The organism is Rhizobium sp. TAL182, from assembly GCF_002117725.1.
Lineage (GTDB): Bacteria > Pseudomonadota > Alphaproteobacteria > Rhizobiales > Rhizobiaceae > Rhizobium > Rhizobium esperanzae.
In genome coordinates this window covers 170,413-226,510 of sequence record NZ_CP021026.1, presented here as the reverse complement: position 1 = coordinate 226,510, position 56,098 = coordinate 170,413, and the positions used below count along the sequence as shown (strand labels likewise).

Genomic DNA, 56,098 nt, shown 5'->3' with positions numbered 1-56,098 from the left:
ACGGACCGCTCGGCGGGCTTGCCAACACGCTGATCCTCTCGGCGCTCAGCATCACTCTCGCCTTTCCGGCCAGCATTCTGTTTGCAATGGCGCGGCTCTCCAAGTCGCGGCTGCTGCGCTGGCCGGTCACCGCGCTTGTCTATTTCACCCGCGGCGTGCCGCTTCTGATGCTCATCCTGTGGAGCTATTTCCTGGTGCCGCTCTTGACCGGCGCCGATGTGCCGAGCTTCGTCACCATGCTGACCACGCTGGTCGTTTATCAGAGCGCGTTCCTCAGCGAGGTCGTCCGCGCCGGCATTGTCGCGCTCGGGCCCGGCCAGATGGATGCGGCGCGTGCGCTTGGCCACGGCTATATGGGCGCGATGCGCTACATCATCCTGCCGCAGGCGCTCTACAACATGATCCCGAGCATCCTCTCCACTTTCGTCTCGACGATCAAGGATACGACGCTCGGCTATGTGATCAACGTGCCGGACCTGACCTTTGCGGCGAGCCAGGTCAACAACCAGCTCCTGACGCAGCCCTTCCAGGTCTTCCTCATCCTGGCGATCGTCTACTTCATCATCTGCTGGACGCTCACCTACTTCGCAAATCGCCTCGAGCGGCGCATCACGCGTCGGCGTGCGGGACTTCTCAACGTTCCCACGGCCTCTCTGGTCACGCCATCGAAAATCGTATCGGAGCAGCTATGACCATGTCAGTTTCCGCGCAGGAATCGCAGACAATCCGGCTTTCGCAGGTCTGCAAGAGCTACGGCGACTATCCGGTCCTGAAGAACATCGATGCTGAGGTCGCGCGCGGCGAGGTGGTCGTCATCTGCGGTCCATCCGGTTCGGGAAAATCCACGCTGATCCGCACGATCAATCGCCTCGAGGAGATCAACAGCGGATCGATCACGCTCGACGGACAGAACATCCATGCGTCGATGCGGGCGAAGGAGCTCAACACAATGCGCAGCCGGATCGGCTTCGTCTTCCAGAACTTCAACCTCTTTCCGCATCTTTCCGTGGCTGAAAACGTCTCGATGTCGCCGATCCGGGTGAAGGGCGTAGCGCCCGATGTCGCGCACGAGAAGGCGCTCAAACTTCTCGACCGCGTCGGCCTCGCCGACAAGGCCCGAGCCTATCCCGGCCAACTCTCGGGCGGCCAGCAGCAGCGTGTGGCGATCGCCCGTGCCCTTGCGATGGAGCCCCCGGTGATGTTGTTCGACGAGCCGACGAGCGCGCTCGACCCTGAAATGGTCGGCGAAGTTCTGGCCGTGATGAAGAGCCTGGCATCGGAAGGCATGACCATGCTTTGCGTCACCCATGAAATGGGCTTCGCGCGCGAGGTCGCGGATCGGATCTGGTTCATCGATGCCGGCCAGATCATCGAAATGGCGACGCCTGAAAATTTCTTCAGCAATCCGACCCATCCTCGGGCTCAGCGTTTCCTCGCTGATCTCAGGCATTGAGACCAACCATCAAAAACAAAGGAGAACAGCAATGAACTGGAAATACCTGAGCCTCACCGTCGCATTGGCCGGCCTGGCGGCGGCGATGCCCGCGAAAGCCGATCAGCTCGACAACATCATGTCGGCAAAGACTCTGCGCTGCGCGACTTTCGCCGATGTTCCTCCCTTCGCTTCGCCCGATCCGAAGACCCGCGAGATGGCCGGTTTCGACGTCGATCTCTGCGGCGCCATCGCCAAGGAATTGGGCGTCAAGGCCGAGATCAAGCCGGTTTCGGTCGAGGCCCGCGTGCCCGAGGTCAAGCTTGGCCGCGTCGACATCACCGTTGCCAACCTTGCCTATACGCTGAGCCGCGCCGAGCAGATCCAGTTCAGCGATCCCTATTACCTCGCCAAGGAAATGCTGATCGTGCCGGCGGACGATGCCGGCAAGACGAAGGCCGATTATGCCGGCCAGCGCATCGCCTCGACCAAGGGCTCGACGTCAGAAATGTCGATCAAGCTCAACAAATCGGAACCGCTGACCTTCCAGGATACCGCCTCGGCCTATCTCGCCGTTCAGCAGGGCAAGGCGCGCGGCATGGTGGCCAACACCATGACGACGACCAAGTTCGTCAATGAATCGAAGAGCAAGGGCAAGGAAATGCGGATGATCGAGGAGCCGATGCTCTACCAGCCGATCGGCATCGGCATGGCCAAGGATCAGCCGGCGCTGACGGCCAAGATCAATGAGATCCTGCATAAGCTCGATGAGTCCGGCGAGATCAACAAGATCTGGGACAAGTGGCTCGGCCCGAGCACCGAATACAAGATGACCCGCACCGACAAAGTCGTGCCGCTCGCGCAACTGAAATTCGACCCGATCCCGTAGACCGACCGGTCTCGGAACCTCCCGATGACAATCAACCGAGATAAGACGGCGGGATATGCCCGCCGTCTACCAACGATGTGAGGCATCCATGATTCATATAAAAGACATCGCTGAACGGCCCAGCAAAGCCGACATCGAGGCCGTTTCCAAATTTTCGCCGGCGACCATCCACGAAGCCCAGGGGCGCCGCGGCGCACTTTCCTCGCGGCTCAAGCCCGTGGACTACCGCATGAAACTGTGCGGCCCGGCATTCACGGTCAAATGCGCGCCGCGCGACAACATCATGCTGCAGCTCGCCATCAACTATGCGAAGCCCGGTGATATCATCGTCGTCTCCGCCGGCGAATATGAAGAGGCCGGCTCCTTCGGCGACGTGCTTGCCAATGCCTGCCTTGCCAAGGGCATCGGCGGTCTCGTGACCGATACCGGCGTGCGCGACACGCTGCAGTTGCGCGAACTCGGCTTCCCCGTCTTCTCGCTCAGCGTCTGCATCAAGGGCACGGTGAAGGAAACCATCGCTGCGGTGAACGATCCGATCATCGTCGGCGGCGAAATCATCAATCCCGGCGACATCATCGTCGGCGATGCCGACGGGCTGGTGGTCGTGCGCAGGCAGGAAGCGCAGGAAGCCGCCCGGCTGTCGCAGGCGCGCGAAGATGCCGAAGCCGGTTATATCGCCGCCTACCAGGCGGGCAAATCGGTCATCGAGGTCAGCAATCTGGCACCGGTGCTGAAAGCCAAGGGCCTTGTCGTCGACGTCTGAGACGATCGCCTCATTCCCAGCCCGCGCCGGCCTTCCGGTCGCGGGCTCAGATATTCTCAGGCGTCACGATTTCAAAGGTAATGGTCCGCTGAATCGTGCTGCCCGACGCGCCCTGCGTGATCGTTTCGATCATCGTCTCCACCAGAACCGTGGAAGTCTGTTCCAGCGGATGACAGAGGGCCGCGGTAATCATCCCTTCTGACAGGCCTTTTCGCGTCTCCGGGCCAATATCCCGGCAGACGAGGCGGATGCTTCGGCGCCGCTCCGCAGGCACCTCCCTCAGCGCCCGCAAGACCCCGGAAATGCCACCGCCGACGATCAGGATGCCGGTGAGGTCGTCCGTCGTCGCCAGCAATTCCTTGACCATCCGGTAGGCCTCATTCGGCTCCTCGTGCGTGGGGCGGCTGTCCTCGATGGTCAGATGCGGCGCATGCTCGCGCACATAGGAGCGGAAGCTCGCATCGGAGACGTCCTGGCATTGGTAGCGGTGGTTGCCGATGAAGACGGCAATGCGGCCCGGCCCGTGGGTCATGTTGGAGATCAGCCATGCCGCCGTCCGCCCCATTTTCCAGTTGTCGGCCCCGACATAAGCGGCCCGCTCGCGGGCGGATTGGTCGGTAATATAGGCAATGACCGGCTTGCCCTTCTCGTGCAGCTCGCGGATGGCCTGGGCGATCACCGGGTGATCGGCGGCGACCACCGCGACGGCGTCACAGTTTGCGCCGAGCGCCTTGAGCCGGCCGGCAATATTCTCCGGCGTCAGGAGATCCACAAAATCGACCACCGGGTCGACGACTTCGTCACGCCTGGCGCGGCATGCCTCGACGATCTTCTTGCCGAAGAGCTGGTAGAGTTCGCGGCTGGATTGCTGCAGCAGAAAGCCAAGCCGGTATTTCGGCACCGACTTGCGCAGCCGGTCCTCGATTGCCCCCGCGCCGTAAAAGCCGATGCGCTCCGCGGCGGCCTGGACGCGTTGCACGGTCGTTCCTTTGACGGAGGCGGTGCCCCCCAGAATCCGATTGACGGTCGCAATGGAGACATCGGCCTCCTTGGCAAGGTCGGAGATCGTCGGCCGCCGCATGATCGTTCCCTCCATCGTCAAAGCGTTCGTATCATTATGATTGATACTCTGTGATACTTTATGCATGTTTAGTATGATTTCACATTTCTGGAATTTCAAGCAGTGATATGTTTCTCCTCACGGTCACGCCAGGGAGGCGGACCAAGGGAGGAGATTGAGATGCCTAAATTTCGCCGCCTTGCGGCAACCGTATCGGCCGCCGCCATCATGACCTGCACTGCCACGGCCGTTATGGCCGCAAACATTTTCGTCGTGGGCGGCAAGCCGGACGATCCGTTCTGGTCGATCGTCAAGCGGGGCGCCGAGGATGCCGGTAAGGTCGCAGAAGCCCAGGGCGGCAAGGTCGTCTGGCTCGGGCCGCAAAACTACGACAATCTCGGGGTCGACGCGGCCGAGCTGATCCGCCAGGCCATCGACCAGGGCGCCGACGCAATCGTCGGTCCGGACTGGGTGCCGGAAGCGATGGACCCTGCCTTCAAAGCGGTCGTCGACAAGAAAATTCCGCTTGTCATCTATAATGCCGGCGGCATCGAAGCTGCCGATCGTCTCGGCGCGATGAACTATGTCGGCTCCAACGACTATCTGTCCGGCAAGGCTGCGGGCACCTACTTCGCCAAGCATGACCTCAAGAACGCCGTCTGCCTCAATACGCTGCCCGGTGCGGCAAACATCGAAGCCTTCTGCAAAGGCATGACCGACGGCGTGACCGAAGGGGGCGGCGTCGGCTCGTCGCTGCCGCTGCCGGCAACGTCATTCGGTTCGGCGACCGCCGTGGCGCAGGCCCTGAAGGCGCATCTCCTGCAGCATCCGGAAATCAAGGCCGTCTTCGCGATCGGCAACGTCGACACCAATTCGGCGGTCAACGGTGTGACGCAGGCCGGCAAGCAGGGGCAGGTGAAGGTCTGCGGCATGAATATGGATGAAACCGTTCTGAACAACATCAAGAGCGGCAGCCAGCTTTGCGCGATCGACCAGCAGGGTTACCTACAGGGCTACCTCGCAGTCTCGATCCTGAACGGCAACGTCAACTACGGCCTCACCGTACCGACGCGTGAGATCCTGACCGGCCCCGGCGTGATCGACGCCTCCAACGTCGACGCCACCCTGGCAGGTGTGAAGGCCGGCGCCCGGTAAGGGATCGGCCGAACGTCGGAAGCTGCCTGTCCCTCACGCAGGCGGCTTCCATTCTTTCAAAAGCCCGGCCGATCGGTCGCGCGGCTTTATGGTGGTGTCAAATGAACGCGAGAAACGATGTCCTCGCCTCTTCGGTTCCTTCGAGCGGCCACGCCAAAGCGACCATCGGTCAGCTTTCCCGGCGCCCTGAAGCCGGTTCGTTACTAGGCTTGATTGCGGTGTTCGTCTTCTTCGCCTTGCTGGGCGGCAAGGTCTTCCTGTCCGCTGCAGGCTATGCAAGCTGGCTTAACGTCGCCGCGGAGATCGGCATCGTCGCGCTGCCGATCGGGCTCCTGATGATCGCAGGTGAAATGGACCTCTCGATCGGCGCGGTCATTCCGGCATCATCCCTGACGGTCGCGATCATATCGGGCCATTACGGCCTTCCCGAGATCGTGGGAATTTCCGCCGGCCTGGGCGTCGGGCTGATCGTCGGGCTCTTCAATGGCTATCTGGTCAATCGCACCCGCGTGCCGTCTTTGATCATCACCATCGGTTCCATGTTCGGCGTCATGGGATTGACGCTGGGCTTCACCGTGCTCATTGCCGGCAGCACCGGCGTGTCGCTCGTGCCGAGCCCGAGCGTCAAGGCGATCCTCGGCGATTTCATTGGCGGCATGTTCCAGGTGACGATCTTCTGGTGGATCCTGTTCGTGGCGGCATTTTTCTGGCTGCTGCACATCTCGCCCGTCGGCAACTGGATCTTCGCTCTTGGTGGCGACAAGGTCTCGGCCCGTAACGCCGGCATTCCGACGCAAAGGTTGACCATCGCGCTTTACATGATGTCGGGCTTTTCCGCCGCCTTCGTCGGCGTGAGCCAGGTGCTTGTCTACCAAAGTGCGCAGGTGCTCGGCGGACAATCCTTCATCTTCAATTCGATCATGTGCGTGGTCATCGGCGGCGTGCTTTTGACCGGAGGCGCAGGATCGGTGGTGGGCATCGTCTTCGGCACGCTCACCTTCGCGATCGTCAACCAGGGCATCTATTTCACCGGCATAGACCCGAACCTCGGCAGCGTCATCATCGGGGCGCTCCTGCTGCTCGCCGTGATGATGAATGACAAGTTCCGGCTGATGGCGATGTCCTACGCTGCGAAAAAGAAGAAGTGAGGGCAGGGAGATGAACGGCTTTTCCATAGGACACTTTGTACGCCGCCCGGAATTCGGCGCCCTGTTGAGCTTCATCGCGGTGATCGCTTTCTATGTCGCCTTCGGCGGCGTCAGCCTTGCCGCGCTCTTCGGCGCGGCAAGCTGGGTCAACTTCGCCGCCAATCTCGGTATCGTCGCCTTGCCGGTCGGCCTTCTGATGATATCAGGCGAGCTCGATATCTCGATCGGCGCGATGATCCCGGCGGGCTCGATGACGATCGCCATCCTCTCGGGCTATTACGAGTTGCCGATCGTCGTCGGCATGCTTGGCGTTCTCGCCATCGGCGTTGCCGTCGGGCTGGTCAACGGTGTGTTGGCGGTGCGCACCAGCGTGCCCTCGCTGATCATCACACTCGGCACGCTGGTCGCTGTGCAGGGGCTCGTTCTTGCCGGATCCGTCATCCTGACCGGAGCCGCGTCGGTGCCCCTCAATGCCCCGGCCTGGGCCAAGACGGTCTTCGGCGACCTCATCCACGGCAAATTCCAGGTGATCATCCTGTGGTGGCTGGCGCTGACGGTGGTTTTTGGTTTCGTGCTGCATGCGACGCGCTACGGCAACTGGATCGTCGCGATGGGCGGAGACGAGGTCAGCGCGCGCAATGCCGGCATCCCGACCGACGGGCTGAGGATCGTCCTCTTCGTTCTCTCGAGCACGGCCGCCTCCTTCGTCGGAATGTGCGGCGCCATCTTGTTCAATTCCGCGCAGGTCTCGGGCGGCATGAACTATATCTTCAATACGATCGTCTCGATCGTGGTGGGCGGCGTGCTGCTCACAGGCGGCTTCGGTTCGGTCGCCGGGATCTTTCTCGGTACTTTGACCTTCGCCGTCGTCAGCCAGGGCATCTACTTCACCGACATCGACCGCAACTGGTCCAACCTGATTATCGGCGTGATGCTGATGGCCGCCGTTCTGATGAACAACACCTTCCGGCAGATGGCGCTGAGCTTCGCGCCGAAGAAAAACAAGTGAGCGTCACCATGTCCGACACTATTCCGATCCTTGAACTCCAGAATGTCGACAAGAGCTTCGGCCCGATCGACGTGCTGCACGATATCTCGCTCAAGGTCCGTGCGGGCGAGGTGCTCTGCCTGCTCGGCGACAACGGCGCTGGCAAATCGACGCTCATCAAGACACTTGCCGGCGTTCACAAGCCGACGCGCGGCACAATCCTGATGGATGGCAACCCGGTAGAATTCAGCGGGCCGCGCGATGCGCAGGAAAAGGGCATCTCGGCGGTGCATCAATTCGGCGGAACATTTCCGCTGATGTCGATCGGCCGATCCTTCTTCGTCGGCGTCGAGCCGACCAAGGGCTGGGGGCCGTTCAAGGTCTATGACCGCAGGACGGCCAATGAGATTGCCGTCAAGGCCGTGCAGGATTTCGGCATCACCCGGATCGACGATGGTGATCGTCTTGTCGGCGGGCTTTCCGGCGGCGAACGCCAGTCGCTTGCGATTGCCCGAGCCGTGCATTTCGGGGCGCGCGTGCTGATCCTTGACGAGCCGACGGCTGCTCTCGGCGTCAAGCAGGCGGCCCATGTGCTGCGGATCGTCAACGAGGCGAAGCGGCGGGGCCTGGCGGTGATCTTCATCACCCATCAGGTCATGCATGCGATGGCGGTGGGCGATCACTTCGCCGTTCTCATCCGTGGGGCGATCGCCGCCGACTTCCGCAGGGGCGAGAAGACCCGCGAAGAGATCACAGACCTGATGGCCGGCGGGGAAACCATGGCGGATCTCGAGGCCCAAATCGATACTTACATTACAAGTCATGAGAGCCATTCGCCGCCGGCCGGCTAACCGCTGACGGCACCACAAACACACAGAGCAAAACACGTAACGTCCGGCAGCGTCAGAAAAGACCGCCGCCGGGAAAGGAAAATCATGTCTGGAATCCGGAGGTCAAAATGAAGATCGCAATCGACCCGTTCATGCATCGGCATCTCTCGCTTGAGGAGTTGCCGAAGAAGGTCAAGGAGCTCGGCTACGACTGGATCGAACTCTCCCCGCGCGGCGATTTCCTCGAATGGTTCAAAGCGCCGCGCGTCTTTCCCGAGCGGATCAAATCATTCAAGCGCGCGCTGAAGGAGGCCGATGTCGGTATCGCCTCGCTGCTGCCGATGTACCGCTGGGCCTCCAACGACGAGATCGAACGCAAGGCCGCCGTCAAGCACTGGAAGCGGGCGATCGAGATCGCCGTCGAGCTGGAAGTCGGCGTGATGAATTCCGAGTTCGGCCGCGGTCCGCATCCGGACAAAGGATCGTGCTACTGCTGCCACACGGGATCGATGATAGAGGCCTGCGAGGACGCCTGGTGGCGCTCGATGGAAGAGCTGGTGCCGATCTTCGAGCGCGAGGGCATCACACTCCATGTCGAGCCCCATCCCGAAGACTGGTGCGAGACGCTGCAGCCGGCGCTCGACATCATCCGCACGGTCAATTCGAAGAGCGTCAAATTCCTCTATTGCGCCCCGCACACCTTCTATTTCGGCGACGACACCAAGGCGATGCTGCGCGAAGCTAGGGATGTGCTGGCGCATGTCCATGTCGGCGACACCTTCAACCACAAGGCTTCGTCGGGCCTCAGATATATTCTCAACCCGCCCGGCACCAACGCACGGGTGCACCAGCATCTCAATATCGGCCAGGGCGAAGTTCCCTGGGACGAGTTCTTCGGCACGCTCGCCGAGATCGGCTTCGACGGCATCATGACCGCCTGCGTCTTCGCCTGGGAAGACAAGGCAGACCACAGCGGCACCTTCATGCGCTCGGAAATGCAGCATTACATCGATAAGTACTGGGGGGCGAAATGACCCTCCAGGTTGGTGTCATCGGTACGGGTATGATCGGTCAAGATCATATCCGCCGCCTGACGAACGTCGTTTCCGGCGTTAAAATCGTCGGCGTGACCGATATCGATCAGGCCCGCGCTGCCGCTGCCGCCCCCGCAGGGGCGGAGGTATTCGCCACCCCTTCGGCACTGATCTCTTCGGAAAAAGTCGAGGCTGTGATCATCTGCTCGTGGGGGCCGGCGCATGAGGAGCAGTTGCTCGCCTGCATTGCCTCCGGCAAACCGGTCTTCTGCGAAAAACCTCTGGTGACATCCGAGCCGGCCGCGCTTCGCGTGATGGAGGCCGAAGTCGCCGGCGGCCGGCGGCTTATACAGGTGGGCTTCATGCGCCGCTTCGATGCCGATTATCGCCGATTGAAAGCGGTTATCGACGGAGGCAAACTCGGCGCCCCGCTGATGTTCCATTCCGTGCATCGCAATGCCTCGGTTCCCGAGGGGCTCTACACCTCCGAAATGCCGCTCAACGACACGCTGGTGCATGACGCCGATATTTCCCGCTGGCTCCTGTCGGATGAGGTCATTGGGGTAGAGGTGCGCGCGCCGCGCCGTTCCTCGCGCGGTGGCGCGTTGCGCGATCCGGTTTTCGTGCTCCTGCACATGGCCTCCGGCGCGCTCGTCGATGTCGAGATTTCGGTGAATATCGCCTATGGCTACGACATCCGCGGCGAGGTCAGCTGCGAGGCGGGTGTGGCCGCGCTTCCGAACCGCCCGGCGACCGTGATTTCGGACACGAACGGCATTCGTCAGGCGATCCCCGAGGACTGGCGCGAACGCTTCATCGATGCTTACGACCAGGAATTCCGCGAATGGATCGTCGCCGCCTCGAATGGCACGGCCTCCGGCCCTTCCACTTGGGACGGATATGCGGCGACGCTCGTGGCCGACGCCGCCCTACGGGCCGTGCTCGGCGGCGGCTTCGAACCAGTCAACATGATAGCGAAACCCAATCTCTACGGACGTCCAGCCGCCATGGCGGCGGAGTGATCCGGTAGGTTATTTCAGGAGCGATGATCGGATGATCAACGGAGAAAGATTGATCGAACGCCCCTTGCTTTGGGGCATGGTCGGCGGCGGCCGCACCGGACAGGTCGGCTATAAACACAGAACCGGCGCCCAGCGGGACGGCACCTATCGGCTTGTCTGCGGAGCCTTCGACCTCGACGCCGAGCGCGGGCGCGATTTTGGCACGAAGATCGGCGTCGCCGCCGACCGATGCTACGGCGACTATAAGGAGCTGATCGCCCGTGAGGCCGGGCGCGAGGACGGCGTCGAAGTCGTCTCGATCGCCACGCCGAACTTCACCCATTACGAAATCACCAAGGCATGCCTGGAAGCCGGGCTGCACGTGATCTGCGAAAAGCCGCTGTTCTTCACCGTTGCCGAATGCGACGAGGTTGCCGGGCTCGCAGAAGAGAAGGGCCTGATCGTCGGCGTCACCTATGGGTTCACCGGCCATCCGCTGGTTCACCAGATGGCGGCGATGGTCAAGAAGGGCATGCTCGGGGAGATCCGCATCGTCGACATGCAATATACCCACGGCTTCAATGCAGGCGACGATGTCGGCGCCGGCGAGGCGGTGAAGTGGCGCACCAATCCGAAGACGGCCGGCCCGACTTTTGTTCTCGGCGATATCGGCACCCATCTCTACTATCTCTCTGAAGTGGTGCTGCCGCATCTGAAGATCGGAAAGCTGCTCTGCGACCGCAAGGCCTTCATTCCAACCCGCGCACCGCTCGAAGACCATGCGACCGTTCTCATGCATTACAACAACGGCGCCCGCGGCCGTCTCTGGGTTTCCTCAGTGGACGCCGGCAACATGGGTTCGCAGCGCTACCGTTTCGTCGGCTCCAAGGCCTCGATTGAATGGTCGGATGCCCATCCCGACCAGCTGATCTACGAAGTGCAGGGCGAGCCGAACCGGATCCTGCACCACGGCATGCCCTATCTTGAGGAGGAGAGCCTGGCGGCCGACCGCATGGGCGCGCTGCATACCGAGGGCCTCGGCGACAGCTGGGCGAACATCTACCTCTGGATCGCCCAGGCGATCGACGCAAAGCGCCGCGGCGACGAAGCCTTCCTCAGGAGCCACCATTATCCTGGCATCAAGGCCGGCACAGAAGGCGTGCGCTGGCTGGAAAACTGCGTCCGCTCGGCTGATGCGGGCGCGGCCTGGATCGACTGCAAATAGCTCCCTCCGAGGGCGCGCCGGGATCTCCTCCGCCCTCTCACAAAGGCGCGCCCTCAATTTTCACAGGAAAGATCGAGACGATGAAACTCTCCATTTGCACCGACGTCATGGGCAACCTGTCATTTACCGACATGCTCGACAAATGTGTTGAACTCGGCGTCGAGGGCATCGAAATGACCGGCGGCGGCTGGTCGCGTGCCCCACATTTCCACGCCGACGAACTGCTTGAAGACAAGGGGCTTTTGAAAACCAAGCTTAAGGAAATCGAAGTCCGCGGCCTTGAAATCGCGGCTCTAAACTGCTCGGCAAACCCGCTCGATCCCGGCGAGATGGGCAAGCGCCACCGCAAGGAAATGGAGCAGACGATCCGTCTTGCCGGCGAAATTGGCGTCAAGACGATCGTGACGATGTCCGGCCTGCCGGAAGCGGCCCCCGGCGACACCGTGCCGAACTGGCTCGTCTACACCAAGAGCTGGCCCGAAGAGATGCCCGAGCGCGACCGCTACCAGTGGGAAGACCGTGCCTTCCCGCTCTGGCACGACCTGGTGAAGCTCGCGAGAGAAGTCGGAGTCGAGAGATATGCGCTCGAAAATTTCTCGGCCATGCTGGTCTGGAATCCGGAGACCCTGTTCCGCCTGCGCAAGGAGGTCGGCCCGTCCGTCGGCATGAATCTCGATCCCAGCCATCTGTTCTGGAAGGGCGCCGATCCGATCGCTTCGGCCCGCGCGCTGGGAAGCGCGATCCATCACTGCCACGGCAAGGATACGCGCATCGAGCGCGGTCTCGCTGATGTCAACGGCCTGCTCGAACTCAAGGACGTCACCGACGTCGCCAACCGCAGCTGGAATTATGTCGCCGTCGGCGCCGGCCATGACCTGCAGTGGTGGAAGGAGTTCTTCTCGGTCGTCCGCATGGTCGGCTACAACGGCTGGGTCAGCCTCGAAATGGAAGACTTCACCATGTCGACCGATGCCGGGATCCAGTCCTCCATCGACGCGCTGCAGGCGACGATCAGCCGATGATGGAGCGGCGCCGGCGACGATGAGCAATCGGTGCCGGCGCTCCAAGATCGATCTGGACACTATTATGGACGCATGTTCTATAAAATGGACAGATTCGACGGGAGCGCGCCATGCATCTTTCCATGTGGACTTATCCCTGGGATATCCAGGACCAGGGGCTCGGCGCCTTTGCCGCCGAGCTTACCGGCCGGGCAGGCCTGACAAGGGTCAGCCTGGCGACCTCCTATCATGCCGGCCGCTTCCTTCAGCCGCGCAGCCCGCAGCAGAAGGCCTACTTCCCCGAGGACGGGACGGTCTACTTCCGGCCGGACGAAAGCCTGTGGCAGGACAAGCTGATCCAACCGCTGATGGCGAGCAATGTGACCGAGCGCGGCGATATGCTGGCAGCGCTCGTCAGGGAGCGCGAGGCGACAGGTCTTAAATTCTCCTGCTGGACGGTCTGCCTGCACAATACCCGTCTCGGCGTGCTGCATCCCGATCACGTGACGCGAAACGCCTTCGGCAATCTCAATTATTACAACCTCTGCCCCTCCAGCCCAGCCGCGCGGGATTATGTCGTCACTCTCGTGCAGGACATCGCGACGAACTACCGGCCTGACATGGTCGAGCTCGAGAGCCCAAACTTCATGGGCTTCGCGCATGAATATCATCACGAAAAAGATGGGGTCGGCCTGAATGCCGAAGACGATTTCCTGCTGTCGCTCTGCTTCTGCGATCATTGTATCGCGCGCGCCGCCAGGGCCGGCGTGCCCGTGGAAGGCGCGCGCAGAACTGTAGCGCGCTTTATCGTCGAACTCTGCGAACGAGCGGTGCCGGAGCGGCAGTTCCCCGATTTCCCGGCGGCTGGCATCGATGCCTTCCGGGACCATCCCGATCTCCATGCCTATCTAGCGTGGCGCAGCGAACCGGTGACCAGCCTGATCGGCGAGATCAAGGCCGCGGCCGATCCGGCGACGCGTATCGTGCTTATCGATTTGAAGGACGGCTGGCTCGGCGGCGTCGATCTCGCAGCCGTCGGCAAGCTCTGCGACGGGGCAATTCTTTGCTGTTACGACATGACGCCGGAGGCCGTCGGCGATGTCATCCGAGCCGGCCGAGCGGCAATCGGGCGGGAAAAGTTCCTTGGAGTCGGCCTGCGCATCTTCTATCCCGAGGTCAGCGGACCCATGGTGCTCGCCGCACGCGCCAAGGCCGCCGTCGATGCCGGCGCCGACGGCGTCAATTTCTACAACTACGGCCTCATTCCGGCAAAGCGCCTCGACTGGGTCAAGGCCGCGGTGGACGCAATCAGTTAAGTGGAATCGCGCGCGGGGATTGGCTCAGGATGCGATAGATTCGGCGACCTGGATCAGGCAGTCGCCGGCCTGGCTGTCGCAATGCAGCCTGTGGGAAATCACCATGCCGCTCTCGGCAAAGCGCAGCTCTTCCTCCGTCTGCTCCAGGCGTTCCAGATCATGATACCATCCCGCCAAATCGCCGGCGGCAACGACGGTGCCGAGCCCGACAGCCGGCTCGAACCAGCCTCTGCGGCTCGCATAGATGCCCTGGCTGTGCCGAGATAGCGAAAGCAGATGCAGCGGCCCGGGCTGAGGGAGCGTTCCGCGCGACAGGACCGGGCGCTCGACAATGCCGAGCGTCACGAGCAACCGGTCGATCGCCGCCGCCGTGAAGGCCATTGTCTGGGGCGTCACGGTTCCGCCGCCGCCGAATTCACCGGAAAGACCGATAATCCCCGCCCGTGCCGCGGCCCCCATCGATGTCGGCGCTGCCGGCCCGTTATCGGCGATGAAGGCATAGGACGCGCCGAGTGCCCGCATCAGCGACACGGAGCGCTCGAAGCGGACGGCATCGGCCTGCCGCTCGATCAGCGTGCAGGGCAGGTGCGCCATCGACGTGCCGCCGGAGTGCAGGTCGAGCAGGACGTCGTGCCGGGGAAAGAGGTCATGCTCGAGGAAATGCGCCATTCGCGCTGTCGGCGAGCCCATGGGGTCACCGGGAAACGCGCGGTTGAGGTTGCCGCCGTCGAACGGCGAACAGCGCTTAGCCGCCATCACCGCCGGCAAGTTCGCCATCGGCAAGATGGTGACGGCGCCGCGGATTTCCGCAACATCCAACAGCCGCATCAGCCGGCCGAGCTGCAGTTCACCCTCATACTCGTCACCGTGATTGCCCGCCATCAGCAGCAGAGACAGGCCCTCGCCGTTCCTGAAATGAAAGACGGGGATGCGGATCTGATAATAGGGCGAACGGTCCACCGAATAGGGAATTGCGAGGTGGCCGGCTTGCCGGCCCTCACGCGAGAAGTCGATCGGGTTGACGAGGCCGCTGTGCATGATGTCTCCAGTCCGGGCGGTTACTGCGCCCTCAGAGGGCCGCGACCGCGGTCATTTCGACGCGCAGATCTGGATCGGCGAGGCGTGCTTCGGTGCAGGCGCGCGCAGGCGGGTTTTCTATGTCGATCCAACCGTCATAGACGCCGTTCATCGCCTCGAAATCGACGATTGCCGGCAGGAAAACATTGACGGCGATCAGACGAGAGCGGTCCGTACCGGCTTCCTTCAAAAGAGCGTCGATTTTGCCGAGCACATCGCGAGTCTGTTCTTCGATCCCTGCCTTGCGATTTTCCGCGACCTGGCCGGCAATATAGACGAGACCGCCATAGCTGACGGCTTGGCTCATTCGCGAACCTTTCTGATAACGCTGGATCATGGGCAGGTTTTCCTTTTCTTGCTTTTTGAAGGAGAGGTCAGCCGAAGCTTGTGAGATAGGCCGCCGTCACCGAATGCTCGGGGTCGAGACCATAGAGAATGGCATACCGGTCAAGGCAGGTGCATGGATGCGAGATGCCGAACTCGATTACGTCGCCGACGCGGACGTCACTCGCCTCGGCAAGGGCGACGAAGGCGTGTTGATCGTTGAGTCGGAAAACCTCGGCGCCTTTGAGGTCGCCGAGGCATGCCCCATCGCGATAGAGCGCCAGCGGCCGTGGCAGGCCCTGGTCCATCGCCACGTCGCGCATGCCCATGCCTGAGATCGCAAGCCGCGGCTCCGGCCGCGACAGGACTTCGGCCCAGACTCGCAGCGCCGGACGAAACCCTGCCGCCGCCGAAAGCGTCTCGCCAGCCACACGGAAACCGCCGCGCGCATCGAGACCGGCAAGGCCGCGCTCGTAGACGCCGTGATCATGGAAGAAGATGGCGCCGCTACGCAGGATCAGCCGGCAGACCGGATCGGCCGCAACCGCGGCCGAAAGCCCGGCGATCACGACATCGAAAAACACCGAGCCGCCGGCCGTCACAAGAAGCGGCCGGTCAGAGCCGGTGCGGGCGCGCACCTTCGGCAGAAAATCTGCCGTCATTGCCATCAAAGTCTCGATGCGAAGCATCGTCTCTGCCGCATCGGCGGTCGCGGCAGCACCTTCATAGGCGGCGATGCCGCTCAACCGGAAGGTCGACGTCTCGGCGGCAAGGATCGCATCGAGAACTGCCTCAGCGGCAGCGGCGCTGCGGATGCCGGCCCGGCCGGCGCCGAGCTCCACCAGCAGGCCAAGAGGCGGCAGGTCCATACGCTCTCGCCACGCGGATCGGAGCGCTTCGACCAGCGCTGCCGAATCCACGAAGACGTGGAGTTCCGCATCGGGATACTGGCCGAGCAAAGCCGCAAGCCGTCGGGCGGCGGCCACGCCGCCGATCTCGTTGGCGAGGATCAGGCGGCGTTGTCCCGCCTCGAGCAGGACGGCGGCCTGGCGGATATCGGCGACTGTCGTGCCCCAGGCACCCGCCGTCACAAGCGCCTTTGCCAGCACCGTCGACATCGGCGTCTTGGCATGCGGCGCAATTTCGGCGCCGTGGCTTTTCACATAAGCCATCATCAGTTCGACATTGGCGGAGAAGGCCTGCCGGTCGAGCGAGATCAGCGGCAGAGCCATCGTGCCGTCATAGGGCTTCCATCCCTGCTTGCCGATTTCAGAGAGCGAAAGCGGCGGATGGCCCGGCGGAAAGCCTCGCACCCGCTCATCGATCAGCAGGTTTTCCCACGCAGCATGAAGGTCAGACATGGCAACCCCTCCGGGCGTCGGCCGGGTCGGCGATGCCGAGACGGTAGGTGTCGTTGGCGGTGGCAAGGAACAGAGCGCGCTGCTCGTCCGGAGAGAGCTGCGAGGCGACCGTACGGAAAATCTCATAGATCTCGTCGAAAGAGGCGTGCAGACCTGCTACCGGAAAATCGCTCGCAAACATCGAACGTTCAGGCCCGAAACAATCGAGGCAATGCTCGATCACCGGCCGCAGGCTTTCGAGTGTCCAGTCATTGTCGTAGGCGACGAGATCGGAAATCTTGAGCCGCACGTTGGCCTCTCTGCCGAGCGCCCGCAGGCCGCGGCGCCAGAGCGCCATGCCCTCCTGCGTCCGGTCAGCGGGGCTTCCGCCGTGATTGAGGACGAAAAGCGTTTCCGGAAAAGCCCGGACGAGCTCAAGCGCGTCATCCATCTGCCAGGGATAAAGCATCAGGTCGAAGACCAGCCCGAGCCGCGTGGCATGGGCAAGCCCCGCCCGCCAGACGGGATCCCTCATGCGATCCGGACGCGACGCAAAACTCTTGGCCACATCGGGATGCCAGCTCAGAATATCGCGGATGCCGACGACGTCGGAGTTTTCCGCTTCCGCCTCGAGCAGGCGCGCGGCGTCCGGCCGGTCGAGGGCAATGCCGGCGATAAAACGGTGCGCCACGCCGGAGCGGCGGTCGAGCCCATCCAGCCAGCGGCTCTCCTCCAGCGGATAGGCAGCGGACCAGCCGGCCTCGACATGAACGGTCGCAACCACATTCTGGCGCGCGGCGTCGGCGCGATAATCCTCGATGCCATAGTCGCGCAGGATCGGTGCCAAGCTCCCGAACACCATCCCTTCACCGGATGCCCGCGCCTTCTCAAGCCAGGGATGACGCTGCAGGCCGAGGTCCCAGAGATGATGGTGCGGATCGATCACCGGCCCATCGTAGCGTCCCGTCATCGGCGCGCCTCGCGGCCGGAAACGAGCAGGAGGGCGAGGATCAGCGTGCCGAACATGATCGACCGCCAGCCAGGCGAGGCGTTGACGACGGTGATCAGCGCCGTCGCCGTCACAAGCAGGATCGCTCCCGGAACGGTCCCGGCATAGGTGCCGCGGCCACCGAGAATCGAGGTGCCGCCGAGCACGACGGCGGCGATCGAGGTCAGCAGATGGGGATCGCCGATGCCGACATAACCCTGCCGGTTCATGCCGAGAACCAGAATGCCGGCAAGGCCGGCGAAAAAGCCAGACAGGGTATGGGCGATCAGCGTGTTGCGCGTGACGCTGACGCCGGAAAGCCGGGCGGCCAGCGGGTTCGCCCCAACCGCGAGGAAACGGGCGCCGATCGGCATGCGGTGGACGAGCAGCAGGACGACGACCGCAACGACGAGCCACAGAATGATGCCCGAGGGAATGCCGAGCGGCCGCGCCTGCCCGAGCAGGATGACTGCGGGATTGCTGACGGTGACGGCGCTGCCGCCGGCGACGATGACGAGCAAGCCCTGCAGGAAGGTCGCCATGGCAAGTGTCATGATGATCGGCGGCACGCGGAGATAGGTGGAACCCGCGCCGTTCATCAAACCGATGCCGGTGGCGATGGCAAGCGCCGCCGCGATGCCGGCAAGGCCGGTCGGATCCCAAGCCGGCGAGATCAGGGGCAACAGGATCGCCGTGACGGTGATAACCGCGCCGACGGAAAGATCGATGCCGCCCATCAGAATAACCAGCGTCTGCCCGGCGGCAACGATGCCGATCACGGCGGCGAGCTCGAGAAGGTAGCGCAAATGGCCGTAGGCGCCGAAGCCCCGCAGCGTGAAGCTTGCGACGATCCACACGAGCGCCACCAGAAGGAAGGTCAGCAGCGGCGGGTTGCGGAATGCTGATCTGACGATGTTCAACGTCTTGCCCTCCACGCGCCGAGAAGTTCCGGAACGGCAACCGCGCCGACGATGATCAAGCCTTGAGCGACATATTGCGCCACCGGCGGGAAGCCGAGGAAGAACATGACGTTGATCATGACCGAGAGCAGCAGGCTGCCGCAGATCGCACCGCGCATCGTGCCCTTGCCGCCGAGGAAGCCGACGCCGCCGAGCACGGCGGCAGCGATCGAGTTTAGCGTGAAGGGCGTGCCGATGACAGGATCGCCGGAGCCGGTCTGCGCGGCGACGAAGAGGCCGGTCAGCGCAGCCAGCAGACCGGAGAGCGCGAAAGCCGTGACCTTCACCCGTTCGACGGGAACGCCGGAACGGAACGCCCCGACCGGGTTGTCGCCGGCCGCATAGATGCCGAGACCGAGCGGCGTCGCCAGGAAGGCTTTCCAGAGCGCCAGGATCACCGCCAGCATCAGAAAGGCGACGGGCGTATGGCCGGCCAGCACCGTCGACAGCCAGTCGGGAACGGTGCCACCCGGCCGCGGCAGCAGAATGAGTGCGACGCCGCTGATGATGAAGGAGCCGGCGAGCGTGACGATGATCGCAGGAAGCCTCAGATAGGTGACGATGGCGCCGGTGAAGGCGCCGACCGCAAGGCCGGCGGCGGCGACCGCGAGAATGCCGCCCGGCACGCCGAGCGGCCCTTCCATCGTCGTCGCGGCGATGACCGCGCCGAGGCTGACGAGCGGACCGATCGCCAGCGTGATGCCGCCATTCAGCATGAGCAGCGCCTGCGCCATGGTGACGAGTGCGAGCGGGAACCAGTTCTGCGTGAACTTCGAGAAGCCGCCGATCGAAAGGATGCCCGGGAAGAGCATCGCATAGAGGATAAGAAAGGTTGCGACGACAAGATAGAGGCCGGAGAGGCCGCGATTGCGGCGCATCTGGATCGAGGGATAGAGCCGGGATGAGGAATTGGTGTTCATGCCGCCTCTCCCCGCGCCGTGGTGTTGACGCCCATGGCCGCACCGACGATCGCCCTTTCGCTGATCTCATCCTGCGACAGCATCGCCGCGACGCGCCCTTCGCGCAGAACCACGACACGATCGCAGAGATGCACGAGTTCCGGCGTATCGGAGCTGGCAAGGATGATGAGCCGCCCTTCGGCGGCGAAGGCGCGGAGCATGAGATAGATTTCCCGCTTGGTCTCGATGTCGACGCCGCGGGTGGGATCGTTAAGCAGCAGAACGGCAGGATCGAGTGGCAGCCATTTGGCAAGCGCCACCTTCTGCTGATTGCCGCCGGAAAGCGCCTGTACCGGGCGGGCCGTATCACCTTTGATCGTCAGGCGGTGCGCGAGATCGGTGATCAAGCCGGTTTCCGCCGGCCGGTCGCGCAGGCCCTTGAGGGCGAGCCGCCCGAGCGAGGGCAGGATGAGATTGGAGGCGATGGAATGCGGCAGCACCAGCCCCTCATGCTTGCGGTCGGCCGGGACATAGACGATCCCTGCCGCATTCGCCTCGGCGACATCAGCGGGCAGGCCAGGGTTGCCGGATATTTCCGCTCGGGCGGCTGCGGCCGGAATGGCGCCGTAGAGGCCAAGCAGCAGGTCTTCCTGCCCTTGCCCCACGAGCCCGCCGATGCCGACGATCTCGCCGGAGCGGGCGGAGAAAGCGATGTCGCGAACCATGCCGGCGGAAAAGCCTTCGACGCTGATGCGCATGACACCGGGTGTCGTGGCGCCGCGCGGCGGGAACAGGTCGCCGGTCTCGCGGCCGACCATGAGACGCACCAACCCTTCGCCGTCGATGCCGGAGAGCGACTGATCCGCAGTGACCCCGCCGTCTTTCAGCACCGTGACATGCGAGCAGAGCGCCTGCACCTCGTTCAGACGGTGCGAAATATAGAGGAGTGCCATGCCGCGACCCTTGAGCGTCTCGATCAGCCGAGCAAGGATGCCGGCTTCATGGGCCGAGAGTGACGAGGTCGGCTCGTCGAGGATCAGCACGCGCGGTTTGCGGAACAGCGCCTTGGCGATCTCCACCATCTGGCGGCGGCCGAGCGCGAGGTCGGCGACCGGCATGTCGAGCGGTTCGGTGAGCCCCACCATGCCGCACACCTCCTGCACCCGGCGATGAAGCGCTCGGTAATCGATGAGACCGAAGCGGCGCGGAAAGGCGCCGAGCCCGATATTTTCGGCAATCGAGAGACTGGCCGTCAGGCTCAGCTCCTGCTGAACCACAGCGATACCGGCTTTGCGGGCCGCCGCCGGGCTGAAACGCCCGACGGGTTTCCCGTCGACAAGGATAGACCCGCCGTCGGGCTGGAGGGCGCCGGACAGGAGGTTGATCAGAGTGGACTTGCCGGCGCCGTTTTCGCCGAGCAGGGCGTGAACCCTGCCCGGCAGAAGGGCGATGTCGACGCCCTTCAAAACCGGATTACCGAAAAATCCCTTGAACAGCTGCCGGGCTTCCAGCAGGGGGTTTTCTTCCGTCATGACGACGTCCCCAGACGCGGATCACTTGGTCAGCAGCTTGTCGAAGAGCGCCTTGTCGTAGTCCGAATAGATATAGCCGTCGGCGGGGAACTTGTCGGCGCGCGCGAGATAGCTGCCGATCGAGCTGTCGTCGATAACAGGCAGCGGCACCTTGACGAAGGCAGGGACATCCTTGCCTTGCAGCGCCTGGACGGCGGTATAGACGGAAAGCGCGCCGAGCCAGTTGGGCTGCATCGTCGCCCAGCCCTTCAGCCCCTTCTCCTTCCAGAGTTCGAGAAATTGGCGGGCATTTTCCCCTGTCGTCGGCACCTGATCGCGGCCCTGACGCTCGAAGGCGAGAACGGAACCGGCCGACAAGGCGCCGCCGAGCGACAGCACGCCATCGATTTCCGGATTGGCGAAAAGCAGGCTTGTCATCGCTTCCTGTGCCGGCGCGACATTATATTCCGTGTTGGTCTCGGTGATCACCTGGATGCCTGGGTTGGCATCGAGAACCGGCTGTGCGCCCTTGCGGCGGTCGTCGCTCACCGAAATGCCGGCAGGGCCGTTCATGACGATGATCTTGCCCTTGCCGCCGAGCTGGCCGACCATCCACTTGGCAGCCGTCGCGCCCCATTCGTTGGAATCGGTGTTGATCTTCGCCGTCACCTTGTCGGTATTGACCAGGCTGTCGAAATTCACCACCGCGATACCCTTGTCGCAGGCGTCGGAGATGACGCGGTCCAGAGCGGTGGAGGAACCGGCGATTACGACAATGGCGTCGACATTGGCGTCGATCATCGACTGAATATGCTGGATCTGTGTCTGGGCATTGCCCTGCGCGTCCGTGATCATCAGGTCTTTGACGAGGCCTGCCTTTTTCAACTCTTCCACTTCAGCCGTGATCGTGCCTTCGGTCTGTTTCATCCAGGTCGGCACCGAATAGATATTCGCCCAGCCGATCGTGAAAGGCGCCTTCCTGTCCCCCTTGATGCAACTGGCGGCAGCCGAGGCCGAGCCGGTGGAAAGAACGAGAAGGGCGGCAGCAGCGGCAGCGCCGGCGAGAAGGCGGCGGCGACGCGAGGCAGAAATGCTGTTTTCAAAATTTTTCATGTCGATCCCCTTTTGTGTGGCAGCGTTAACGCTTGCCATCTGTTTTTGTCCAATATAATGTACATGTGATCTAAATACCGGACGCGCCGATCTTATGCCGATTTTTCCGCCTCGCAAGAGGGATGAAAAAAATTTTCGTCGACCGGGAACAACAGGATCGGTTGACAGATGCGGCAGAGGGTTTGAAAAGCTTGGCCGGACAGAAATTGGGATGACAGCAATGGACGCAATTCAGGACGAGGCGATCGGCAAGCGTGCCCGAGGGCTCGACCGCGCCTTCGAAATCCTCGATTTCCTGCGCCAGAAGCGGCAGGCTTTGAAGCCGAATGAAATAGCAGCGCAGATCGGCGCACCGCGCTCATCGGTCTACGAGCTCGTCAACCTGCTGCTGAGCAATGGCATTCTCGAATTCACGGGCGGCGAGGGGCGCGTCTATCTCGGCCGCAAGCTTTATTTCCTCGGCGCTGCCTATGAAAACCATTTCGATTTCACCCGCGAATGCGAGGCGGCACTGGAACAGCTCGCCGACGAAACGCGGGAGACGGCGCAGTTCTGCATGCTGGACGGAAACAAATATACGGTCGTGCGCATGCGCGAAGGCGCACGGCCATTCCGCATTTCGACCGATATCGGCCAGTCGGTGCCGATCCCGTGGACAGCCTCCGGACGTCTGCTCGTCGCGCATCTGTCGGATCAGGAGATCCTGAACTTCATTCCATCGCAGGATTTTCGTCTGCCGAACGGCGAATGGCTCGATCCGCAAAGCTTCATCGTCGAGGTCCGCCAGGCCGAGCGAGAAGGTCTCTTCACCTTCAACAGCATCGTCGACAGCTTTACCCATTGTTTTGCCGTGCCGGTGCGGGGCGAGGAGGGTCATGCGGCTGCAACGCTCTGCCTGGTCACGCCGCGCGACGACGGCATCGCGAACCGCGACCGCTACCTCGACTGCCTGAAAAAGGCCGCCACCGGCCTGGAGCATGCCCCGGCCCGGCCGAAACGGAGCTGATACCCGGGACACGAACACGCATTGATCGCCGGCGACACTTCCTGCGGGAAGCCGCACCGAGCCGCGTGCTTCCTTAAATCATAGCGCGCTCGCGCTCGTTCTCTGCCGCGTGCATATCGAAGAGCCGCCGCAGGACGAGCCATGTCTCGTTGCGCGCTTCGATGTTGATTTCCAGTTTCAGTGCAATCCCGCAAATCTATTCACTCTTCTCCCGAAACTACGGAATGAAGTTTCTCTATAAAATTTATAGAGTACGTATTTTAACATTCCGACAACAGACGGCAAACGGAGAGGACGCGAAATGACACGGAAAATCAGGCTTGGGGCATTTCTTCCTGGCGGCGGACAGCATGTTGCCTCCTGGCGCCATCCCGACCAGCCGGCCGACGGTGCCACCAGTTTCGAATTTCACAAAAGGCTTGCTTTGACAGCCGAACGCGGTCTCTTCGACGCCTATTTCCTGGCCGACGGCCTGGCTGTCGGTTTTGGCGGTGCGCGTGAAGGCGGCAACGCCCGCGTGGCCGGCTTCGAGCCCGTCACATTGTTCTCCGCGCTTGCGCCTCTGACCACCCATCTCGGCTTCATCGCGACGTCTTCGACCACCTATGAAGAGCCTTATACCACGGCCCGCAAGTTCGCTTCGCTCGACCTGATCTCGGACGGCCGCGCCGGCTGGAACGTTGTCACCACGACAGGTGACCTCACGGCGCAGAACTTCAACCGCGATACCCAGCTTCCGCATGCCGAGCGGTATCGCCGCGCCGCTGAGCACGTCGAGGTCGTCCGCAAACTCTGGGAAAGCTTCGAGGACGACGCCTTCATCCGCGACAAGGAGACCGGCGTGTTCTTCGACCCGGCGAAGCTGCACGACACCGACCATCGCGGCGAGCACTTCAGCGTGCGCGGCCCGCTCAACGTCTCGCGCTCGCCGCAGGGGCACCCGGTCATCGTGCAGGCAGGACAGTCGGAAGACGGGCGCGGGCTCGCCGCAGCAACCGCCGAAGTCATCTTCACCGCCCACCAGCATATCGAAACCGCCCAGGAGTTTTATCGGGACATCAAGGCACGCGCCCGTGATCTCGGTCGAAATCCCGATCACGTCCTGGTTATGCCCGGCGTCTCCGCTTTCGTCGGCAGGACCGAAGCCGAGGCATGCGAAAAATACGAACATCTGACCTCGCTGATCGTCGAAGAAGACGGGATCGGCCTCCTCAACGGCCTGACCGGCGGCACACTCGACCTGCACGGTTACGATCTCGACGGGCCTCTTCCGCCCGCACCGCCGACCGAAGGCATGAAGAGCCGCCAGGCCCTCATCCGCCAGATCGCAGACGAAAACAACTTCACCATCCGCCAGCTCTATCAGTGGATCGCCTCAGCCCGCGGCCACTACACGATCGTCGGCACGGCCGAGCAGATCGCCGATACGCTGCAGACATGGTTCGAGAACGAAGCCGCCGACGGCTTCAACATTTTGCCGCCCTGGCTGCCGACGGCGCTCGACGACTTTGTCGATCTCGTTATTCCGGAACTCCAGCGCCGCGGCCTGTTCCGCACTGCCTATGAAGGCAAGACGCTCCGGGAAAATCTCGGCTTGCCTTTCCCGACAAACCGCTGGGCTGCCGGACGCACCGTCCTTGAGGCAGCGGAGTGAGGAGAAACCCATGGCCTACGAAATCAATCAGGCTCTTCCGAGAAGCTTCGGCCGGCTGATAAGCAGCAAAAGCAGTAGTTCCCCTCTGGTCTCCCATGTCCGCGGAGTGCTCGCGGCATTTCTGCCGCGCTACGGTCTGCTCATCAGCTTCCTCGTGCTCTGGCAGGTGTCGAGCACCCGGGGCTGGATCAATCCCGCCATTTTCCCGCCCTTGAACGTGATCCTGTCGGCGCTCTGGACCAACCTTGCCAATGGCGCGTTGCTCGACGACATCGCCATCAGCCTGCAGCGATCCGGCACCGCCTTCGCCTTTGCCGTCGTGGTCGGGATTCCGCTCGGCCTGTTCATGGGCCAGTTTCGGGCCGTCGAGCAGGCGCTAGACCCGATCCTGCAGCTCTTCCGGCAGACCTCGGCGCTGGCGCTCTATCCGGTCTTCATCCTGCTGCTCGGCCTCGGCGAAACATCGAAGATCTTCGTGATCTTCTGGGCGACGCTGTTTCCGGTGCTGCTCGCCACGATCGGCGGCGTCAAGGAGGTGGACCAGAAGCTCATCGAGATGGCGCGGACCTACGGCGCCGGATCGCTGACCGTTTTCCGCCGCGTCATCCTGCCGGCCTCCGTTCCCGCGATCTTCGTCGGCCTGCGTCTTTCGGCGACGACTGCGCTTCTGCTGCTGATCGCCGCCGAGATGATCGGCGCCAACAAGGGCATCGGCTTCCAGGTGATGAACGCCCAGTACAATTTCCAGATCCCGCTGATGTTTGCGGCGATCCTGCTGCTCGCCTTCCTCGGGCTTGCCGCCAATGCCCTGCTCGTTCTGCTGCAGCGCCGCCTCTGCCGCTGGTCGCAGCCGAACGCCTGACCTCTTCCTTCGATTTCCCTCTTCCGAAAGGACTTTCCATGACCTTCCATCCCCGCAACCTTCTCCTGCCGGCCGTGATCGCTCTCGGTCTTGCCACACCGGCCGCCGCCGCCGACACGGTGAAGCTGCGCTATCTCGCAAGCCAGGGCGGCCTCGCCGCCCATGAACTCGCCGACGCGCTCGGCTATTTCAAGGACACCGGCATCACGTTCGAGAATGTCGGCTATGCCCAGGGCGGCCCGGCCTCTCTCATTGCCCTTGCATCCGGCGACGTGGAGATCGGCAGCGCCGCCACCTCCGCCGTCCTGAATTCGATCATCGGCGGCAACGACTTCGTTGCTGTCTATCCCTCAAACGGCATCAATGACGAAGTGCAGTCGACCTTCTACGTGCTGGAAGACAGCCCGATCAAAACAATCAAGGACATTGCCGGCAAGAGCATCGCGGTCAACACGCTTGGTGCGCATCTCGACTATACCATCCGCGAGGCCCTGCATTCCGTCGACCTGCCGACGGACGCGGCCAATCAGGTCGTCGTTCCTGGACCCCAGCTCGAGCAGGTGCTGCGCTCGAAGCAGGTCGATATCGCCGCCTTCGGCTATTGGCAGACGACCTTCGAAGGTGCTGCGCTCAAGAACGGCGGCCTGCGTCCGGTTTTCGACGATACCGACGTGTTGGGAGACATTGCCGGCGGCTTCGTGGTCCTGCGCCGTGATTTCATCAAGCAACATCCGGTGGCCTCGAAAATCTTCGTCGAGCAGTCGGCCCGTGCTCTCGACTATGCCCGCGAGCATCCCGAGGAAACCAAGAAGATCCTGGCCAAGACGCTCGCCGAACGAGGCGAGAATCCCGACATCGCGCAGTATTTCCGCGGCTACGGCGTGCGCGCCGGCGGCCTGCCGGTCGAGCGCGACATCCAGTTCTGGATCGACGTCCTGGTGCGCGAAGGCAAGCTGAAGCAAGGCCAGCTGGCGGCCAAGGACATTCTCTTTACCGCCGACGCCAAGCCGGCAAGCAATTGAGGAACGACGATGAGCGTCGCTGAGGATATTCGCCGCGGGGAGGTGACGATCCGTCACCTCTCCAAATCCTACAGGCTGAACGGCAAACCCCTGCAGGTTCTCAAGGATATCAATCTCAACATCCGCTCCGGCGAAAGCCTCGCCATCGTCGGCGCCAGCGGTTCGGGCAAGACGACCCTGCTCAGGGTTCTCGCCGGGCTGGAGGAGTCCGATACCGGAGAGGTGCTGGTCGACGGCAAGGCGATACGAGGCGTCGGCGCGGAGCGCGCCGTCATCTTCCAGGAGCCGCGTCTTCTTCCTTGGCTCACGGTGCTCGACAACGTCGCCTTCGGACTGAAAACGAGAGGCCTCTCTCACGAGCAGGCGAGGGGGCGGGCACGCCACTATGTCAAGCTCGTCGGCCTGCAGCAATTCGAAGCGGCCTACCCCCGGCAGCTCTCCGGCGGCATGGCGCAGCGCGTCGGCATCGCCCGGGCGCTTGCCGTTCAGCCCGAAATCCTGCTGCTCGACGAACCGCTCGGTGCACTCGACGCAATGACCAAGATCGGTATGCAGCAGGAACTCGCCCGGATCTGGCGCGACGAGGATGTGACGACCATTCTCGTCACCCACGATCTCGAAGAGGCAATCTATCTTGCCGACCGGATCCTGATCCTGGCGCGGGAAAAGGGAGCAGCGCCGCGCCTGATCGACATCGATCTGCCGCGTCCCCGCGATCGCAGCGCACCGGAATTCGTCCGGCACCGCGAGGAACTGCTGAACCTGTTCGGATTGCACTGAAAACTGCGGCCTCTATGGGTTCTGCAGGCTGGAGATATTTCACCCGGCCCAGGGATCGATCAGTTCGATCCCAAAACCCTCGAAATCCCTAATGTTGCGCGTCGCGAGGCTGAAATGATGAGCAATCGCTGTCGCCGCGATCAGGCCGTCCATCGACGACAGGCCGCGGCCACTCCGTTTTGCATGGCCCATAAGGTCTCCCCAGGCCAGGGCAACCGGTTCATCCACCGGAATGATGCGATGCTCGAAGCGTTGCGTCAGGTCGTGGGCGAGCCATTCGGCGAGCGCGTCGCGTTTGCGTCCCTTGTCCATCAGCGCAACGCCGCGCCGGATCTCCGCTACCGACACGATGCTGATGAAGGAATGATCCTCGTCGAGCTTGCCCAGCCATTCAAGGACGCGCACGTCGGGGTTCGGCTTGGTCACCTCGGACAGGACATTGGTATCCAGCAAAAGCTTCACAGCGCCGGATCACGCGGTTCATCGCGTTGACGTTCAAGGTCCAGATCGGCGCCGCGTAAGGGCGATTGCATCAGAAATTCGGCAAGCGTTCCCTTGCGGGCGGTCTTCCGCTGCCATTCCTCGGCAGAGACGACGACGACACTGGGCTTGCCGTTGCGTGTGATTGTCTGCGGCGCGGATTGCGCGCGTTCGATGACCTCGGAAAGCTTCGCCTTTGCGCTGGCAACGGTCCAGCTTTCATCGGCTTGCGGTGGCGGCTGCATCGCGCATCTCCTGACCAGAATGACTATAGTGACTATATAAGCCGAAACTGGGTGAGTGGCAAGCAGCCGTCATTGGTTCGCTTGTGTGGGCCGAAGACGCTCGGCTCACACATTGCCAGGAAAAGACCGCAGACCGTTATGAAGGCCTGCTCCTCGCTCCGGCCGTCAGATAAGGCCGCCGGTCCAGTTCCGCCGACCGATAGGAGCTGCGCAGCCGCAGCAGATCCTTGCGGGCGATCAGACCGCACAGCTTGCCCGATGCTGGATCGACGATCGGAATGCGGCCGCTGTCCGTCGACAGCATCAGGTCGGCGATGAAGGCGACCGTATCATCGGGATGCCCGACTGGCACGGAGTCATCGGTTACATTTTCCGCAAGCGTCTGGGCGGCGAGATCAGGCTTCCCCTGCCAGAGAAGGGCCTCGGCCCGTGATACGATGCCGGCCAGCCTGCCCGCAGCATCGACCACCGGATAGATCCGGTGCGTTTTTTCTTGAGAGACGAACAAGTCGCATACCTGACCGACCGTCATGCTGACAGGAAGCGTGTCGACATCGCTGATCATGATCTCCCTGGCTCGGGACAGCTCGAACGGATCGACGCCATATTCGCGGGTAATGTGCTGGCCGCGGCGCGCGATCTTCTCGGTGAGGATCGAGCGGCGCAGCAGCAGGACCGTGACGGCATAGGCCACCACCGTTGCCGCGAGCAGGGGAACGAGGGTGCTGACGTCGCCGGTGATTTCCATTGCGAAGAAGGTCCCCGTCAGCGGTGCGCGCATGGTTCCACCCATCATCGCGGCCATTCCGAGCAGTGCCCAGAAGCCGGGATCGTTGCCCGGCATGGCAATGCCGACCAGCCATCCGAGTGCGCCGCCGAAAATCAGGAGCGGCGCGAGCACGCCGCCCGAAGTGCCGGACGACAGGGCAAACAGCCAGATGATCGTCTTCACCAGCAGGATCGACAGTACGGCCGGTGCGAGCAACCGGTTGTTGAGCAGCCCGTCGATGATGTCGTATCCGACGCCCATGGCCCGCGGTTCGATCAGACCACTGAGACCGATGACGAGACCGCCAAGCGCCGGCCACCACATCCAGTGGATCGGCAATGCTTCGAACAGGTCCTCGATCTTGTAGAGCAGCGTCGTCAGCAAGCCGGATTGCAGACCTGAAATGATGCCCATTGCCGCACAGGCGAAAATTCCCCACCAGGGCAGGGTCACCTGGAAATGGGTCGGGAACAGCGGCCCGGCGCCGAACAGCAGGGGGCGCCAGCAGATCGATACGCAGGCGGCAACGGCGACGGGAATGAAGCTGCGCGGCTTCCATTCGAACAACAGCAGTTCGACCGCCAGCATGACCGCGGCGATCGGCGAGCCGAAGATCGCCGTCATGCCTGCGGCGGCACCCGCGACGAGCAGCGTCTTCCGCTCGGCCGCGCTCATGTGAAAGAATTGGGCAAAAAGCGAGCCGATCGCGCCACCGGTCATGATGATCGGTCCCTCGGCGCCGAACGGACCGCCCGTTCCGATCGAGATCGCCGAAGACAGCGGCTTCAGGACAGCGACCTTCGGCGACATCCGGCTGCCGCCGATCAGGATGGCCTCGATCGCTTCCGGGATGCCGTGGCCGCGGATCTTCTCGGATCCGAAGCGGGCCATCAGCCCGATGACGAGCCCTCCGAGCGGCGGCACCAGCACCACCCACAGCGAACGCGTCACGCCTGCCAACGAGGCGGGCTCGATGCCGATCTTCCCGAACCAGATGACATTGGTCACCAGCGCGATAAGGCTGACGAGGCACCATGCTGCAAAGGCGCCGGCGGAGCCGATGATGATGGCCATGCCGATCAGGACGAGAACCCGCCTGTCGGTGGTGAAATCTCCGGCCTCGCGCCGGGAAAGACCGCCCGTAAAGTCGTGCGGCCGGTTGCTGGTTTGATGCTGCGACATGGAAGCCTCTGCTACGCGGAAATAGGTATGCTTGAGCGGCTTGAATATATCGTAATACGATATAAATCAACGGATGAAAGCGTGAAGACGAACATGTCTTTTGAACATGCTTCCCTTGACCGGCTGACGCTTGCCCATCTATTCGAGACCGGAAATAACTCCCGCACGGATCACCAACTGCGGACGAGCGGCAGAGGAGAACGAGTTTGAAGAAAGCCGCGCCGCCGCTGAGACGGGAGGATTACGAGGCTCTTGCCGACCTCAGATTCGCACTTCGTCAATTCATGGATTTCAGCGCCTCCGCCGCACAGTCGGAAGGGCTGCCTCCGCAGCAGCACCAGGCTCTGCTGGCGATCAAGGGCCAACGCGGCGAAGCGATGACCATCGGCATGCTGGCCGATAGGCTGATCATCGCCCCCCATACGGCGACCGAGCTTGTCGGGCGGCTGTCGGATGCCGGGCTCGTCGAACGCCATGCCGACCCGGCCGATCGGCGCCGCCAGACGCTCGCCCTGACCGACAAGGCCGACGAGCTTCTGACCAGACTGAGCGCCGTGCATCTGTCAGAAATCAGGGTGATGGCCCCGAAACTGATCGAGCTCCTTCTCGAGCTTCAAAAGACGGCGCCGAAGGCCGAGTGAGTGACAGAGCCGGCAGATGTAGCCATCGTCCCAGCCTGCATCTCGTCGGCCGTCCCTTCAACCGAAGAGCGTGTTCCTGAGGCGATGGATATGCACTGCGCCGATGCCGCAGCAGCCGCCGATGATCGTCGCTCCGGCCTCGGCCCAGGAACAGGCAAAGCGCGAATAGGCATCGTCGTTCAGGTCGTCACGGGTATCGTGCAGGCCTTCATTGGCGGCTGCCTCGCCTGTTTCCCCTTCGAAGGCATTGGCATAGACGCCGATTTCGATGGGAGCATTCCTCTCCCGGAACACCCGCGCCGCCGTCTCGACCGCGCCCTGCATGACCTCGGGCTTGCTGCAATTGAACAGGAAAGCCGCCGCGCCCGACGAAACCGCCCAGGACGCCGCCTCCGCGACGCTTTCGCCGGAGCGGAGTTTCGGCGCGCCGTCCCTGATCGCCGCCTCGTCATCTGCCAAGGTGAAGGAAATCCAGAACGGCTTGCCCGATGCCGCCACCGCCTTGCGGACGGCCTCGCCCTCGGCAATCAGGCTCAAAGTCTCACCGAGCCATAGGTCGACGAAGGGAGCGAGGTTTTCGACCAGCACCTCGAGATAGTCCTGCACCCGCGAAGGCTGAAAATTCTCAGGCTCGTAGGAGCCGAAGATCGGCGGCAGCGAGCCGGCGACCAGCACCTTCCGGTCGGTCGCGCCATCGGCGGCCTCGCGCGCCAGACGACCTGCAAGTCGGATCAGGGCGGGCCCCTCCTGCTGAAAGCGGTCTTCGCCGATATGGAAGGGCACAAGCGCATAGCTGTTCGTCGTGACGATCTCAGAGCCGGCGGCGATGAATTCCCTGTGTACCTCCCGCACGATGTCGGGCGAATTCATCAGCGCCAGCGCCGACCATTCCGGCTGCTTCAGTTCGGCGCCCAGCCGCAGAAGCTCGCGGCTCATGCCGCCATCGAGAATTCGCGTTGTGCTCATGAGGTAGTCTCCATTCAGGCTGTCGCGCCGTTACCGGCAGCGGGCTTTTCAAAACAAAGTGGCGAGCTTTTCGTGGCCTAGCGGCGAACCGGCACCTGCGCTTCGAGACCTCGAAAGACGTGGGCGATCACCGCGGTCAGGGCAAGATAAAAGAGGGTGACGACGATGAGCGGCTCGTAGACGAGCAGCGTGTCCTGGCGAACCTTGTTGGCGACGGCGTAGAGATCCATCACCGTCACCGTAAAGGCGAGCGGCGTCGCTTTGAGCTGCATGACGATTTCCCCGGCGATGGTCGGCAGGGCGATGCGAATGGCGCGCGGCAGCCAGATGCGGCGGGTGAGTTTCCAGGGCGACAGGCCGAAGGCCCGACCGGCTTCGAGCTCACCCTTGGGAACGGCAAGCAGCGCGCCGCGCAGCACTTCAGCCTCATAGGCCGCATAATTCAGCGTGAAGCTGACCGAAGCGAAGAAAAAGCCCTCGCGCAGGATCGGCCAGAACAGGCTCTGGCGGATGCCGGGGATCATGGGCAGCAGCGAGCCGATCCCGTAATAGAGGAGCCAAAGCTGGATGAGCAGCGGCGTGCCGCGGAAGAAGGTGCAGTAGCCGCGGGCGGCAAGCCGCGTCAGCCTGCCGCCGCTGACCTGCGCGAAAGCGAGACCGATGGCGATCACGAAACCGAACACCACGGAAATGACCAGCAGCGCTACGGTCTGCCAGGCGCCGGTCAGAAGCAGCGGCCAATAGGAGGAGATCCAGGTGAAACTCATGGGGCCGCTTTCTTCAGGCAAGGCGCGGCTGTCCCCGCCGCACCCGCCCTTCGATCAGTTTGAAGACGGCGTTGGAAGCGAGTGTGATGGCGAGATAGAGAAGAGCCGAGGCGAGGAAAAAAACGAAGTAGTGCTTGGTGCTTGCCCCGGCGAGACGTGTGGCGAGCGCCAGTTCCTGATAGCCGACGACCGCGACCAGCGCGCTGTCCTTGGTGACCGACATCCACAGATTGGCAAGACCCGGCAGCGCGTTCGGCAACAGCGCCGGCAGCAGGATGCGGCGGAAGCGCAGCACCGGTCCCATGCCGAAAGCCTTGGCGGCTTCGATCTGGCCGACGGGAATGGCAAGGATCGCGCCGCGCAGCACCTCGGTCATATAGGCGCCCTGCACGAAACCGAGCACGGCGACGGCGGCAACGAAACCGTTCACCTCGACCGGCGGCAGGTTGAATACCGCCAGCAGCCGGTTGAGGCCATCGGTTCCGGCATAATAAAGCCCGACGATCAGGATCAGCTCGGGAACAGCGCGAATGACCGTCGTATAGAGATCGAGCACTAGGCGGAGCACTGGATTGCCCGAGAGCTTCCCCAGCGCACCGCCCGTGCCAAGCAGCAGACCGACAGCAAAGGCGCAGGCCGAGATGGCGACCGTGGAGACTGCACCTGCCAAGAGAACGCCGCCCCATCCCGGAGGATAGGGGGACAGCAGGTCCAGAATGCCTTGTTGCGCAGTCGCCATCTCTAGAAGTGCTTACTTCGCGCCGTAAATATCGAAATCGAAGTATTTCTTGGTGATCGTGTCGTACTGGCCGCTGGCGCGCACCGCGGCGATTGCCTTGTTCAGCTTGGCTTTCAATTCGGTATCTTCCTTGCGCAGGCCGCCTGAAACGCCAGCTCCGAGGATCTCCTTGTCGTCGGCGACATCGCCCATGTTAGCGCAGCAATCCTTGCCGGCATCGCTTTTCAGGAAGGCGTCGAGCGCCAGAGAATCGCCGAAGACATAGTCGATGCGGCCGGCAGCGAGGTCTTGGAAAGCCTCGTCGAGCGTCTGGTAGGTCTTTTCCTCGGCGACAGCGGCAAAGTACTTCTTGTAATATTCAGACTGGATCGTCGACACCTGGATGCCGATGGTCTTGCCCTTCACATCCTCGGCCGTGGCGCCCGGCTTCTGGTCCTTGGGGCCGATCAGGGTGCTCGGCGTGTTGTAATATTTGTCGGTGAAGTCGATCACCTTCGAGCGTTCCTCGGTATTCGACATCGACGACCAGATCACGTCGAACTTCTTGCTCTCAAGAGCCGGAATGAGGCCGTCCCAAGAGATCTCGACGATCGAGCACTTCTCCTTCATCTCTTCGCAGACGGCATTCATCAGGTCGATTTCCCATCCCTGCCATTCGCCCGAAGCGTCCTTAGCGAAGAAGGGCGGATAAGATTCGTTCATGACGCCGAAGCGGACTTCGGCCTGTGCCGCGACGGCGGAAAGTGCAAATGCGACGCCGGCGAAAAGCGTGGGGAGCAGTTTCATTCGCAGGATTCTCCTGGTTCGTGTGATGGGTGATGACTGGAAGCGGGGTCAGTGGGCGGTGAGACGAGTGAATTCCCGGCAGCGGGCGCTGACGGGCGCCCCGAAGACTTGCTCCGGCGGGCCTTCCTCCTCGATCCGTCCCTGGTGCAGGAAGAGGACACGGCTCGAGACGTCGCGGGCGAAGCGCATTTCATGCGTGACGATCAGCATCGTCCGGCCCTCTTCCGCCAGATCGCGGATGACTTTCAGCACCTCGCCAACGAGCTCGGGATCGAGCGCCGATGTTGGCTCATCGAACAGCATGACGGCGGGATCGACGCAAAGCGCTCTTGCGATCGCCGCGCGCTGCTGCTGGCCGCCGGAAAGAAAGGCGGGATAGGCATCACGCTTGTCGAAGAGCCCGACCTTGTGCAGCAGGGCTTCTGCCTTTTCGATCGCTTCGCGCCTGGAAACGCCCATGACATGCACCGGCGCCTCGATGACGTTTTCCAGCACGGTCCGATGAGCCCAGAGATTGAAGCTCTGAAAGACCATGCCAAGCCCGGTTCGCAGCCGCTCGATTTGCCGCCAGCTCTGCGGCTGCAGCCGCCCGCCGCGGCCGGTTTTCAGAGCGACCGCCTCGCCGTTCACGGCGATGCGGCCGCGATCCGGCGTTTCTAGAAAATTGATGCATCTGAGGAAGGTGCTCTTGCCAGAACCGGACGACCCGATAATGGAGATGACGTCAGACTTATGGGCCTCGGCCGAAATACCCTTGAGAACCTGTTGCAAGCCGAAGCTTTTATGAAGATCTTCGACGCGAAGAGCAGGAATGGACTGATCCGACATGCATGGGTCCGGCTGAACTGAATTTGCGAAGGATAATGATAAAGCTGCGCGGTTTTTTCGCGCAATTTTTGTCTCTTCTGCGTATTTTGTGCAAAATAATCTTCTTCACGCGGCGAATGCAGCAGAACGCGTAAAATGCTGCGGCAAGATTTGGACTGGATAATGGAACAACTGGATCGTTTTGACCGTGACATCCTCGATATCGTTCAGCGCGACTGCCAGCTGAAGGCCGAAACGATCGCCGAGCGAGTGGGCTTGTCGGTCTCGGCCGTGCAGCGGCGGTTGAAACGCCTGCGCGAGGAAGGGATCATCAAAGCGGAGGTCGCAGTCCTCGACCGGAAGGCGACGGGGACATCGATGGTGTTCATCGTCGGGATGGAGATCGAGCGGGACAATTACGACGCCTTGGCGAAGTTCCGCGTCTGGGCGGAAAAACAGGATCATATCCAGCAGGTCTATTACGTCACCGGCGCGGTCGATCTGATCGCGATCGTTACCGCCCGCGACGTCGAGCATTATGATGACATCGCCGCCCTCATCATGGCTGACAATCCGCAGATCCGCCGCATGCACACCAATGTCGTGCTGCGGGACGTCAAGCTCGGCTTATTCGTGCCGCTGGAATAGCCACCAGCTCGTGCCGCCGGCAAGCTGCTGGACTCATGTCGGACAAAGGGCATAATTCCGGACGCAATTTCGGGAGGAACGAGCCTTGACCCTACGACACCAGATCATCGCATTGGCGATCGTCCCGCTCGTCATTTCGATCCTTGCGATCACCACGTTCATCACCTGGCAATCGGCAAATCTCGCCAAGAACAGCATCGATACGTTCGAGCAGAACATGCTGAAGACGAAGGAAACCGAAATCCTCAACCTGACCAACCTTGCCTTGTCCGCCATCCAGGCGATCTACGACAAGGCCGGTCCCGACGACGAAGCCGCCAAGCAGCGGGTGGCTGAAATTCTGACCTCGCTCGATTACGGCAGGGATGGCTATTTCTTCGTCTATGACTATGACGGCAACAATATCGTCCATCCGCGCCAGAGCTTCCGGCATGGGCAAAATTGGTTGAATCTGACCGATCCTGACGGCGACAAAGTCATTGCCGAGCTGATCGCCACGGCAAAAGCTGGCGGCGGCCTGCATCAGTACAAATGGCAGAAACCGTCGACCGGGCAGATCGCCGACAAGCTCTCCTTCGTCGTCAGCCTCGACAAATGGCACTGGGTGGTGGGAACCGGCGTCTATCTCGATGACGTCTTTGCCCAGAGTGCTGCCGCCAACGCCGTGACGCGCGCCAATATCAGACGAACCTTCGTCATCGTCGCGCTGATTGCCGTACCCTCGGTGCTCGTCGTCTTCACGACCTGCATGCTGCTGACCTTCCATGAGCGCCGTATGGCCGACAGCCGACTCAAGGAGCTGACGCAGCGGGTCATCGATACCCAGGAGGAAGAACGCGCGCGGCTCGCCCGCGAGCTGCACGACGGCATTTCCCAGAACCTTCTCGGAGTGCGCTATGCGATGGATCTCGCCGGCCGCAAGGTCAGGACCAATGTCGACGATGCAGCGCTCACCATCGATCGGGGCGTCGAGGCGCTGAACGGCGCCATCAAGGAAATACGGCGGCTCTCGCACGATCTGCGCCCCCGCGTGCTCGACGATCTCGGCCTGACGGCCGCACTGGAGGCGCTCTGTCATCATTTCGCAGAGCGGACGGGGATTGAGACTGATATCGACGCTTCAGGCTTTACCGGCACGCTGAAAGCCGAGGCCAACACCGCCCTCTATCGCGTCGCCCAAGAAGCCTTCAACAATGTCGAGCGGCACTCGGGCGCCTCGACGCTTTCGGTGAAGCTCTGGTGCGACGGCGGCCGCGCCCGCATGACGATTTCAGACAACGGCACCGGCTTCGACGGCAGCAAGGACGGCGCAGCCGGCGGATCAGGCCTAGGGCTGCGCAACATGCAGGAGCGGATGGCCCACTTCCGGGGCCTGCTGCTCATCAACAGCAGCGAGTCCGGCACGACGCTGACGGCAATGATGCCGAGGTCGGCCAATCTGCCGGCCGGCAAGCTGGCGGAAGCCGCATGACCGAACGGCCGAAAATCAGGGTTCTCCTGATCGACAACCATCCGCTGGTGCTGGACGGGTTGAAAGCCGTGCTCGAGACATTCGACCATATCGAAGTCGCCGGCACCGCCGGGCTTGCGCAAACTGGCCTCGATATCGCCCGACAGGTCCAGCCGCAGGTGGTGCTGATGGACATCAACATGCCGAAACTCAGCGGCATCGATGCGATCGAACTGTTCAGGAGCGAGCTTCCCCAGGCCCGTGTCGTAATGCTCTCCATGCATGACAGCCGCGAATATATCTCCTCCTCGGTCATGCATGGCGCTGCCGGATACGTACTCAAAGATGTTTCGACCGACGAGATCGTCTCGGCCATCGACACCGTGGCGGCCGGGGGCACCTATTTCTCCTCGGGCGTCTTCGACGCGCTGATGGGCGAACGCGCAGACGAGGGCAGTGATCCCCTGACGCCTCGCGAGCGCGACATTCTCGGGCTGATCGTTGCCGGCAGGAGCAACAGGGAGATCGCCGAAGCGCTCGGTATAACCGCCGCCACGGCGGAAACGCACCGCAAGAACCTCAAGAAGAAGCTCGGCATCGCCACCACGGCCGGCCTCATCCGCTATGCGCTCGATCACGGTATCGTCTCGAAAATCAGTGGAAACCCGCGCCTACCCACTTCTGGGTAGGCCCCGGCATTTCAGCCCCGTGCCCATCTTGTGAGGACAAAACCGACGCCATAGGACTCCATCCGCGGCTGGCCAAGTGTCAGTCGCTGGGAGGAATTCACATGCGTTACATCCGCTTTCGATCGGCTGGAAAGATCGAGCGATCCGAACCGCGCTCGCCGCGGCCGCCGACTGACAGACCTGCCTTCCACGCCGACAACTGGAACATGGCGACCGCCGCCCGCGGCGCCTGAAAGGGATCCCGACATGGAAAAACCACATAGCAAGGCAGCGCTCTGGCTGCTGATCATTCCGTACGTAGGGCTGCTCTGGCCGCCATTTTACAATCTTCGCGAGCCGTCGCTTTTCGGCTTCCCCTTCTTCTACTGGTATCAGCTTCTCTGGGTACCGATCACGGCGACGCTGACCTGGATCGCCTATCGGAGCGTTCGCCATGACGACTGACATCAACGGCACGGCGCTCGCCGTCTTCATCTTCTTCTTCGCTCTCGTCACCGTCATGGGCTTCGTTGCCAGCCGCTGGCGCAAGCCCGAGACGCTCGCCCATATCGATGAATGGGGCCTCGGCGGGCGCAACTTCGGCACCTGGATCACCTGGTTCCTCGTCGGCGGCGACTTCTATACCGCCTATACAGTCATCGCCGTCCCGGCGCTTGTCTATACCGTCGGCGCCTACGGTTTCTTCGCGCTGCCCTATACGATCGTCGTCTATCCCTTCGTCTTCATGGTCATGCCGGTGCTGTGGAAGCGCGCCAAGGAATTCGGCTATGTGACAGCAGCCGACGTCGTTCACGGCCAGTACGGATCGCGCGGTCTCGAACTCGCGGTCGCGGCAACCGGCGTCATCGCCACCATGCCTTACATCGCCCTCCAGCTCGTCGGCATGACGGCGGTCCTGAAGGCGCTCGGGCTGCATGGCGAACTGCCGCTGGCGATCGCCTTCATCGTGCTGGCGCTCTATACCTATTCGGCGGGCCTGCGCGCTCCGGCGCTGATCGCCTTCGTCAAGGACATCATGATCTATATCGTGGTGATCGCGGCGGTCGCTCTGATCCCGTCGAAGCTCGGCGGTTATGCCAATGTCTTCGCCTCGGCCGATGCGGCCTTCCAGGCCAAAGGCTCCGGCAGCCTGCTGCTCGGCGGCAACCAGTATGTCGCCTATGCTACGCTCGCTCTCGGCTCGGCGCTTGCAGCCTTCATGTATCCGCATACTCTGACCGGCATCTTTGCCTCCAACAGCGGCAAGACGATCCGCAAGAACGCGATCATGCTGCCCGCCTATACGCTGCTGCTCGGCCTGCTGGCGCTGCTCGGCTATATGGGCCATGCCGCCAATCTGAAGCTCGATAGCGCCAATGACGTCGTTCCCACCCTGTTCAAGACGCTGTTTTCGGGCTGGTTCTCCGGCTTCGCCTTTGCGGCGATCGCCATCGGCGCACTGGTGCCGGCAGCGGTGATGAGCATCGGCGCCGCCAACCTCTTCACCCGCAATTTCTGGAAGGCCTATGTCGATTCCAAGGTCAGCGATGCGGGCGAAGCCAAGGTCGCGAAGGTGACGTCGCTGGTGGTGAAGGTCGGCGCACTTCTCGTCATCATCTTCCTCCCGACTCAGTTCGCCCTCGACCTGCAGCTGCTCGGCGGCATCTGGATCCTGCAGACGCTTCCGGCCCTGGTCTTCGGCCTCTACACCAACTGGTTCCGTGCGCCCGGGCTGCTTGCCGGCTGGTTCGTCGGGTTCTGCGGCGGCACCTTCCTCGTCTGGGACGCCGGCTGGAAGCCGCTGCACCTGATCAGCCTCGGCGGCGAACCCTTCACCGTCTACACCGGACTGCTGGCGCTCGCAGCAAATATCGGCGTCGCCGTCATCGTCAACGCCCTGCTACCGTCCAAGGTCCCCGCCCGGGCGTAAACCAAAAAATACGAAGGGCAGCAATCGCTGCCCTTCATCACTTCATTTTCGGCAGATTGCCGTGTGGTTCAGAACTCTTCCCAATCGCCGGCCAATGCCGCGTTCCCCTAGGTTGCATTCCCCTGGAACGACCTGCCGACCTTGGCAATCATCTGGCGCGCCGGCGAAGCCACGGGCTGAGCATGCTGTGCCGCGGGAGCCGGCTGCGATATGCGCCTCGATGCCACTGCTCCACCGATGTTGAACTGGCCCAGGAGCTGGAACAATGCGTCGGCTTCCTTGGCGAGTTTGTGAGCGGCGGCCGTGGCCTCTTCCACCATGGCGGCGTTCTGCTGGGTGCCCTGATCCATCCTGTTGACGGCGGTATTGATTTCCTTCAGCCCGGTCGCCTGCTCCTGCGAGGCGCCGACGATGGCGCCGACATTGCCGTCGACCTGCTGCACCTGTACCGCAATCTCCTGCAGGGCCTTCCCGGTTTCGCCAACCAGGGCGACACCGTTTTTCACATGGCCGTTCGACGCGTTGATCAGCTCCTTGATTTCCTTTGCCGCCTTGGCGGAACGCTGCGCCAGTTCGCGTACTTCCTGGGCAACAACGGCAAAACCCTTGCCGGCTTCACCGGCGCGGGCCGCCTCGACGCCGGCGTTCAGCGCCAGCAGGTTGGTCTGGAAGGCGATCTCGTCGATGACGCCGATGATGCTGCCGATTTCGGTGGCGGAGGATTCGATCTTGCCCATGGCATCGACCGCGTCACGGACGACGCTGCCCGAGCGCTCCGCATTGTCCTTCGTCTTGCGGACGAGCTGGCCAGCCTCCTGAGCCCTGTTGCTGGAGTCGGCAACGGTGGTCGTGATCTCTTCCAGGGCAGCGGCGGTCTCCTCGACGGAGGCGGCCTGCTGCTCGGTCCGCTTGGCGAGATCATCCGAAGCGGAGCGGATCTCCTGTGCGCCGGCCGCGATGGCGCTGGCGTTCTCGGCAACCTTCTGCATGGCGGCACGGAGCTTCTCGACCGCGGAATTGAAGTCGGCTCTGAGTTTTTCCAGGGACGGGATGAACGGCGTGCCGATCTGCTGCGTGAGATCGCCATGGGCCAGCGCCTGCAATGCACTGCCAAGCTGGCCGACAGCCCGGTCCGTCTGCTCGGCAAGGGTGCGGCGCTCCTCGGCATCCTGTTCGAGCCGGTGCCGTTCCGCCACAGCCCGTCTGGCTTCCGCATCGGCTTCCCGCTCCGCCTTTGCCGAAATGGCGTCGCGCAATCCCGCGACGGCGCGGGCGAGCTTGCCGATCTCGTCGCCACGCGCTTCGAGGCGACGATCGCCATCGAGATTGCCTTCCGCCATCGCTTTCAGCGAAAGCTGTAGTTTTGCCAGCGGACCAACGATCGTGCGCGCGGTAACGACCGCGGCGAGGACGGAAAGAACAGCCGCGATGCCGAGCGCCGTCAGAACGATCGGCTTGAAGCCGCTCGCCGTGCTGCGGACGTCTCCGCCGATCGATTTGTTCAATGCTTCCTGGTAGTCGATGAACTTGTTGATGGCGCCAAGCCAGGCAATGAAGGCTGGCCGCGCCTGTTCGAGCAGGATCTTGCGGGCAGCCTCGCCGTCGCCCTTCTCCTGTAGCGCGATGATCTGGGCGACCAGGGGATTGGTTTTTGCCTGTATGTCGGCGATCTCCTTCAGAATGGACCTTTCCTGGTCGGTCGCGCCAGCCGGGGAGGCGACCATATCAGCCATGCGTTTTTCGTTTTCGGCGTAGGATGCCGCCAGCTTTTCGATCAGTGCCTCGGCCGCCCTGCGTTCATCGACAGACGTCACCAGGGTCACGTCGCGAACGGCGATCGCCCGATCGTGCACGCTGCCGCGATAGTTGATGGCGAACCGCTGCTTGACACTGTTGACGTCGTTGATTGTTTGAAGATTGCTGTTGATCTCGGCGACCTTCACCGTTGCGTAGATGCTCAGGCCGGCCATCAGCAAGATCAGGAAGCTGAAGCCAAGAGCGAGACGCACCGCAATCCCGGAATTCTTAATGCTGTTCATTACCACTCTCCGTCGCATGGGAGGTTTGTCACAGGTGTCATTGCTGCCAGGATCGTCGGCGCATCTGGCGCAAATGCGGGAGCTCTTTGGCCGGAGCGCGCACACAATAGGCGGCAGCACATCCAATGTGCGGGCCTCTATCAAGCTGCCAAAGCCGATTTCATGCGCGATCCGGATGCCCGATCGCCCTCATGGCGTAGGTGACCATCTCTGGGACGTCGCTCCGATAAGTTAAACGGTAAGAGGATATCCTTTAGGGAATGTAAACGGGGTGAGCGGAGCGCCAGTATGCTGCGCCGTTCGTATATTTTGCGGCGTTTTTCTGCGGAGAATGGATAAATGGCGGTATGCTTGGTTGCCCGATGCAGTCGCCATCCATCCTATGTTTCAGATACACTGGTTCTGATCTTCTTGCCCGGCGCCAGGTACCGGCGCCTTCGGCTTATTTACGCAGCAGCGGCAAAAGCTGGTTGCCTTGCCGCTTGATCTCGGAGAGATAGGGCGTATCGGACAACACGAAATGCGTGATCCCCAGATCCTGGTATTTGCGCAGCGAGCGGGCGACGTCGTCCGCTGAACCGACCAGCCAAGTGGTGCCTGCACCACCGCCGCCGAATTTTCCCGGAGCGGTATAGAGATTATCGTCGAGCACGTCGCCGCGCTCGTAAAGATCGAGCAGCCGCTGCTGACCGACGGCAAGCGCGCGTTGGTGATCGTGCCAGCCGGTGCCGTTGCTCCTTGCCATCTCGGCGACCTTCGCCTCAGCCTCGGCCCAGGCCTCGTCCGTCGTGTCGCGGACCAGCGTCGTTATTCGCAGCCCGAATTCCAGCGGCGGGAGGTCGCGGTCGAGCTCTCGGCTCAGTTTTTTAAGTCGCCCGATCCGTTCCTGGACGCCCTCGAGCGGCTCGCCCCAGAAAAGCTGGACATCGGCCTCTGTGGCAGCCACCCGTTCGGCCGCTTCGGAGGCGCCGCCAAAATAGAGTTTCGGGTGCCGGCGGTCGCCGCGCTCCTCGATGGGCGGCACCACAGTGGATTCGGCAACCCGGAAATGATCGCCTGCCCAGGTGACATTTTCTTCAGTCCATAGTCTGCGGACCAGCCGCATGAACTCCTTTGTTCTGCTATAGCGATGCGCCTGATCGCCCTCGCTATCGCCATAAGCCGCCAGGTTGTCCTTGCCCGAGACGATATTGATTCGCACCCGGCCTCCAGTCAGGTGGTCGAGCGTCGCCGCCGCGGAAGCGAAGTTTGCCGGCCGCCAATAACCCGGTCGGATGGCAATGAGCGGTTCGAAGGTGGTGGTCCGCACGGCCAGCGAGGCCGCGACGGTGAAGGTATCGGGACGGCCCCAGCCGGTGCCGAGGAGCGCGCCCTTCCAGCCATGCTCCTCCAGCGCCTTCGCATGGCTGGTCAGCGTCTCCAGGCTATTGTGACTTTCGACGGTGGTATCGCCGCGATGGCCGGGCCTGACGTCGTTCGGAATATACCACAGAAATTCGGAATGATTACTCATGCTACGCCGCGGGTCTGGTGATCGGAAAGGCTGGCTGCAGAAACGATGCGTGGCAGGATGGAATATTATCCACTAAATACGTAGACTATTTAATTTGTTAATGGCATCACTAATAAAAAATTTTGCCAGAGCGCGCAGCCGCATCGGACATCAGCGGATTGTCGATGCACGGGAAAAAAAAATGCGCCTGAGATCCTTGTCCGCAGGCGCTTCTCGGCAAGCTTGATCGCCAGCATCCTCGATGTCAGGCAGTGGCCGGCGGGTATTCATTGGCCTGGAATATGTGATGATGCACCTTGCCGGTGAAGAGCTCCAGAAGCTCGCCGGTGACCTCGCGGCTCTCAAAACGCACGTCGGAGAGAAGCGCCGCGTTCACAGCCTCCATGTGAGGATAGCGAATGGCGAGCGCCATGGCATAAATCGGCGCGCCTTCGTCGCGCTCCATTCCATCCAGCACTCGGATTTCCTCCGCGCCCGGAAATTTCGTCCAGAGCGGGACAAGGCGCTGTCTCACAAAGTCGCGAAATTCCTCTTCCCGGCCGGGATGGATTTCGCCTTCAAACAAAGCGTAGCGAATGATCATAGGTTCTCTTTTCCAAAACTCGGGGAGCCGGATCGATGTCGAGGTGATGAAATGAGGGGAGGGCGTATCGGTCGATGCGCCCTCGGGAACGCTTATTTTCCCCAGATTTTCTTATATTGATCGCGGTAGCCGTTATCGGGATCGAAGCTGTTCTTCGGTCCGCCGTCGAATTCGACGTTCGCGCTGGTGACCACGTGAAGCGGCGACACGTAGCCCGACCATGGCGCGCCGGCGAAGGCCCGGTTGAGTTCATCGACCAGCTGCCAGCCCTGGAGATTGAGCGGCTCAGCGACCGTGACGGCCTGGTATTGCTTGGCGCGAATGCGCTGATAGGCGCTCTCCGAGCCGTCACCGGCTGCGACATTCACCGGCTTTCCGTCGCCGGCAATGCCGGCCGAAGCGAGCGAGGGTCCCATGAAGTCATAATAGAGGTCGTTGATCGCCAGCGAGTGCGTCCACTTGGCGCCGTACTTCTGCAAGAGCGACGTGGTGAGCTGCGGCATGCGCTGGGAGGTTTCGGCGATTGGCGTGTCGACATATTCGAGGACGGTGCCGCCGAGATCCTCGATCTCCTTCTTCATCCGGTCGGCCTTGGCGATCGCGATCGCATAGGTGGAGTCGGTGAAGATGATGACGCCCGGCTTGCCGCCGGCGTCGGCGAAGGCCCAGTCTGCCGCCGATTTCGACACTTCCATCGCATCGGTGGTGACATTGGCAAAGACGCCGACCTCAGGAACCGGGCCGACCGCCGAGGCGGCGTGCCAGGAAACCATCGGAATGCCGGCCGCCTTGGCCGCTTCCATAGCCGGCTTCTGTTCGACCGCGTCGAAACCGTTGATGATAATACCATCCGGCTTCAGTGCCATGGCCTGGCCGAAAGCCGCCGTGCGCCCGCCGATCGAACCGGCGCCGTCGAGCACCTTCACCGTCCAGCCCAATGCGCCTGCCGCCTCCTGAACGCCATTGGCCACACCGAGGATGCCGCCGTTCTTCATATCGGCGGCAAGGATGACGATGTTCTTGCCGCTCGCACCCTTGGGGCCGCTGGTCGGGCCATCCCATGCGCTCACCTTGGACGCATATTTGTCGACCACGGCCTTGGCGTCAGCCATCGAATCCGCCATTGCCGGCACACTGAGCATAAGAGCGACGGTTGCAACCGTTGCCCGCATTAAAGTTCTGCGCTTCATGTTCACTCCTCCATTTTGTTTGCTATGAAATGCCGGTGAGCCGGCATCCTCATTTGGATGCGGGTGTGATCCTCCTCACAGCTCCGCGCTTGCGCTGGGCGTAGCCTGCAATGCCGATGGCAATCAGCAGAGTCACGCCGTTGAACAGCGGTTCGACGAAGAACGACCCGCCGAATTGCTGAATTCCAGAAATGCCGACCGCCAGGATGATGACACCGATCAAGGTGCCCCAGACGTTCACCCGGCCCGGCTTGATCGTCGTCGATCCGAGAAATGCGCCGACAAGCGCCGGCAGCAGATATTCGAGGCCGACGCTCGCCTGGCCGATGCGCAGCTTCGAGGCGAGCAGGACACCGGTCAGGGCCGCCAGCAGGCCTGATGTGACGAATGCGCCGATCACGAATTTCCGCACCGGAATACCGTTGAGCGCGGCGGCCTTGGGATTGGCGCCGATGGCATAGAGATAACGGCCGATCGGCAGGTATTCGAGCACGATCCACATGCAGATGGCGATCAGCAGCACGTAGAAGCCGGTGATCGGCAGGCCGAACAGCATGGTGCCGTTCAGCGCATAGAATCCCTCAGGCAGGACACCGACCACCTGCCGGCCGCCGGTGTGCCAGAGAGCGAGCGCATAGAGGACTGTTCCCGTGCCGAGGGTGGCGATGAAGCTGTCGATCTTCGCCACTTCGACCAGCAGGCCGTTGATGAAGCCGGTGAGGACGCCGAGGGCAAGCACGATGACAACCGCCACCGGCCAGGGCAGGCCGTAGACCGTCTGCAGGCTGATGGCGAGAATGTGCCAGAGCACGATGCCGTAACCGACGGTCAGATCGATGCGCCCCGACGCCATCGGAATCATCGCGGCGAGCGACAGAAGCGCGATGATCGCCTTGTCGGAGACGATCGAGCGGACGTTCAAGAGGGTCGGAAAGGTATCGGGCAGCATGATCGAGAAGAGCAGGATCAGGCCGACGGTCAGGATCACCAGCCCGTAAACGGGGATCAGGCGCCCGATCTTCTGTCCTGTGGACAACCCGGCCATTTCGCTCTTGGTCGGCTCCAGCGCCGTGGATTCAATGGATTGCATGGCTGTTCTCCCGATGGCTTAAGCGGCCTCCGATGCGGACGCGGCCGTGATGACCGCCTCCGTCGTGAGCGCACTTCCAGTCAGTTCGCTGACGATTTTGCCGCGCGAGAAAACCAGCGCGCGGTGGCAGATATGGGCGATTTCCTCGAAATCCGTCGAGACCACGACGACCGCAAGACCGGCTTCCAGCGCCTGGGTGATCAGGCGGTAGATTTCGGCGCGCGCGCCGATGTCGACGCCTGCGGTCGGGTCTTCCGCGACCAGCAGCTTGCGGCCGGTCGCCAGCCAGCGACCGACAACGACCTTCTGCTGGTTGCCGCCCGACAGCGCCTCGACAGGCAGATCCGGATCGTTCGGCCTGAGACCGACGGAATGACCGATCGCATGGGCAAGATCGGCTTCGCCGCGCGGCGACAGGAAGGAGAAAATCCCGCGGCCGACGGCGCCAGGATTGAGATAGGTATTTTCCCGAATGGACAGCGACAGTGCGACGGATTCCTCCGTCCGGTCACGGGCAATCAGACCGATGCCCGAGGCCATCGCCCGCCGCGGGCTTGAAAGATCCGGCGCCTCGCCATGCAGCAGCACCGAGCCGTTGAAGGGCTCGCAGCCGAACAAGGCCCGGCCGATCCGTTCCTGACCGGCGCCGCGCAGGCCGGCGAGGCCCAGAAGTTCGCCCTGTCTTATATCGAAGGATATCGGGCTCGTGCCGGCGCAGACGAGATCGCGCACTTTGACGATCGCCTTGCCGGGCCTGATCTCGGTCTTCGAAAAGAGACTGTCGCCGCTGCGGCCGATGATCATCGTCACCAGTTCGTCGGGCGTGGTCTCGCTGACGGGCTTCTGTCCGACCATGCATCCATCGCGCAGCACGGCGACGCGATCGGCGATGCGGAAAATCTCGTCCAGCCTGTGGGAGACATAGATCATGCCGACGCCGCGCTCCTTCAGGGGGCGAATGGCGTTGAACAGCCGATCGACTTCATCGGCGGGCAGGCTCGCCGTCGGCTCGTCGAGCACCAGAACATCGGCTTCGACGGCAAGCGCACGGGCGATGGCGACGAGCGATTTTTCGGTGCGCGACAGGGCCGAGACGCGCGTCGTCGGATCGAAGTCGCAGCCGACCAGTTTTAGCGCTTCCTTGGCCCGCGCCTGCGTCCTTCCCCAGTCGATCAGGCCGCTGCGCATCGAGAAGCCCTGCGACAAGCCCATATTCTCGCCGACCGTCATCCACTCGATCAGACCGAGATCCTGATGGATGAAGGCGACCGGCTGGCGCTCGTTCGGTTTCGGCGGGCGATGATGGTAGCTCTGGCCGCGAAAGAGGATGTCGCCATGATCCGGTTTGTAGATGCCGGCAAGCGTCTTGATCAGCGTCGATTTCCCGGCGCCGTTTTCGCCCAGCAGCGCCAGGATCTCGCCCTCGCGCAGATCGATCGATACGTCACGCAGCGCCTGCGTGCCGCCGAAGCTCTTGGTGATCGATTGGAACTCCAGCAGTCTCTTGGCTTCCACTGTGGCTCCTCCCAAAGCTGCAGCTGTCCTTACGAAAATATGTTATCGATAACATTCCCCGGTAGTCAAGCGGAAAGTGACAATCTCCAACGCCGTGGAAGATGGTGTTAGTCGGCCTGCAATCCATCGAGAAGGCGCATCATCTCGGCCGAGTCCCTCGGCCCAAGACCGGCGGCGCAAAGCAGGCGGTGAATCTCCACCACCGCACCCGTCATCGGCAGCGGCGTCTTGGTCTTCAGCGCAAAGGCCTGAAGCGAGTCCAGATCCTTCAGCATATTGTCGATCCTGCCTGTCGGTGAGAAATCCCGGGCGGCGAATTTTGCCATGAATTCCTGCAATATCCGGCTATCCGCCCTGCCGCCGGCAAGAGCGGCCGGAATGGCTGAGGGATCGACGCCGCCGGCCTCAGCGAGCTTGACGGCTTCCGCGACCGCCTGGAACAGCACGGCGCAGAACAGCTGATTGATCAGCTTGGTGGTCTGCCCAGCGCCGGAGGCGCCCATCAGCGTATAATTGGCGGCAAGATGCCGCATCACTACACGCGCCCGCTCGAAATCCTCGGCGCTGCCGCCGGCCATGATCGTCAGCTTTCCGCCGAGCGCGCCAGGCACGCCGCCCGACAGCGGGCAATCCACCCATGCCATTCCCGTTTCCGCACGCAGCCGCTTCGCCATGTCGGCGGTCTCGGCAGGGTCGATAGAGGACATGTCGATCAGCAGCTTGTCGGCACTCGCCGCCGCCGCAACCCCGTTCTCGCCGAAGACGACGGCGCGCACGATGCTGGCGTGATTGAGGCTGAGAATGCAGAATTCCGACGCCGAGACGGCACTCGCCACGGAGCTCGCCGCGTGCGCGCCTTTGCCCGTCAATGCCGCGACCTTTTCGGCATCGAGATCGAAGACGGAGACTTTGTGGCCGGTTTCGATCAGTCGCGTGACGATCGCCGTTCCCATGATGCCGGCGCCGATGACGGCGACGTCTGCTCGATAATCATCCTGCATGAAACCCTCCCTTGATGGCCGCGCTTTTCAGCCCCTCACAGGCCAGCGCCACCATATCATCCAAAGCCATGTCGATCGCCACCGTCACAACACAGACTTCACCGGTCGGCGGCTCCAGCGTCTGCAGCTGGCTGTCGAGCAGCGACGCCGGCATGAAGTGGCCCTGACGGGCCTGCATCCGCGACAGCAGCAGATCGCGCGATCCTTCGAGGAATACGAAGGCCAGCCGTCCGCCAGCCGCCTGCCGCAGCCTGTCCCGATAGCTTCTTTTCAGCGCCGAACACGAAATCACCAATCCCTGCGATGCGTCTTGCGCGGTCTTTATTTCCGCGCCGATCCGGTCGAGCCAGGGCAGGCGGTCGTCGTCGGTGAGCGGTATGCCCTTCGCCATCTTCTCGACATTTGCGGCGGGGTGGAGTTGGTCGCCTTCCACAAACCGCATGCCATTTCGCGCGGCGACGCCCGCTCCAACCGAGGATTTGCCGCAGCCGCTGACGCCCATGACCACGACGGCCAGAGGTAGCACTTCTTTCCCGAGCTCCATCGTCGCGTCCCTGTCAGAGGCAGGTGGTGATGCCGCCATCGACATAAAGCGTGTGGCCGTTGATGAAAGACGAGCCGCGGCCCGAGAGGAAAACGGCGGCCCCCACCAGTTCCTCGACATTGCCCCAGCGTCCGGCCGGCGTCCGCTTCTCGAGCCAGGACGAGAATTCGGGATTGTCGACGAGCGCCTGGTTGAGCGGCGTCTTGAAATAACCGGGCGCGATCGCATTGATCTGCAGGCCATGTTTGGCCCAGTCGGCGCACATGCCGCGCGTCAGGTTGCGCACCGCGCCCTTAGTCGCGGTATAGGGGGCGATGCCCGGGCGGGCGAGTTCGCTCTGCACCGAGGCGATGTTGATGATCTTGCCCTGGCCGCGGGCGATCATGGCTTTGGCGGCCGCCTGGCCGACGTAAAATACGCTCGAAATATTGGTGGTCAGCAGCAGTTCCCATTTGTCCGCCGGGAAATCTTCCAGCGGCGTGCGAAACTGCATGCCGGCATTGTTGATCAGGATGTCGAGCGGGCCGATATCGGCCTCGATCGCATCGATGCCCGCTTTGGCGGCGTCCTTGCTGGTTACGTCGAAGATGGCCGCATGGGCAGACAGTCCCTGCGCCTTGAGGCTCTCGACCGCGCGTTTGACGCTTTCGGGCGTCCGGCCGTTGATGACCACCGCGGCGCCGTGCTGCGCCAGGCCCTCGGCCAGCGCATAACCGATCCCCTGGCTCGAGCCGGTAATCAGGGCAAGCTGCCCGGTCAGATCAAACAGGTTCTTCATGCAAATAACTCCTCCGGTGTCGCTGCGAATGACGGCTTATACCGCCACTTCAGGTGAAACTCACTTGACATCGCTTTTCCGGATTATATGTTATCGATAACATAATCAACTATCAAAATGCGGGACGGAGACGGAATGCCTGAGCTAGAGATCTTGATGACTGGAGCCTATCCGGAATGGGATATGGTCGATCTGGAGGCGAAGTATCGCGTTCACCGCCTGTGGGAAGCGGCCGACAAGCAGGAACTGATTGCGAACGTCGGCAAGGATATTCGCGCCATTGCGACGCGCGGCGAACTCGGCGCCTCCGCCGAGCTGATGAAGCAATTGCCGAAGCTGGAGATCGTCTCCTGTTATGGCGTCGGCACCGATGCCATCGACCTCACCTATGCCCGCGCCAACGGCATTCGCGTGACGAATACGCCTGACGTACTGACCGAAGACGTCGCCGATATCGCCACCGGACTGCTGCTTGCCACGGCGCGGCAGATTCCGCAGGCCGACGTTTTCGTCCGCGCCGGCCAGTGGGGCAATGTCGCCATGCCGTTGGTAACGCGGGTTTCGGGCAAGAAGGTCGGGATCGTCGGCATGGGGCGGATCGGCAAGGCGATCGCCAAGCGGGCTGCCGCTTTCGGCTGCGACATCTCTTATTTCGCCCGCAATAGGGACCAGGACGTCGCCTATGGTTATGAAGCCAATCTGGTCGCGCTTGCCAATTGGGCCGACTTCCTGATCGTCATCGTTCCCGGAGGGGCCGCGACCATGAAGATCATCAACGCCGAGGTGCTGGAAGCGCTCGGTCCGGAAGGCATGCTGATCAACGTTTCGCGCGGAACGACCGTCGATGAGGAGGCACTGATCGCAGCGCTTCAGAACCGCACCATCCAAGCCGCCGGCCTTGACGTTTTCCTCAACGAGCCGAAGATCGATGCGCGCTTCCTGACGCTGCCAAACGTCGTGCTGCAGCCCCATCACGGCTCCGGCACCATCGAAACCCGCAAGGCCATGGGCAAACTGGTCAGAGACAATCTCGCCGCGCATTTTGCCGGTCGCGCGCTTCCGACTCCGGTCGTATGAGGATCCCGGTATGAAAGCCATCGTCATTCACGCCGCCAAGGATCTCAGGATCGAAGAGCGCGAGCCGGAGGTTGCCGGAGCTGGGCAGGTGGAGATCGCCATTGAAGCCGGCGGCATCTGCGGCTCCGACCTGCATTATTACAATCATGGCGGCTTCGGCACCGTTCGCCTGCGCGAACCGATGATCCTCGGCCACGAGATCGCCGGCACCGTCAAGGCGCTGGGTGCCGGCGTGAGCGACCTTGCCGTTGGAGACCGCGTTGCGGTTTCCCCGAGCCGGCCGTGCAGCCATTGCCAATATTGCCTGAAGGGACAGCAGAACCACTGCCTGAACATGCGGTTCTACGGCAGCGCCATGCCCATGCCGCACATTCAAGGCGGCTTCCGCCAGCGGCTGGTGGCGGAGCGCTGGCAATGCCACAAGGTCGCCGACGGCATTTCCATTCATGAGGCTGCCTTCGCCGAGCCCTTCGCCGTGACGCTGCATGCGGCAAGCCGCGCCGGATCGCTGCTCGGCAAGCGGGTGCTGGTCACCGGATGCGGCCCCATCGGCATGCTGGCGATCGTTGCCGCCCGCGTTCTCGGCGCCCGCGAAATTGTCGCGACCGACGTCACCGACAGCGTTCTGGCGATTGCCCGCACCAGCGGCGCAGATCGAACGATCAATGTTGCCACTGATGCCGCCGAACTTGCCGCCTACGGCGCCGACAAGGGATATTTCGATGTCATGTTCGAGGCGTCGGGCAATGAGCGGGCGGTGCGCGCCGGCCTGGAGGTGCTGAAGCCCCGTGCCGTTCTCGTGCAGCTCGGCCTTGGCGGCGATGTCTCCATTCCGCAGAACATGATCGTTGCCAAGGAAATTGAGATGCGCGGCACATTCCGCTTTCACGAGGAGTTCGGGCTCGCCGTCGAACTGATCAATGCGCGCCGCGTCGATCTGAAGCCGCTGCTGACAGGGGTTTTTGCCATCGAAGAGGCTGTCGCCGCCTTCGAACTGGCCAGCGACCGCAGCAAGTCGATGAAGGTGCAGATCGCCTTCTGACGCTTATGCCTAACCTATGAGGCGCCGCTGCGATCGGTACTTTCGCGCAGAACGACCCTGTAGCCTGTCAATGTAATCTCGTCGCCGGTCGCCTCGCCGCTGCCCTGTAGGGCATCGAGCAGGCGGGCGGCGGCCTGACGGCCGATGCCGTAACAGTCGACATTGATGGTGGTAATGCTGGGATGACAGATCGACGAGATCTCGTAATCGCCGAAGCCGGCCACGGCGATATCACCCGGCACGCTCATTCCCCTGCGCTTGCATTCCATGATCGCGCCGAAGGCGGAAAGGTCGGAAACGCAGAGAACCACTTCCGTGTCCGGCCAGCGCTCCAGCAGGCTCACGATCGCCTGGCCGCCCTGTTCCATGGTGATCGGCGGCACGCCGAAGGAAATCGCCCGACCAGGCCCCAGGCCCAGTTCCTCGACGGTCTTCAGGAAACCGCTTCGCCGCTGGCTGCCGCGCGTATCGCGCGCCGTCGTTCCGCCGATATAACCGAACTTCCGATAACCCTGGCTCGCCAGCGTCCGCACCAGCAGCGACATCGCCTCGCTGTTGGAAAAGCCGACCACATGGTTGATCGGCTCCTCCGGAAGCTCCCAGGTTTCCACCACCGGAATGCCGGCCTTATCAAGCATGCGTCGGGCGCGGTCGGTATGCGAACCGCCGGTCAGGATGACGCCTTCGGGGCGCCGTCGCAGCATCGCCTCGATCAGCTTTTCTTCTTTCTCGGCGGAATAGTCGGTATAGCCGAGAAGAAGCTGAAGGCCGGTATTCTCCAGCGCATCGGTAATGCCGCGGGCGGTGTCGGAGAAATTCGAATTGTTGATGGAGGGCACCAGCGCCGCGATGAAGCCGCTGCGCCGCGAGGAAAGACTGCCGGCCGAAAGGTCGAGCACATAGCCGAGCGCATCGACGGCTTCCATGATGCGCTTGCGCGTCTCTTCGGAAACACTCGCATCCTGCCGAAAGGCGCGCGAGACGGTCATAGCCGATACGCCGACATATTTGGCGACCTCAGCCATCGTCAGCTTCTGGGCGTCTCCTCCTTTGAGACGCTTGTCTTTTGGCTCATCCTCGTTTTTCAATGGGCCCCGCTTTCAAAACAGCTTCCGAGTTGGGCAACTCTGGACACGATAAAGTTATCGCTATCATCGCACAATCGATATTATTGCAGGAATGCGTCGTTCCACAGTCCGTGGGGTCTCTGTACGAAGACTGCAAAACAAGGCAGAATGATATCGATAACAATTTGGAAGGGAGCATCATGTTCGGAGAAATCGAGGGGACGGGCTTTGAGGTTCTCGACCCGCGCTTTGAAAACTGCTTCGTCGGCCATGCCCGCGTCGAGCGGCTTTGGACGGGCGGTCGCTGGCTGGAGGGACCGGCCTGGTTCGCCGCCGGGCGCTACCTGGTCTTCTCGGATATCCCCAACAATCGTATGATGCGCTACGATGATACCAGCGGGCAGACGTCGGTCTTCCGCTCGCCCAGCAACAATTCGAACGGCAACACCGTCGACAACCAGGGACGGCTTGTTACTTGCGAGCATCTGACGCGCCGGATCACGCGGACGGATTTCGACGGTGGGATGACCGTCCTGGCCGATCGCATTGCGGGCAAACGGCTCAATTCTCCCAATGACGTCACCGTCAAATCCGACGGCACGATCTGGTTCACCGACCCGAGCTACGGCATCCTCCACGATTACGAGGGCGACTACGGCGAAGAGGAAATCGGCGGATGCCATGTTTACCGGCATGATGCGGAAACAGGCACGACCGAGCAGATGACGTCCGATTTCGTCAAGCCTAACGGGCTGGCCTTCTCCCCGGATGAGACAGTGCTCTACATCGCCGATACCGGAGGTACGCATCTGGCGGGCGGCCCGCGTCATATTCGAAAACTCGCCGTATCGGAGAATGGAAAGCTGGCCGATCTCGGCATTTTCGCCGAATGCACCTCAGGCTTTTTCGACGGCTTTCGCGTCGACCGGAAGGGCAGGATCTGGACGAGCGCCGCCGATGGCGTGCATGCTTACGATCCGGATGGCACTCTGCTCGGCAAGATCCATATTCCCGAGATCGTCTCCAATGTCGCTTTCGGCGGCGAGAAACTGAACCGCCTCTTCGTCACCGCAACAACCTCCCTCTACGCTGTCTATCTCACGGCCAACGGCTCAAGACTGGGATAATCGCTGAGCCGCCTCTCAGGCGGCCTCGGTTTGTTGACAAACTCTCCTCCGTCATGCTCGGCCTTGTGCCGAGCATCTGACCACAATAATTTCTTGACGGTAAAACGTTTGTTTTCAGCGACTTACCTTGGTCGAGGCAGATCCTCGGCACAAGGCCGAGGATGACGTCGCGGGTTTTGCAGTGGTTGCCCGCAAGCCTGAGGCCGCCTTTTCAGGCGGCCCGCCTCTACCAGCGCATGGGCGATTCCTCTCCTTAACGCTGGCTGAGGCTGTCAGCCAGCCTGACGAGACCGAGCAAATCCGATCTGTAGCCGAAGGGATCCGTCCCCCGCGACGCCGCAGCGAGGTCGGCAATCGCCTGGTAGGAATAGGCATCGACGGCGGCGATGCGGCTCAGTTTTTGGCCGAAGGCGCCGACGGCCACCGAGAAGCGGACGTCCTGCGGCGCGGCGTCGATGGTGGCGACCGCGTTGCCGTCACCGACCGGCGTGGTGATCAGGGCGCTCTTGTCTTCGCCCGGCCGCTTGTAGCGCATCTTGACGAAGGCGAGCTCGCCCTGATGCGCGCTGCCCGATGCCTCGGCCGGCGCCTTGCTGGGTACGCCGTAACGCAGGTCATCATTCATGACCGCGGGGCTTCCCTTGGGCGTAATCTCGTAGATCGCCGTGACGCTGTGGCCGGAACCGATATCGCCGGCATCGATGCGGTCATTGTTGAAATCCTCGCGGTTGAGGGCGCGCGTCTCATAACCGATCAGCCGGTATTCGGCGATCCGTTCCGGGTTGAACTCGACCTGGAACTTGACGTCCTTGGCGATCGGAAACAGCGTCGATCCGGCTTCTTCGACCAAGGTCTTCTGCGCCTCCGCCAGCGTGTCGATATAGGCGGCGCTGCCATTGCCGTTCTGGGCGAGCGTCTGCATCAGGGAATCGTTGAGATTGCCGCGGCCGAAGCCGAGAACGGTCAGGAAGATGCCGTCCTTGCGTTTCTCCTCGATGATGCGTTTCAGATCCTCGTCACTCGCCGGGCCGACATTGAAGTCGCCGTCCGTCGCCAGCATCACCCGGTTGACGCCGTCCTTGACGAAAGCCTTTTTGGCAAGATCGTAGGCCGCCTCGATGCCCTCCGCGCCGCCGGTCGAGCCTCCAGCCTCTAGCCCGTCGATCGCCGACAGGATCTTCGATTTCTCCGCCACCCGCGTCGGCTCGAGCACCGTGCCGGCATTGCCGGCATAGGTGACGATCGACACGGTGTCGTCGGCCTTCAGCCTGTTGACCAGCAGCCGGAAGGCGCTCTTCAGCAGCGGCAGCTTGTCCGGTTCGTCCATCGAGCCCGAGACGTCGATCAGAAAGACGAGATTGGCGTGCGGCGCGGTCGCCGGCGCGATGTCATAACCCTTGATCGCCACGTGCATCAGTTCCGTGTCGTGGTTCCACGGGGTCGGCATCACCGTCACGGTCGCCTTGAAGGGCTGGTCGGCCGTCTCGGGACCCGGCCAGTCATAGGGGAAATAATTGATCATCTCCTCGACGCGAACCGATTGCGGATCCGGCATCGCCCCGCCGGTGAGCGACCGGCGGACGAAGGAATAGGAAGCGCTGTCGACATCGGCGGAGAAGGTCGAAACCGGATCGGCCGCGACACTCTTGATCGGATTAGCCGCGGCGTTGGCAAAGCGTTCGCGGCTGGGATCGAGCTGAATCTGCATACGCCCATCTGCTGGCGGAACAGGCGAGGGGGCAACGGCCATCGGTTCAGCCAACAGCTGGCCCTGAGCAACCACACCAGGAGCGGCCGGCGCAGCACGTTTGGCCATGCCAAGAGCCGCCGCGGAATCCTCCGACTTGCTCTTGAGAGCGGCGATTTCGCCTGCATCGAATTCAGCGCGCAACTCCGCGGCGGACTTTGCCGCCTGAGGCTCCTTGTCCTGCAAGATTTGAGCGCTATCAGCCGCAGACGATTGAGCCGGCCGATTCTCTTCGGCCGGCGCTTCGGAAAGCCTGGGTTGGGACGGTTTCGCCACCCCATTTTTCGAAACAGTGCCGGCGATCTTCTCCTGGTCGATAATCGGCTGATT

At 62.3% G+C, this 56,098-nt stretch carries 56 protein-coding genes (2 of these 56 running past the window's edge); 28 read left to right on the top strand and 28 right to left on the bottom strand.

What is annotated here, in order from left to right:
* The 4 genes from Tal182_RS24075 to Tal182_RS24060 form a co-directional block, all read left to right on the top strand.
* A protein-coding gene (locus Tal182_RS24075; protein WP_085861293.1) for an amino acid ABC transporter permease crosses the window boundary here: on the top strand, positions 1-692 show its 3' portion. The gene continues 67 nt to the left of window position 1, outside the view; the window shows 692 of its 759 coding nt (coding positions 68-759); its start codon lies beyond the left edge, outside the window; it ends in the stop codon at positions 690-692.
* Positions 689-1,453: an amino acid ABC transporter ATP-binding protein gene (locus tag Tal182_RS24070; protein WP_064819703.1), complete on the top strand. Its 765-nt coding sequence runs from the start codon at positions 689-691 to the stop codon at positions 1,451-1,453. The genes Tal182_RS24075 and Tal182_RS24070 overlap by 4 nt, the downstream gene beginning before the upstream one ends.
* A gap of 31 nt (positions 1,454-1,484) precedes the next feature.
* Positions 1,485-2,321, top strand: coding sequence for an ABC transporter substrate-binding protein (locus Tal182_RS24065; protein ID WP_064819702.1), 837 nt, complete (start codon positions 1,485-1,487; stop codon positions 2,319-2,321).
* A gap of 88 nt (positions 2,322-2,409) precedes the next feature.
* Entirely contained in the window at positions 2,410-3,084 is a 675-nt protein-coding gene (locus Tal182_RS24060) for a 4-carboxy-4-hydroxy-2-oxoadipate aldolase/oxaloacetate decarboxylase (RefSeq protein WP_085861292.1), read from the top strand.
* Positions 3,085-3,130: 46 nt separating this feature from the next.
* On the opposite strand, the gene Tal182_RS24055 is transcribed toward Tal182_RS24060, so the two are convergent.
* Positions 3,131-4,165: a LacI family DNA-binding transcriptional regulator gene (locus tag Tal182_RS24055; RefSeq protein WP_085861342.1), complete on the bottom strand. Its 1,035-nt coding sequence runs from the start codon at positions 4,163-4,165 to the stop codon at positions 3,131-3,133.
* A 159-nt stretch (positions 4,166-4,324) separates the two neighbouring features.
* On the opposite strand from Tal182_RS24055, the gene Tal182_RS24050 reads away from it, so the two are divergent.
* The 9 genes from Tal182_RS24050 to Tal182_RS24010 all read left to right on the top strand — a co-directional run bounded on the left by Tal182_RS24050 (position 4,325) and on the right by Tal182_RS24010 (position 13,842).
* On the top strand, positions 4,325-5,299 hold the full coding sequence (locus Tal182_RS24050; RefSeq protein ID WP_064807071.1) for a sugar ABC transporter substrate-binding protein: 975 nt from the start codon (positions 4,325-4,327) through the stop codon (positions 5,297-5,299).
* 101 nt (positions 5,300-5,400) lie between these two features.
* On the top strand, positions 5,401-6,447 hold the full coding sequence (locus Tal182_RS24045; protein ID WP_085861291.1) for an ABC transporter permease: 1,047 nt from the start codon (positions 5,401-5,403) through the stop codon (positions 6,445-6,447).
* Positions 6,448-6,457: 10 nt separating this feature from the next.
* The gene (locus tag Tal182_RS24040; protein ID WP_064811907.1) at positions 6,458-7,456 is read left to right on the top strand and encodes an ABC transporter permease; all 999 of its coding nucleotides are present in this window, start codon (positions 6,458-6,460) and stop codon (positions 7,454-7,456) included.
* Between the two features lie 8 nt (positions 7,457-7,464).
* On the top strand, positions 7,465-8,286 hold the full coding sequence (locus Tal182_RS24035; RefSeq protein ID WP_085861341.1) for an ATP-binding cassette domain-containing protein: 822 nt from the start codon (positions 7,465-7,467) through the stop codon (positions 8,284-8,286).
* Positions 8,287-8,393: 107 nt separating this feature from the next.
* On the top strand, positions 8,394-9,299 hold the full coding sequence (locus Tal182_RS24030; protein ID WP_085861290.1) for a sugar phosphate isomerase/epimerase: 906 nt from the start codon (positions 8,394-8,396) through the stop codon (positions 9,297-9,299).
* Positions 9,296-10,321, top strand: a complete 1,026-nt coding sequence (locus tag Tal182_RS24025) for a Gfo/Idh/MocA family oxidoreductase (RefSeq protein ID WP_085861289.1) — start codon at positions 9,296-9,298, stop codon at positions 10,319-10,321. Before Tal182_RS24030 ends, Tal182_RS24025 begins: the two co-directional genes overlap by 4 nt.
* 31 nt (positions 10,322-10,352) lie before the next feature.
* On the top strand, positions 10,353-11,525 hold the full coding sequence (locus Tal182_RS24020; protein WP_085861288.1) for a Gfo/Idh/MocA family oxidoreductase: 1,173 nt from the start codon (positions 10,353-10,355) through the stop codon (positions 11,523-11,525).
* 80 nt (positions 11,526-11,605) lie between these two features.
* Complete coding sequence (locus tag Tal182_RS24015) at positions 11,606-12,547, top strand: sugar phosphate isomerase/epimerase (RefSeq protein WP_085861287.1); 942 nt, start codon at positions 11,606-11,608, stop codon at positions 12,545-12,547.
* Positions 12,548-12,657: 110 nt separating this feature from the next.
* Complete coding sequence (locus Tal182_RS24010) at positions 12,658-13,842, top strand: hypothetical protein (protein ID WP_085861286.1); 1,185 nt, start codon at positions 12,658-12,660, stop codon at positions 13,840-13,842.
* Positions 13,843-13,866: 24 nt separating this feature from the next.
* On the opposite strand, the gene Tal182_RS24005 is transcribed toward Tal182_RS24010, so the two are convergent.
* The 8 genes from Tal182_RS24005 to Tal182_RS23970 are packed head-to-tail and all read right to left on the bottom strand — an operon-like array spanning position 13,867 to position 22,053.
* Positions 13,867-14,880 (bottom strand): succinylglutamate desuccinylase/aspartoacylase family protein, encoded by a 1,014-nt coding sequence (locus Tal182_RS24005; protein WP_085861285.1) that lies wholly within the window; start codon positions 14,878-14,880, stop codon positions 13,867-13,869.
* A gap of 31 nt (positions 14,881-14,911) precedes the next feature.
* Positions 14,912-15,256, bottom strand: coding sequence for a RidA family protein (locus tag Tal182_RS24000; protein WP_064807056.1), 345 nt, complete (start codon positions 15,254-15,256; stop codon positions 14,912-14,914).
* 37 nt (positions 15,257-15,293) lie between these two features.
* Entirely contained in the window at positions 15,294-16,604 is a 1,311-nt protein-coding gene (locus Tal182_RS23995) for an alanine racemase (RefSeq protein ID WP_085861284.1), read from the bottom strand.
* Complete coding sequence (locus Tal182_RS23990) at positions 16,597-17,553, bottom strand: amidohydrolase family protein (RefSeq protein WP_085861283.1); 957 nt, start codon at positions 17,551-17,553, stop codon at positions 16,597-16,599. Before Tal182_RS23990 ends, Tal182_RS23995 begins: the two co-directional genes overlap by 8 nt.
* Positions 17,550-18,491, bottom strand: a complete 942-nt coding sequence (locus tag Tal182_RS23985; RefSeq protein ID WP_085861340.1) for an ABC transporter permease — start codon at positions 18,489-18,491, stop codon at positions 17,550-17,552. The genes Tal182_RS23990 and Tal182_RS23985 overlap by 4 nt, the downstream gene beginning before the upstream one ends.
* Complete coding sequence (locus Tal182_RS23980; protein ID WP_085861282.1) at positions 18,488-19,450, bottom strand: ABC transporter permease; 963 nt, start codon at positions 19,448-19,450, stop codon at positions 18,488-18,490. Before Tal182_RS23980 ends, Tal182_RS23985 begins: the two co-directional genes overlap by 4 nt.
* Positions 19,447-20,961 (bottom strand): sugar ABC transporter ATP-binding protein, encoded by a 1,515-nt coding sequence (locus Tal182_RS23975; protein ID WP_085861281.1) that lies wholly within the window; start codon positions 20,959-20,961, stop codon positions 19,447-19,449. The genes Tal182_RS23980 and Tal182_RS23975 overlap by 4 nt, the downstream gene beginning before the upstream one ends.
* A gap of 21 nt (positions 20,962-20,982) precedes the next feature.
* A complete protein-coding gene (locus Tal182_RS23970; protein ID WP_085861280.1) occupies positions 20,983-22,053 on the bottom strand; it encodes an ABC transporter substrate-binding protein in 1,071 nt (356 codons plus the stop codon).
* Between the two features lie 220 nt (positions 22,054-22,273).
* On the opposite strand from Tal182_RS23970, the gene Tal182_RS23965 reads away from it, so the two are divergent.
* From Tal182_RS23965 to Tal182_RS23945, 5 genes are all read left to right on the top strand, one after another.
* Positions 22,274-23,059, top strand: a complete 786-nt coding sequence (locus tag Tal182_RS23965) for an IclR family transcriptional regulator (protein WP_085861279.1) — start codon at positions 22,274-22,276, stop codon at positions 23,057-23,059.
* A gap of 301 nt (positions 23,060-23,360) precedes the next feature.
* A complete protein-coding gene (locus tag Tal182_RS23960) occupies positions 23,361-24,713 on the top strand; it encodes an LLM class flavin-dependent oxidoreductase (protein ID WP_085861278.1) in 1,353 nt (450 codons plus the stop codon).
* 10 nt (positions 24,714-24,723) lie between these two features.
* Positions 24,724-25,575, top strand: a complete 852-nt coding sequence (locus tag Tal182_RS23955; protein WP_085861277.1) for an ABC transporter permease — start codon at positions 24,724-24,726, stop codon at positions 25,573-25,575.
* 38 nt (positions 25,576-25,613) lie between these two features.
* Positions 25,614-26,597 carry an ABC transporter substrate-binding protein gene (locus Tal182_RS23950; protein ID WP_085861276.1) on the top strand — a complete coding sequence of 328 codons (984 nt, stop codon included), beginning with the start codon at positions 25,614-25,616 and terminating at the stop codon, positions 26,595-26,597.
* Positions 26,598-26,606: 9 nt separating this feature from the next.
* On the top strand, positions 26,607-27,377 hold the full coding sequence (locus Tal182_RS23945; RefSeq protein WP_085861275.1) for an ABC transporter ATP-binding protein: 771 nt from the start codon (positions 26,607-26,609) through the stop codon (positions 27,375-27,377).
* A gap of 39 nt (positions 27,378-27,416) precedes the next feature.
* On the opposite strand, the gene Tal182_RS23940 is transcribed toward Tal182_RS23945, so the two are convergent.
* The 3 genes from Tal182_RS23940 to Tal182_RS23930 form a co-directional block, all read right to left on the bottom strand.
* Positions 27,417-27,839, bottom strand: a complete 423-nt coding sequence (locus Tal182_RS23940; protein ID WP_085861274.1) for a type II toxin-antitoxin system VapC family toxin — start codon at positions 27,837-27,839, stop codon at positions 27,417-27,419.
* A complete protein-coding gene (locus tag Tal182_RS23935) occupies positions 27,836-28,102 on the bottom strand; it encodes a type II toxin-antitoxin system Phd/YefM family antitoxin (RefSeq protein ID WP_085861273.1) in 267 nt (88 codons plus the stop codon). The genes Tal182_RS23940 and Tal182_RS23935 overlap by 4 nt, the downstream gene beginning before the upstream one ends.
* A 136-nt stretch (positions 28,103-28,238) precedes the next feature.
* Positions 28,239-30,053: a chloride channel protein gene (locus tag Tal182_RS23930; RefSeq protein ID WP_085861272.1), complete on the bottom strand. Its 1,815-nt coding sequence runs from the start codon at positions 30,051-30,053 to the stop codon at positions 28,239-28,241.
* Positions 30,054-30,259: 206 nt separating this feature from the next.
* On the opposite strand from Tal182_RS23930, the gene Tal182_RS23925 reads away from it, so the two are divergent.
* Positions 30,260-30,694, top strand: coding sequence for a helix-turn-helix domain-containing protein (locus Tal182_RS23925; RefSeq protein WP_064811901.1), 435 nt, complete (start codon positions 30,260-30,262; stop codon positions 30,692-30,694).
* A 57-nt stretch (positions 30,695-30,751) separates the two neighbouring features.
* Here the strand turns inward: Tal182_RS23925 and Tal182_RS23920 are convergent, their stop codons facing one another.
* The 5 genes from Tal182_RS23920 to Tal182_RS23900 form a co-directional block, all read right to left on the bottom strand.
* Positions 30,752-31,660 carry a homocysteine S-methyltransferase family protein gene (locus Tal182_RS23920; protein ID WP_085861271.1) on the bottom strand — a complete coding sequence of 303 codons (909 nt, stop codon included), beginning with the start codon at positions 31,658-31,660 and terminating at the stop codon, positions 30,752-30,754.
* 77 nt (positions 31,661-31,737) lie between these two features.
* On the bottom strand, positions 31,738-32,427 hold the full coding sequence (locus Tal182_RS23915; protein WP_085861270.1) for an ABC transporter permease: 690 nt from the start codon (positions 32,425-32,427) through the stop codon (positions 31,738-31,740).
* Positions 32,428-32,440: 13 nt separating this feature from the next.
* The gene (locus Tal182_RS23910; RefSeq protein ID WP_064807027.1) at positions 32,441-33,166 is read right to left on the bottom strand and encodes an ABC transporter permease subunit; all 726 of its coding nucleotides are present in this window, start codon (positions 33,164-33,166) and stop codon (positions 32,441-32,443) included.
* Between the two features lie 12 nt (positions 33,167-33,178).
* Positions 33,179-33,952, bottom strand: coding sequence for a transporter substrate-binding domain-containing protein (locus tag Tal182_RS23905; RefSeq protein ID WP_085861269.1), 774 nt, complete (start codon positions 33,950-33,952; stop codon positions 33,179-33,181).
* A 48-nt stretch (positions 33,953-34,000) separates the two neighbouring features.
* Positions 34,001-34,780, bottom strand: a complete 780-nt coding sequence (locus tag Tal182_RS23900) for an ATP-binding cassette domain-containing protein (protein ID WP_064807025.1) — start codon at positions 34,778-34,780, stop codon at positions 34,001-34,003.
* Between the two features lie 162 nt (positions 34,781-34,942).
* Here Tal182_RS23900 and Tal182_RS23895 point away from each other — a divergent pair, with 162 nt between their 5' ends.
* The 6 genes from Tal182_RS23895 (at position 34,943) to mctP (ending at position 39,455) form a co-directional block, all read left to right on the top strand.
* Complete coding sequence (locus Tal182_RS23895; protein WP_064807195.1) at positions 34,943-35,407, top strand: Lrp/AsnC family transcriptional regulator; 465 nt, start codon at positions 34,943-34,945, stop codon at positions 35,405-35,407.
* 85 nt (positions 35,408-35,492) lie between these two features.
* On the top strand, positions 35,493-36,878 hold the full coding sequence (locus tag Tal182_RS23890; RefSeq protein WP_085861268.1) for a cache domain-containing protein: 1,386 nt from the start codon (positions 35,493-35,495) through the stop codon (positions 36,876-36,878).
* Positions 36,875-37,546 carry a response regulator transcription factor gene (locus Tal182_RS23885; RefSeq protein WP_064807022.1) on the top strand — a complete coding sequence of 224 codons (672 nt, stop codon included), beginning with the start codon at positions 36,875-36,877 and terminating at the stop codon, positions 37,544-37,546. Before Tal182_RS23890 ends, Tal182_RS23885 begins: the two co-directional genes overlap by 4 nt.
* A 101-nt stretch (positions 37,547-37,647) precedes the next feature.
* Positions 37,648-37,779 (top strand): hypothetical protein, encoded by a 132-nt coding sequence (locus Tal182_RS33125; RefSeq protein ID WP_280952441.1) that lies wholly within the window; start codon positions 37,648-37,650, stop codon positions 37,777-37,779.
* Positions 37,780-37,792: 13 nt separating this feature from the next.
* A complete protein-coding gene (locus Tal182_RS23880; protein ID WP_085861267.1) occupies positions 37,793-37,990 on the top strand; it encodes a DUF3311 domain-containing protein in 198 nt (65 codons plus the stop codon).
* Positions 37,980-39,455, top strand: a complete 1,476-nt coding sequence (gene mctP, locus Tal182_RS23875) for a sodium:solute symporter family monocarboxylate transporter (RefSeq protein ID WP_085861266.1) — start codon at positions 37,980-37,982, stop codon at positions 39,453-39,455. Before Tal182_RS23880 ends, mctP begins: the two co-directional genes overlap by 11 nt.
* Positions 39,456-39,562: 107 nt before the next feature.
* Here the strand turns inward: mctP and Tal182_RS23870 are convergent, their stop codons facing one another.
* The 9 genes from Tal182_RS23870 to Tal182_RS23825 all read right to left on the bottom strand — a co-directional run bounded on the left by Tal182_RS23870 (position 39,563) and on the right by Tal182_RS23825 (position 49,708).
* On the bottom strand, positions 39,563-41,494 hold the full coding sequence (locus Tal182_RS23870; protein WP_085861265.1) for a methyl-accepting chemotaxis protein: 1,932 nt from the start codon (positions 41,492-41,494) through the stop codon (positions 39,563-39,565).
* A gap of 442 nt (positions 41,495-41,936) precedes the next feature.
* Positions 41,937-43,007: an LLM class flavin-dependent oxidoreductase gene (locus Tal182_RS23860; RefSeq protein ID WP_085861264.1), complete on the bottom strand. Its 1,071-nt coding sequence runs from the start codon at positions 43,005-43,007 to the stop codon at positions 41,937-41,939.
* A gap of 244 nt (positions 43,008-43,251) precedes the next feature.
* A complete protein-coding gene (locus tag Tal182_RS23855) occupies positions 43,252-43,590 on the bottom strand; it encodes a hypothetical protein (protein WP_085861263.1) in 339 nt (112 codons plus the stop codon).
* Positions 43,591-43,682: 92 nt separating this feature from the next.
* Complete coding sequence (locus Tal182_RS23850; RefSeq protein WP_064807016.1) at positions 43,683-44,780, bottom strand: substrate-binding domain-containing protein; 1,098 nt, start codon at positions 44,778-44,780, stop codon at positions 43,683-43,685.
* Positions 44,781-44,829: 49 nt separating this feature from the next.
* A complete protein-coding gene (locus Tal182_RS23845) occupies positions 44,830-45,870 on the bottom strand; it encodes an ABC transporter permease (protein WP_085861262.1) in 1,041 nt (346 codons plus the stop codon).
* Positions 45,871-45,888: 18 nt separating this feature from the next.
* Positions 45,889-47,385, bottom strand: coding sequence for a sugar ABC transporter ATP-binding protein (locus Tal182_RS23840; RefSeq protein ID WP_085861261.1), 1,497 nt, complete (start codon positions 47,383-47,385; stop codon positions 45,889-45,891).
* Between the two features lie 107 nt (positions 47,386-47,492).
* On the bottom strand, positions 47,493-48,386 hold the full coding sequence (locus Tal182_RS23835) for an NAD(P)-dependent oxidoreductase (RefSeq protein ID WP_085861260.1): 894 nt from the start codon (positions 48,384-48,386) through the stop codon (positions 47,493-47,495).
* Complete coding sequence (locus Tal182_RS23830; RefSeq protein WP_085861259.1) at positions 48,376-48,930, bottom strand: gluconokinase; 555 nt, start codon at positions 48,928-48,930, stop codon at positions 48,376-48,378. Before Tal182_RS23830 ends, Tal182_RS23835 begins: the two co-directional genes overlap by 11 nt.
* A 13-nt stretch (positions 48,931-48,943) precedes the next feature.
* Complete coding sequence (locus Tal182_RS23825; RefSeq protein WP_064807008.1) at positions 48,944-49,708, bottom strand: SDR family oxidoreductase; 765 nt, start codon at positions 49,706-49,708, stop codon at positions 48,944-48,946.
* Between the two features lie 135 nt (positions 49,709-49,843).
* Between Tal182_RS23825 and Tal182_RS23820 the strand changes: the two genes are divergently transcribed.
* Both Tal182_RS23820 and Tal182_RS23815 read left to right on the top strand, forming a co-directional pair.
* The gene (locus tag Tal182_RS23820) at positions 49,844-50,785 is read left to right on the top strand and encodes a 2-hydroxyacid dehydrogenase (RefSeq protein WP_085861258.1); all 942 of its coding nucleotides are present in this window, start codon (positions 49,844-49,846) and stop codon (positions 50,783-50,785) included.
* Between the two features lie 10 nt (positions 50,786-50,795).
* Positions 50,796-51,827 carry an L-idonate 5-dehydrogenase gene (locus tag Tal182_RS23815; protein WP_085861257.1) on the top strand — a complete coding sequence of 344 codons (1,032 nt, stop codon included), beginning with the start codon at positions 50,796-50,798 and terminating at the stop codon, positions 51,825-51,827.
* Between the two features lie 14 nt (positions 51,828-51,841).
* Here Tal182_RS23815 and Tal182_RS23810 read toward each other — a convergent pair whose 3' ends face one another.
* Positions 51,842-52,915 carry a LacI family DNA-binding transcriptional regulator gene (locus Tal182_RS23810; protein WP_064807004.1) on the bottom strand — a complete coding sequence of 358 codons (1,074 nt, stop codon included), beginning with the start codon at positions 52,913-52,915 and terminating at the stop codon, positions 51,842-51,844.
* A gap of 179 nt (positions 52,916-53,094) precedes the next feature.
* Between Tal182_RS23810 and Tal182_RS23805 the strand changes: the two genes are divergently transcribed.
* Positions 53,095-54,021: an SMP-30/gluconolactonase/LRE family protein gene (locus Tal182_RS23805; RefSeq protein ID WP_085861256.1), complete on the top strand. Its 927-nt coding sequence runs from the start codon at positions 53,095-53,097 to the stop codon at positions 54,019-54,021.
* 253 nt (positions 54,022-54,274) lie between these two features.
* Here Tal182_RS23805 and Tal182_RS23800 read toward each other — a convergent pair whose 3' ends face one another.
* Positions 54,275-56,098, bottom strand: partial view of a VWA domain-containing protein gene (locus Tal182_RS23800; RefSeq protein WP_085861255.1) — the 3' portion only. 276 nt of this gene lie beyond the right edge of the window; 1,824 of the gene's 2,100 nt are visible here — the last part of the coding sequence; its start codon lies off the right edge, out of view; the stop codon is at positions 54,275-54,277.

Bases quoted from the DNA above. Each gene is read 5' to 3' on its own strand.
- Tal182_RS24005 (WP_085861285.1), bottom strand. From the start codon at position 14,880: ATGCACAGCGGCCTCGTCAACCCGATCGACTTCTCGCGTGAGGGCCGG.
- Tal182_RS24050 (WP_064807071.1), top strand. From the start codon at position 4,325: ATGCCTAAATTTCGCCGCCTTGCGGCAACCGTATCGGCCGCCGCCATC.
- Tal182_RS23900 (WP_064807025.1), bottom strand. From the start codon at position 34,780: ATGTCGGATCAGTCCATTCCTGCTCTTCGCGTCGAAGATCTTCATAAA.
- Tal182_RS23815 (WP_085861257.1), top strand. From the start codon at position 50,796: ATGAAAGCCATCGTCATTCACGCCGCCAAGGATCTCAGGATCGAAGAG.
- Tal182_RS23910 (WP_064807027.1), bottom strand. From the start codon at position 33,166: ATGGCGACTGCGCAACAAGGCATTCTGGACCTGCTGTCCCCCTATCCT.
- Tal182_RS23805 (WP_085861256.1), top strand. From the start codon at position 53,095: ATGTTCGGAGAAATCGAGGGGACGGGCTTTGAGGTTCTCGACCCGCGC.
- Tal182_RS23965 (WP_085861279.1), top strand. From the start codon at position 22,274: ATGGACGCAATTCAGGACGAGGCGATCGGCAAGCGTGCCCGAGGGCTC.
- Tal182_RS24045 (WP_085861291.1), top strand. From the start codon at position 5,401: ATGAACGCGAGAAACGATGTCCTCGCCTCTTCGGTTCCTTCGAGCGGC.
- Tal182_RS23905 (WP_085861269.1), bottom strand. From the start codon at position 33,952: ATGAAACTGCTCCCCACGCTTTTCGCCGGCGTCGCATTTGCACTTTCC.
- Tal182_RS24040 (WP_064811907.1), top strand. From the start codon at position 6,458: ATGAACGGCTTTTCCATAGGACACTTTGTACGCCGCCCGGAATTCGGC.
- Tal182_RS23935 (WP_085861273.1), bottom strand. From the start codon at position 28,102: ATGCAGCCGCCACCGCAAGCCGATGAAAGCTGGACCGTTGCCAGCGCA.
- Tal182_RS33125 (WP_280952441.1), top strand. From the start codon at position 37,648: ATGCGTTACATCCGCTTTCGATCGGCTGGAAAGATCGAGCGATCCGAA.
- Tal182_RS24070 (WP_064819703.1), top strand. From the start codon at position 689: ATGACCATGTCAGTTTCCGCGCAGGAATCGCAGACAATCCGGCTTTCG.
- Tal182_RS24010 (WP_085861286.1), top strand. From the start codon at position 12,658: ATGCATCTTTCCATGTGGACTTATCCCTGGGATATCCAGGACCAGGGG.
- Tal182_RS23845 (WP_085861262.1), bottom strand. From the start codon at position 45,870: ATGCAATCCATTGAATCCACGGCGCTGGAGCCGACCAAGAGCGAAATG.
- Tal182_RS23855 (WP_085861263.1), bottom strand. From the start codon at position 43,590: ATGATCATTCGCTACGCTTTGTTTGAAGGCGAAATCCATCCCGGCCGG.
- Tal182_RS23970 (WP_085861280.1), bottom strand. From the start codon at position 22,053: ATGAAAAATTTTGAAAACAGCATTTCTGCCTCGCGTCGCCGCCGCCTT.
- Tal182_RS23960 (WP_085861278.1), top strand. From the start codon at position 23,361: ATGACACGGAAAATCAGGCTTGGGGCATTTCTTCCTGGCGGCGGACAG.
- Tal182_RS23920 (WP_085861271.1), bottom strand. From the start codon at position 31,660: ATGAGCACAACGCGAATTCTCGATGGCGGCATGAGCCGCGAGCTTCTG.
- Tal182_RS23915 (WP_085861270.1), bottom strand. From the start codon at position 32,427: ATGAGTTTCACCTGGATCTCCTCCTATTGGCCGCTGCTTCTGACCGGC.
- Tal182_RS23980 (WP_085861282.1), bottom strand. From the start codon at position 19,450: ATGAACACCAATTCCTCATCCCGGCTCTATCCCTCGATCCAGATGCGC.
- Tal182_RS23995 (WP_085861284.1), bottom strand. From the start codon at position 16,604: ATGTCTGACCTTCATGCTGCGTGGGAAAACCTGCTGATCGATGAGCGG.
- Tal182_RS23830 (WP_085861259.1), bottom strand. From the start codon at position 48,930: ATGGAGCTCGGGAAAGAAGTGCTACCTCTGGCCGTCGTGGTCATGGGC.
- Tal182_RS23955 (WP_085861277.1), top strand. From the start codon at position 24,724: ATGGCCTACGAAATCAATCAGGCTCTTCCGAGAAGCTTCGGCCGGCTG.
- Tal182_RS23860 (WP_085861264.1), bottom strand. From the start codon at position 43,007: ATGAGTAATCATTCCGAATTTCTGTGGTATATTCCGAACGACGTCAGG.
- Tal182_RS24035 (WP_085861341.1), top strand. From the start codon at position 7,465: ATGTCCGACACTATTCCGATCCTTGAACTCCAGAATGTCGACAAGAGC.
- Tal182_RS24025 (WP_085861289.1), top strand. From the start codon at position 9,296: ATGACCCTCCAGGTTGGTGTCATCGGTACGGGTATGATCGGTCAAGAT.
- Tal182_RS23850 (WP_064807016.1), bottom strand. From the start codon at position 44,780: ATGAAGCGCAGAACTTTAATGCGGGCAACGGTTGCAACCGTCGCTCTT.
- Tal182_RS23990 (WP_085861283.1), bottom strand. From the start codon at position 17,553: ATGACGGGACGCTACGATGGGCCGGTGATCGATCCGCACCATCATCTC.
- Tal182_RS23880 (WP_085861267.1), top strand. From the start codon at position 37,793: ATGGAAAAACCACATAGCAAGGCAGCGCTCTGGCTGCTGATCATTCCG.
- Tal182_RS23885 (WP_064807022.1), top strand. From the start codon at position 36,875: ATGACCGAACGGCCGAAAATCAGGGTTCTCCTGATCGACAACCATCCG.
- Tal182_RS23835 (WP_085861260.1), bottom strand. From the start codon at position 48,386: ATGCAGGATGATTATCGAGCAGACGTCGCCGTCATCGGCGCCGGCATC.
- Tal182_RS24065 (WP_064819702.1), top strand. From the start codon at position 1,485: ATGAACTGGAAATACCTGAGCCTCACCGTCGCATTGGCCGGCCTGGCG.
- Tal182_RS23975 (WP_085861281.1), bottom strand. From the start codon at position 20,961: ATGACGGAAGAAAACCCCCTGCTGGAAGCCCGGCAGCTGTTCAAGGGA.
- Tal182_RS23945 (WP_085861275.1), top strand. From the start codon at position 26,607: ATGAGCGTCGCTGAGGATATTCGCCGCGGGGAGGTGACGATCCGTCAC.
- Tal182_RS23950 (WP_085861276.1), top strand. From the start codon at position 25,614: ATGACCTTCCATCCCCGCAACCTTCTCCTGCCGGCCGTGATCGCTCTC.
- Tal182_RS24015 (WP_085861287.1), top strand. From the start codon at position 11,606: ATGAAACTCTCCATTTGCACCGACGTCATGGGCAACCTGTCATTTACC.
- Tal182_RS23895 (WP_064807195.1), top strand. From the start codon at position 34,943: ATGGAACAACTGGATCGTTTTGACCGTGACATCCTCGATATCGTTCAG.
- Tal182_RS23825 (WP_064807008.1), bottom strand. From the start codon at position 49,708: ATGAAGAACCTGTTTGATCTGACCGGGCAGCTTGCCCTGATTACCGGC.
- Tal182_RS23870 (WP_085861265.1), bottom strand. From the start codon at position 41,494: ATGAACAGCATTAAGAATTCCGGGATTGCGGTGCGTCTCGCTCTTGGC.
- Tal182_RS24060 (WP_085861292.1), top strand. From the start codon at position 2,410: ATGATTCATATAAAAGACATCGCTGAACGGCCCAGCAAAGCCGACATC.
- Tal182_RS23930 (WP_085861272.1), bottom strand. From the start codon at position 30,053: ATGTCGCAGCATCAAACCAGCAACCGGCCGCACGACTTTACGGGCGGT.
- Tal182_RS24000 (WP_064807056.1), bottom strand. From the start codon at position 15,256: ATGATCCAGCGTTATCAGAAAGGTTCGCGAATGAGCCAAGCCGTCAGC.
- mctP (WP_085861266.1), top strand. From the start codon at position 37,980: ATGACGACTGACATCAACGGCACGGCGCTCGCCGTCTTCATCTTCTTC.
- Tal182_RS24030 (WP_085861290.1), top strand. From the start codon at position 8,394: ATGAAGATCGCAATCGACCCGTTCATGCATCGGCATCTCTCGCTTGAG.
- Tal182_RS24020 (WP_085861288.1), top strand. From the start codon at position 10,353: ATGATCAACGGAGAAAGATTGATCGAACGCCCCTTGCTTTGGGGCATG.
- Tal182_RS24055 (WP_085861342.1), bottom strand. From the start codon at position 4,165: ATGCGGCGGCCGACGATCTCCGACCTTGCCAAGGAGGCCGATGTCTCC.
- Tal182_RS23820 (WP_085861258.1), top strand. From the start codon at position 49,844: ATGCCTGAGCTAGAGATCTTGATGACTGGAGCCTATCCGGAATGGGAT.